Source organism: Comamonas antarctica, assembly GCF_013363755.1.
GTDB lineage: Bacteria > Pseudomonadota > Gammaproteobacteria > Burkholderiales > Burkholderiaceae_C > Comamonas > Comamonas antarctica.
Genome location: NZ_CP054840.1, coordinates 3,746,035 through 3,802,899, shown reverse-complemented (window position 1 = coordinate 3,802,899; position 56,865 = coordinate 3,746,035). Strand labels below are relative to the sequence as shown.

At 69.6% G+C, this 56,865-nt stretch carries 43 protein-coding genes and 1 pseudogene (1 of these 44 only partly in view); 18 read left to right on the top strand and 26 right to left on the bottom strand.

The features are described from left to right. The 4 genes in view from HUK68_RS17640 to HUK68_RS17625 are tightly spaced (at most 3 nt apart) and all read right to left on the bottom strand, a layout consistent with a single transcriptional unit that may run on beyond the window. Window positions 1–881: the 5' portion of an acyl-CoA dehydrogenase family protein gene (locus HUK68_RS17640; protein WP_175505365.1), read on the bottom strand. The gene continues 109 nt to the left of window position 1, outside the view; 881 of the gene's 990 nt are visible here — the first part of the coding sequence; its start codon is at window positions 879–881; the stop codon falls past the left edge of the window. Between the two features lies 1 nt (window position 882). Continuing rightward, a complete protein-coding gene (locus HUK68_RS17635; RefSeq protein WP_175505364.1) occupies window positions 883–2,085 on the bottom strand; it encodes an acyl-CoA dehydrogenase family protein in 1,203 nt (400 codons plus the stop codon). Further along, complete coding sequence (locus HUK68_RS17630) at window positions 2,075–4,243, bottom strand: acetate--CoA ligase family protein (RefSeq protein ID WP_175505363.1); 2,169 nt, start codon at window positions 4,241–4,243, stop codon at window positions 2,075–2,077. Before HUK68_RS17630 ends, HUK68_RS17635 begins: the two co-directional genes overlap by 11 nt. A gap of 3 nt (window positions 4,244–4,246) precedes the next feature. Then, window positions 4,247–5,017: an enoyl-CoA hydratase/isomerase family protein gene (locus HUK68_RS17625; protein ID WP_175505362.1), complete on the bottom strand. Its 771-nt coding sequence runs from the start codon at window positions 5,015–5,017 to the stop codon at window positions 4,247–4,249. 299 nt (window positions 5,018–5,316) lie between these two features. Between HUK68_RS17625 and HUK68_RS17620 the strand changes: the two genes are divergently transcribed. Then, entirely contained in the window at window positions 5,317–6,222 is a 906-nt protein-coding gene (locus HUK68_RS17620) for an SMP-30/gluconolactonase/LRE family protein (RefSeq protein ID WP_175505361.1), read from the top strand. On the opposite strand, the gene HUK68_RS17615 is transcribed toward HUK68_RS17620, so the two are convergent. Beyond that, on the bottom strand, window positions 6,207–7,148 hold the full coding sequence (locus HUK68_RS17615) for a LysR family transcriptional regulator (RefSeq protein WP_244146202.1): 942 nt from the start codon (window positions 7,146–7,148) through the stop codon (window positions 6,207–6,209). The two genes, HUK68_RS17620 and HUK68_RS17615, sit on opposite strands and share 16 nt — an antisense overlap. Window positions 7,149–7,279: 131 nt before the next feature. Between HUK68_RS17615 and HUK68_RS17610 the strand changes: the two genes are divergently transcribed. From HUK68_RS17610 to recD, 7 genes are all read left to right on the top strand, one after another. Then, window positions 7,280–8,350, top strand: coding sequence for an LLM class flavin-dependent oxidoreductase (locus HUK68_RS17610; protein ID WP_175505359.1), 1,071 nt, complete (start codon window positions 7,280–7,282; stop codon window positions 8,348–8,350). Window positions 8,351–8,360: 10 nt separating this feature from the next. After that, a complete protein-coding gene (locus HUK68_RS17605) occupies window positions 8,361–9,146 on the top strand; it encodes a flavin reductase family protein (protein ID WP_175505358.1) in 786 nt (261 codons plus the stop codon). Window positions 9,147–9,159: 13 nt separating this feature from the next. Continuing rightward, complete coding sequence (locus HUK68_RS17600) at window positions 9,160–9,915, top strand: SDR family NAD(P)-dependent oxidoreductase (RefSeq protein WP_175505357.1); 756 nt, start codon at window positions 9,160–9,162, stop codon at window positions 9,913–9,915. 62 nt (window positions 9,916–9,977) lie between these two features. Next, window positions 9,978–10,943, top strand: a complete 966-nt coding sequence (locus HUK68_RS17595; RefSeq protein ID WP_175505356.1) for a tripartite tricarboxylate transporter substrate binding protein — start codon at window positions 9,978–9,980, stop codon at window positions 10,941–10,943. Between the two features lie 241 nt (window positions 10,944–11,184). After that, window positions 11,185–14,748 carry an exodeoxyribonuclease V subunit gamma gene (gene recC, locus HUK68_RS17590; protein WP_175505355.1) on the top strand — a complete coding sequence of 1,188 codons (3,564 nt, stop codon included), beginning with the start codon at window positions 11,185–11,187 and terminating at the stop codon, window positions 14,746–14,748. Continuing rightward, entirely contained in the window at window positions 14,745–18,443 is a 3,699-nt protein-coding gene (recB, locus tag HUK68_RS17585; protein WP_175505354.1) for an exodeoxyribonuclease V subunit beta, read from the top strand. Before recC ends, recB begins: the two co-directional genes overlap by 4 nt. Then, window positions 18,440–20,548 (top strand): exodeoxyribonuclease V subunit alpha, encoded by a 2,109-nt coding sequence (gene recD / locus HUK68_RS17580; RefSeq protein ID WP_175505353.1) that lies wholly within the window; start codon window positions 18,440–18,442, stop codon window positions 20,546–20,548. Before recB ends, recD begins: the two co-directional genes overlap by 4 nt. 82 nt (window positions 20,549–20,630) lie before the next feature. On the opposite strand, the gene HUK68_RS17575 is transcribed toward recD, so the two are convergent. Continuing rightward, window positions 20,631–21,278, bottom strand: coding sequence for a glutathione S-transferase family protein (locus HUK68_RS17575; protein ID WP_175505352.1), 648 nt, complete (start codon window positions 21,276–21,278; stop codon window positions 20,631–20,633). Window positions 21,279–21,403: 125 nt separating this feature from the next. On the opposite strand from HUK68_RS17575, the gene HUK68_RS17570 reads away from it, so the two are divergent. From HUK68_RS17570 to HUK68_RS17550, 5 genes and pseudogenes are all read left to right on the top strand, one after another. Next, window positions 21,404–21,787 (top strand): hypothetical protein, encoded by a 384-nt coding sequence (locus tag HUK68_RS17570; protein WP_175505351.1) that lies wholly within the window; start codon window positions 21,404–21,406, stop codon window positions 21,785–21,787. 89 nt (window positions 21,788–21,876) lie between these two features. Then, a complete protein-coding gene (locus HUK68_RS17565) occupies window positions 21,877–22,377 on the top strand; it encodes a copper chaperone PCu(A)C (RefSeq protein ID WP_175505350.1) in 501 nt (166 codons plus the stop codon). A 101-nt stretch (window positions 22,378–22,478) separates the two neighbouring features. Next, entirely contained in the window at window positions 22,479–23,330 is an 852-nt protein-coding gene (locus HUK68_RS17560; RefSeq protein WP_175505349.1) for a PhaM family polyhydroxyalkanoate granule multifunctional regulatory protein, read from the top strand. Window positions 23,331–23,352: 22 nt separating this feature from the next. Continuing rightward, window positions 23,353–24,702 (top strand): annotated as a pseudogene (locus HUK68_RS17555) (MFS transporter); the annotation flags it as partial. 42 nt (window positions 24,703–24,744) lie between these two features. Next, on the top strand, window positions 24,745–25,827 hold the full coding sequence (locus HUK68_RS17550) for a zinc ribbon domain-containing protein (protein WP_175505348.1): 1,083 nt from the start codon (window positions 24,745–24,747) through the stop codon (window positions 25,825–25,827). Here HUK68_RS17550 and HUK68_RS17545 read toward each other — a convergent pair. Together HUK68_RS17545 and tgt are read right to left on the bottom strand one after the other, a co-directional pair. Then, on the bottom strand, window positions 25,810–27,255 hold the full coding sequence (locus HUK68_RS17545; RefSeq protein WP_175505347.1) for a GGDEF domain-containing protein: 1,446 nt from the start codon (window positions 27,253–27,255) through the stop codon (window positions 25,810–25,812). The two genes, HUK68_RS17550 and HUK68_RS17545, sit on opposite strands and share 18 nt — an antisense overlap. A 115-nt stretch (window positions 27,256–27,370) precedes the next feature. Then, a complete protein-coding gene (gene tgt, locus HUK68_RS17540) occupies window positions 27,371–28,543 on the bottom strand; it encodes a tRNA guanosine(34) transglycosylase Tgt (RefSeq protein WP_175505346.1) in 1,173 nt (390 codons plus the stop codon). 97 nt (window positions 28,544–28,640) lie between these two features. Between tgt and HUK68_RS17535 the strand changes: the two genes are divergently transcribed. Further along, window positions 28,641–29,144: a universal stress protein gene (locus HUK68_RS17535; RefSeq protein ID WP_175505345.1), complete on the top strand. Its 504-nt coding sequence runs from the start codon at window positions 28,641–28,643 to the stop codon at window positions 29,142–29,144. 222 nt (window positions 29,145–29,366) lie between these two features. On the opposite strand, the gene HUK68_RS17530 is transcribed toward HUK68_RS17535, so the two are convergent. The 4 genes from HUK68_RS17530 to HUK68_RS17515 form a co-directional block, all read right to left on the bottom strand. After that, on the bottom strand, window positions 29,367–29,738 hold the full coding sequence (locus HUK68_RS17530) for a hypothetical protein (RefSeq protein ID WP_175505344.1): 372 nt from the start codon (window positions 29,736–29,738) through the stop codon (window positions 29,367–29,369). A 117-nt stretch (window positions 29,739–29,855) separates the two neighbouring features. Then, complete coding sequence (locus tag HUK68_RS17525) at window positions 29,856–31,034, bottom strand: phospholipase A (RefSeq protein WP_175505343.1); 1,179 nt, start codon at window positions 31,032–31,034, stop codon at window positions 29,856–29,858. Then, on the bottom strand, window positions 31,031–31,501 hold the full coding sequence (locus tag HUK68_RS23325; RefSeq protein ID WP_244146201.1) for a hypothetical protein: 471 nt from the start codon (window positions 31,499–31,501) through the stop codon (window positions 31,031–31,033). The genes HUK68_RS17525 and HUK68_RS23325 overlap by 4 nt, the downstream gene beginning before the upstream one ends. Before the next feature lie 11 nt (window positions 31,502–31,512). Then, window positions 31,513–33,579 (bottom strand): ATP-dependent helicase, encoded by a 2,067-nt coding sequence (locus HUK68_RS17515; RefSeq protein ID WP_175505342.1) that lies wholly within the window; start codon window positions 33,577–33,579, stop codon window positions 31,513–31,515. 220 nt (window positions 33,580–33,799) lie between these two features. On the opposite strand from HUK68_RS17515, the gene HUK68_RS17510 reads away from it, so the two are divergent. Beyond that, window positions 33,800–34,750, top strand: coding sequence for an AEC family transporter (locus tag HUK68_RS17510; RefSeq protein WP_175505341.1), 951 nt, complete (start codon window positions 33,800–33,802; stop codon window positions 34,748–34,750). A 194-nt stretch (window positions 34,751–34,944) separates the two neighbouring features. Here the strand turns inward: HUK68_RS17510 and HUK68_RS17505 are convergent, their stop codons facing one another. The 3 genes from HUK68_RS17505 to hemE all read right to left on the bottom strand — a co-directional run bounded on the left by HUK68_RS17505 (window position 34,945) and on the right by hemE (window position 40,195). Beyond that, entirely contained in the window at window positions 34,945–36,114 is a 1,170-nt protein-coding gene (locus tag HUK68_RS17505) for an asparaginase (RefSeq protein WP_175505340.1), read from the bottom strand. Window positions 36,115–36,248: 134 nt separating this feature from the next. Continuing rightward, complete coding sequence (gene priA / locus HUK68_RS17500) at window positions 36,249–38,384, bottom strand: replication restart helicase PriA (protein WP_175505339.1); 2,136 nt, start codon at window positions 38,382–38,384, stop codon at window positions 36,249–36,251. Between the two features lie 698 nt (window positions 38,385–39,082). After that, window positions 39,083–40,195: a uroporphyrinogen decarboxylase gene (gene hemE / locus HUK68_RS17495; protein ID WP_175505338.1), complete on the bottom strand. Its 1,113-nt coding sequence runs from the start codon at window positions 40,193–40,195 to the stop codon at window positions 39,083–39,085. Window positions 40,196–40,444: 249 nt separating this feature from the next. Here hemE and gltS point away from each other — a divergent pair, with 249 nt between their 5' ends. Together gltS and HUK68_RS17485 are read left to right on the top strand one after the other, a co-directional pair. Beyond that, on the top strand, window positions 40,445–41,674 hold the full coding sequence (gene gltS, locus HUK68_RS17490; RefSeq protein ID WP_244146200.1) for a sodium/glutamate symporter: 1,230 nt from the start codon (window positions 40,445–40,447) through the stop codon (window positions 41,672–41,674). Between the two features lie 201 nt (window positions 41,675–41,875). Further along, window positions 41,876–42,700 (top strand): GNAT family N-acetyltransferase, encoded by an 825-nt coding sequence (locus HUK68_RS17485; RefSeq protein WP_175505887.1) that lies wholly within the window; start codon window positions 41,876–41,878, stop codon window positions 42,698–42,700. Between the two features lie 4 nt (window positions 42,701–42,704). Here the strand turns inward: HUK68_RS17485 and HUK68_RS17480 are convergent, their stop codons facing one another. The 3 genes from HUK68_RS17480 to HUK68_RS17470 form a co-directional block, all read right to left on the bottom strand. Continuing rightward, window positions 42,705–43,247 (bottom strand): hypothetical protein, encoded by a 543-nt coding sequence (locus HUK68_RS17480; RefSeq protein WP_175505337.1) that lies wholly within the window; start codon window positions 43,245–43,247, stop codon window positions 42,705–42,707. A 159-nt stretch (window positions 43,248–43,406) separates the two neighbouring features. Continuing rightward, the gene (locus HUK68_RS17475) at window positions 43,407–45,623 is read right to left on the bottom strand and encodes a protein-disulfide reductase DsbD family protein (RefSeq protein WP_175505336.1); all 2,217 of its coding nucleotides are present in this window, start codon (window positions 45,621–45,623) and stop codon (window positions 43,407–43,409) included. Window positions 45,624–45,694: 71 nt separating this feature from the next. After that, on the bottom strand, window positions 45,695–47,188 hold the full coding sequence (locus HUK68_RS17470; RefSeq protein ID WP_244146199.1) for an MATE family efflux transporter: 1,494 nt from the start codon (window positions 47,186–47,188) through the stop codon (window positions 45,695–45,697). 52 nt (window positions 47,189–47,240) lie between these two features. Between HUK68_RS17470 and HUK68_RS17465 the strand changes: the two genes are divergently transcribed. Next, window positions 47,241–48,107 (top strand): creatininase family protein, encoded by an 867-nt coding sequence (locus HUK68_RS17465; protein ID WP_175505335.1) that lies wholly within the window; start codon window positions 47,241–47,243, stop codon window positions 48,105–48,107. Here the strand turns inward: HUK68_RS17465 and HUK68_RS17460 are convergent. The 8 genes from HUK68_RS17460 to flgK all read right to left on the bottom strand — a co-directional run bounded on the left by HUK68_RS17460 (window position 48,101) and on the right by flgK (window position 56,774). Then, window positions 48,101–48,568 carry a hypothetical protein gene (locus HUK68_RS17460; protein ID WP_244146198.1) on the bottom strand — a complete coding sequence of 156 codons (468 nt, stop codon included), beginning with the start codon at window positions 48,566–48,568 and terminating at the stop codon, window positions 48,101–48,103. The genes HUK68_RS17465 and HUK68_RS17460 overlap by 7 nt on opposite strands. Before the next feature lie 23 nt (window positions 48,569–48,591). Continuing rightward, entirely contained in the window at window positions 48,592–49,266 is a 675-nt protein-coding gene (locus HUK68_RS17455) for a histidine phosphatase family protein (protein ID WP_175505334.1), read from the bottom strand. A gap of 88 nt (window positions 49,267–49,354) precedes the next feature. Then, window positions 49,355–50,290: a PhzF family phenazine biosynthesis protein gene (locus tag HUK68_RS17450; protein WP_175505333.1), complete on the bottom strand. Its 936-nt coding sequence runs from the start codon at window positions 50,288–50,290 to the stop codon at window positions 49,355–49,357. Then, complete coding sequence (locus tag HUK68_RS17445; RefSeq protein WP_175505332.1) at window positions 50,290–51,477, bottom strand: aminotransferase-like domain-containing protein; 1,188 nt, start codon at window positions 51,475–51,477, stop codon at window positions 50,290–50,292. Before HUK68_RS17445 ends, HUK68_RS17450 begins: the two co-directional genes overlap by 1 nt. A gap of 250 nt (window positions 51,478–51,727) precedes the next feature. Further along, window positions 51,728–52,327 (bottom strand): LysE family translocator, encoded by a 600-nt coding sequence (locus HUK68_RS17440; RefSeq protein ID WP_175505331.1) that lies wholly within the window; start codon window positions 52,325–52,327, stop codon window positions 51,728–51,730. Between the two features lie 65 nt (window positions 52,328–52,392). Continuing rightward, on the bottom strand, window positions 52,393–53,574 hold the full coding sequence (locus tag HUK68_RS17435; RefSeq protein WP_175505330.1) for an HDOD domain-containing protein: 1,182 nt from the start codon (window positions 53,572–53,574) through the stop codon (window positions 52,393–52,395). A gap of 18 nt (window positions 53,575–53,592) precedes the next feature. Further along, entirely contained in the window at window positions 53,593–54,798 is a 1,206-nt protein-coding gene (flgL, locus tag HUK68_RS17430) for a flagellar hook-associated protein FlgL (RefSeq protein ID WP_175505329.1), read from the bottom strand. Window positions 54,799–54,815: 17 nt separating this feature from the next. Then, on the bottom strand, window positions 54,816–56,774 hold the full coding sequence (flgK, locus tag HUK68_RS17425) for a flagellar hook-associated protein FlgK (RefSeq protein ID WP_175505328.1): 1,959 nt from the start codon (window positions 56,772–56,774) through the stop codon (window positions 54,816–54,818). Window positions 56,775–56,865 lie beyond the last annotated feature (91 nt).

Sequence of the window (56,865 nt, the reverse complement as noted above, 5' to 3'; positions counted from 1 at the left end):
GGCAGCTCCCAGGTGAAGCCCATGCCCCCGTGCAGGTGCATGGCCTTCTCGATGATGAAAGCCGCGTGCTGCAGATTGAGCGCCAGCGCGCTGCGCGCCGCGCGCGCGGGCGCTGCGCGTTCCGGTTCGGCGGGGTCGACGCGCAGCGCATGGTAGATGGCCGCGCCGCTGGCTTCGTGGAACAGCTTCATGCGCGCGAGCCAATGGCGCACGGCCTGGCGCGTCGACAGCGGCGCGCCGAACTGCACGCGCGTGCCGGTGTGCTCGACGGCGGCCTGCAGCGCGCCATCGGCCGCGCCATGGGCGCTGGCCGCGAACAGCAGGTCCAGGTCATGCCACAGCGCGGCGGCTGAGTCGGCGTCGAGTTCGGCCAGCACCGGGGCCTGCGACAGGTCGAGCCAGGCCGCGGGTTCCTCGGGATCAAGCGCGGGATCGAGTTCGCGCGGCGCGCCGGACAGATCGACCAGCTGCGCGCCCTCGCCCTGGGCCGCGCGCAGCAGCAGCCAGTCGGCCTGCTGCGCCTGGCGCGCATGGCCGACCCAGGCGTCGCCCAGCCGGCCCTGCCAGGCAATGGTGGCCTGGCGGCTGCCGTCGACCAGCGCCGCACGCAGCGCCACGTCCGGCAGGTGGCGCGCGAGCACGATCTGCTCGGCCAGCGCAAAGCGCAGGCGCAGCCGGCCCGCGGCCTGCACCACGGGCACGGCAAACGCCAGCGGCAGCGCCATGCCGCCCGCGTCTTCGGGCGCGCAGACGCCGAACAGGCCGGCCGCGGCCAGCACGCCCGCATGGGCGTCGGCGGGGCGCTGCAGCGCGTCGGTGATCGCGGCTTCGGCGGCCTCGCCGAATTCCTCGGGGCGCAGCCCCTGGTCTTGTTGGGTCATGTCAGTGCTCCCGGGGCAGCTGGAGAATGCGTTGCGCGATCAGATCGAGCTGGACTTCGGAGGTGCCGGCGTAGATCGTCTCGGCGCGTGAGAACAGGTAGGCCTGGGTGAACAGCTTGCGCGCACGCTGCGCCAGGGCGCTCGATTGCGGGCCGATCTGGCTCACCTGCGACAGCGCGAAGCCGGCAAACGACTGGTGGCATTCGGACCAGAACAGCTTGGTCAGCGAGCCACGTGCGCCCACCGCCTGGCCCTGCATGATCTGGTCGACCGAGCGCTCGACCAGGCCCTTGAGGCCGTCGATCTCGGCCAGCAGCTCGCCGATGCGGCGCTGCACGCCGCCGTCTTCGAGCTGGCGCGCGAGCTGCGCGTCGGAGCGCAGCGCGCGCACCAGGAAACGCAGCTCGGCCTCGAAGCGCCAGGGCCGGTACATGCGGTTGGTGGCGCGTTCGATGCCCAGCACCTTGAGCGCCGCGGCCCAGCCCTCGTCGGGCGCGCCCAGGCGCGCGCTGTCGGGCACGACCACATCGTCGAAGAACACCTCGGCAAACGAATCCTTGCCGTCGATGGACTTGATCGGCACGATGCGGATGCCCGGCGTGTCCATGGGCACGGCAAACATCAGCAGGCCACGGTGGCGGTCGGCGACGGTGCCGGTGCGCGCCAGCAGCAGGCAGTAATGCGCCTTGGCCGCGCCGCTGGTCCAGATCTTCTGGCCGTTGATGCGCCACTGGCCGCCTTCGAGAACCGCCTTGGTGCGCAGCCGCGCCAGGTCCGAGCCCGCGTCGGGTTCGGAAAAGCCCTGGCACCAGAACTCGCGCATGCCCAGGATGTTGGCGAGGAAGTCCTGCTTCTGGGCCTCCGTGCCCACGGCCATGATGATCGGGCCCGCGAGTTCCTTGCCGATCGAGCCCACGCTGTCGGGCATCAGCAGGCTGCCGACTTCCTGGTTCACGACCAGGTGCTCGCGCAGGCTCAGGCCCTGGCCGCCGTAGACCGTGGGCCAGGTCATGCCGGCCAGGCCGGCCTGGTGCATCGCGGCCTCCCATTCACGGCTTTCCTGCAGCGTGGGCGTACGGTAGTCGAGGCTGTCGGCGCGCATGTGCGCGGGCAGGTGGCTGGCCAGCCAGTCGCGCGCGTGCTGGCGGTAGCGCGCCAGGTCGGCGCTGGGCGGCAGCTGCGCCGGGTCGAGGTCATTGTGCATGGGCGGTCTCGGGTTCGGGAGTGAGGGGCACCATCAGGGCGTCGAGGATGGCAATGCCTTGTCCCTGGGGACGCACGAGGATGGGATTCAGGTCGATTTCCGCCACCTGTTCGCGGTGCGCGCAGGCGAATTCGGACAGGCGCGCGACGGCGCGCGCGGCGGCAGCGACATCGGCCGGCGCCTGGCCGCGCGCGCCGTCGAGCAGCGGGAACAGGCGCAGCGAGCGGATCATGGCCGTGGCCTGGTCCTCGCTCACGGGCGCGGGCTGCACGGCCACGTCGCGCAGCACTTCGGCATAGATGCCGCCCATGCCGACCATGACCACCGGCCCGAACACCGGGTCGCGCGAGATGCCGGCGATCAGCTCGGTGCCGCCGCGCAGCATCGGCGCGACCAGCAGGCCGTCGAGGCGCGCATCGGGCGCATGGCGCGCGACGCTGGCGAAGATGCGCGCGCTGGCCGCGCGCACCGCCTCGGCATCGCCCAGGTTCAGCGCCACGCCGCCGGCTTCGGTCTTGTGCGCGATGTCCTCGGACAGGATCTTCAGCACCACCGGATAGCCCAGCGCTTCGGCGGCCTTGACGGCGGCCTCGGCATCGGCCGCGCGCAGCTCGCGCGGCACCTCGAAACCGGCGTCGATCAGCGCCTGCTTGGCCGCGTATTCATTGCGGAAGGTATCTTCGGGCAGGCGGGCGCCGGTGCCGTTCACGGCGGGCGCGGCGGCCGGCGCCGCATCCAGCAGCGCGGCCATGCGCACCAGCGCATCGATGCCGCGCGCGGCGGCGTCGATGCTGGAGAACACCGGAATGCCCAGCGCCTGGATCTGCACCACGGCCTCGGCCGGGCCGCGGCTGATGATGACCAGCGGGCGCTGCGGATAGGCGGCGCGCAGCTGCGCCAATGCCTGCAGGTAGATGTCGCGCAGCCGGCTGCTGTACAGGCCCAGCGACAGGAACAGCACCGTGGTGGCCTCGCCCGGGTCTTCCTGCAGCGCGGACAGCACCTCGAACAGGATGTCGGGGCGGCTCGAGATCTGCGCCGAGGCATCGACCGGGTTGCTGGTGCTCGCGCCGGGCAGCACCTGGTGAATGCGCGCGCGCGTGGCGGGCGCCAGCGCGGGCAGCGCCAGGCCGGCCTCGCTCATCGCGTCGGCCATCATGATGCCGAAGCCGCCCGAAGCCGCGACCAGCGTCACCGCGGGCTTGCGTGGCAGGCAGTGCGGCTGGCCGATGGGCATCAGCTGGCCCAGCGCCTGGCCGATCTCCACCAGGTCTTCATGCGAGCGCACGCGCAGCGCGCCATGGCGGCGCAGCACGGCGTCGATCACCGCGTCCGAAGCGGCGAGCGCGCCGGTGTGCGAGGCCGCCGCGGCCTGGCCCTGTTCGGTGGCGCCTATCTTCAGCACCACCACCGGGGTCTGGTGTTCGCGCGCAATCGCCAGCGCCTGCGTGAGGCGTTCGCCATCGCGGCAGGTTTCCATGCAGCACAGGATCACGCGCGTGGCCGGGTCCCGCGCCAGCGCGGCAATGCCGTCGGCCAGGTCGACTTCGGCCTCGTTGCCCGTGGTCACCATGCGGCTGATGCCGACGCCGCGCTGCACCAGCAACTGCAGCGTGTAGCTGCCGATATTGCCCGACTGCGAGACGATGCCCACGGCACCGGCTTGAGGGAAGTAGTCTTCGAGCGCCACCGAGAACGAGCCGATCGCGCGCTCGGCCACGCCCACCGTACCCAGGCAGTTCGGGCCCAGCAGGCGCATGCCGTGGCGCAGCGCAATGGCGCGCATCTCGGCCTGCCAGGCCGCGCCTTCGTCACCGGCCTCGGCAAAGCCCGAGGACAGCACCACCACGGCGCGCACGCCGCGCGCCGCGCAGTCCTGCACCGCCTGCACGGCGTGGGAAGCGGGCACGGCAATCAGCGCCAGTTCGGGCGCTTCGGGCGTGTCGGCCAGGCGGGCATAGGCCGGCAGGCCCTGGATCTCGCCGCCCTTGGGGTTGATCGGATAGATGCTGCCGGCATAGCCATGGCGGCGCAGCAGATGCACCGGGCGGCCGCCGATCTTGGTGGGCTCGGCCGACGCGCCGATCACCGCAATGCCGCGCGCCAGGAAAAAGGCGTCCATCCCGGCCCCGGGGGCGGGTGTCTGATAGTCGCTCATGGTTCAGCGCCCCTTGAACTGCGGCTCGCGCTTTTCGAGGAATGCCATGCGCGCTTCGCGCGCGTCTTCGGTGCGCGCCAGCGTCATGGTGAACTCCTGCTCGAAGCGGTAGGCATCGCGCTGCGGCATCACGTCGACCATATTGGCCGCGCGCTTGGCGTAGATCACGGCCAGCGGCGCCTTGGCGGCAATCTCGTGCGCCAGCTTCATGGCCACGGGCAGCAGCTCCTCGGGCGGCAGCACGGCTTCGAGCACGTTGCGCTGCAGCAGCTCGGCGGCCGTGAGGCGCTGGCCGGTGAAGAACATGCGCCGCGCGGTGGAGCGGCCGAACAGCGTGCGCAGCATCGACGCGCCGCCGGCCAGGCCGACGTTGATCTCGGGCATGCCGAAGGTGGCGTTGTCCGAGGCATAGAGGATGTCGCAGGCCGCGGCCAGGCCCAGGCCCGCACCCAGCGCGGCGCCATTGATCGCGGCGATCACCGGCTTGGCGCATTCGCGGATGGCATTGCCGGTTTCGCGGGTAATGCGGTTGTGTTCGAGAAAATCGCCGGGAATATCGGCGTCGGGCCGGTCTTTCAAATCGGCGCCGGCGCAGAAAACCGATCCCTGGCCCGTCAATACCGCGCAGCGAATATCGTCGCGCGCGGAAATGTCGTCAAAGATCGCGACGATTTCACGGCGCATGGCACGGCTCAATGCATTGACCGGAGGACGATTGAGCGTGACCAGCGCCACTTTGTCCTTGATTTCAAACAGCACGCTTTTCTCAGCCATGTTTCACCCCCGTCAGATCGAATAGGGCAGTTGCCGGGCAAGAAAGGGGAATATCCACAGCGCGCTGCGGAAAATCGGTGGCGTTCACATTTGTCTCCTGGTGTTCGGGCGGGGGCCCGAGCCCTCTGCATGGGGGGCGCCAGGAAATTCTAGGGACGAACCCGGCAAATCAGTCCCCGCCAAATCGTTGGATGTGTTCTGCGAAAACGTACGGAGTCGGGCCGTGATCCCCCCGTAAGATCGATGCCATCGCCTGCGCCGCGCAGCGCCCCGCGCTCCCTTTTCAGCCTCCCGCCGCCATGCCTTCCTCCCCCGCTTCCCGTCCAGAAATCCAGCCCTTCGGCACGCTGCACACGCGCCTGGGCGAATGCCCGGTCTGGGATGCGGCGCGCCAGTGGCTGTGGCTGATCGACAGCCGCGACGGCCTGCTGCTCGCGCTCGACGCGCAGGGCCAGGAGCAGCAACGGCTGGAACTGCCCGCGCCGCTGGGTTCGTTCGCGCTCAACCACGACGGGCGCCTGGTCGTGGCGCTGCGCGAAAGCGTGGTGCTGCTCGATCCGGCCAGCGGCCGCATGCAGACGCTGGGCCGGCTGCAGGAGCAGCACCCGCAGCTGCGCCTCAACGATGGCGCGGCACTGGCCGACGGCCGCTTTTGCGTCGGCACCATGCACACGCTGCGCGCGCCGGGCGAGGCGCCGCTGGGCGGCCTGTACCTGATCGATACCGCGGGCCGCATGGAGCGCGTCGACCAGGGCTATGGCGTGGTCAATGGCCCGGTGCAGCACCCCGTCGACGGCCGCGTGTTCGTCAGCGACAGCGCGGCGCGGCGCATCCATGTGTACCCCGCACCCGGGGATGCGCCCTGGCGGCGCGCGCCGTTTGCCGACACCCAGCGCCTGGGCTCGGCCCCTGACGGCGCCTGCTTCGATGACCAGGGCGGCCTGTGGAGCGTGATGGTGCACACCGGCGAGATCGTGCGCTTCGACGCGCAGGGCCAGCCGGGGCAGCGGCTGCGCGTGCCGCTCGCGCATCCCAGTTCGCTGTGCTTTGGCGGCCCGGCGCTCGACGAGCTTTATGTGACTTCGATTTCCGACAGCGGCCGGCTCAGCGCCAGCGGTCCGCTCGACGGCCGCGTGCTGCGCGTGCGCGGCCTGGGCCGGCGCGGCGCGCCCCGGCCGCGCTGCGCGATTCAGCCGCCGACCTGATCCGCCGAGGGCGGGATCTCGTCGCGCAGCGCGATGAAGCGGTTGCTCTCGCCCGAGACATGCTCGACGACGAAGTCGAGGAACAGCCGCAGCTTGGCCGGCACCATGGGCGTGTCCAGGATGGTCGCGTACATGCCTTCCTCATAGGTGGTGTTGGTGACCTGGTAGTCGGGCAGCAGCCGCAGCAGGCTGCCGCGCTCGAGGTCGGCGTGCACGGTGTAGTCGTCGAGCAGCGCAATGCCTTCGCCCAGGCGCGCGAGCTCCAGCAGCGCCATGCCGTTGTTGCTCGCGTGGCGCGGCTGGAACGGCAGGTCCTCGACCTGTCCGCCCTGGCTGAAGTGCCAGACGTTCTCGCCGCCGGGCCGCAGATAGGCCAGGCAGTCGTGCTGCGCGAGATCGGCGGGCGTGGCCGGCAGCACGCGCTCGGCGAGATAGGCGGGCGAGGCCACGAGATAGCGCGCGCTGCGAAACAGGATGCGCCGCTTCACGCCGGCCTCGACCGGCGGCGAGATGCGGAAGTCGATGTCGATCTGGTCGCGCCGCAGGTCGGCCGGTGTTTCCGACAGGATCAGCTCGATGTGGATGTCGCGGTGCAGCCGGCGAAAGCGCGCGATCAGCGGCGGCAGCACCCCCAGCCCGAACATCATGCGCGAGTGCACGCGCAGCAGGCCCTTGGGAGCCTCGCGGATGGCGGTGATGTTGGCATGCGCGGCGTTGATGTTCCACAGGATGCCCTCGAGCTGGCGCGCATATTCCTCGCCCGATTCGGTCAGCACGATCTGGCGCGTGGAGCGCAGCAGCAGCTTGACGTCGAGCGCATTTTCAAAATCGGTGATCAGGCGTGAAACCGCGGTCGCGGAAACCCCGAAATCGCGCGCCGTGGTGGAAAAGTTCCTGGTTTTCGAGACCGAAAGAAAAAACTCCATAGCACGCAGCCGATCCATGACTTCTCCAATATCCGCAGGACAGAACCTCGATTTTCATGCATTCCAGCCGGCGCGATGGCTTCCTAGAATCATTTAACGATTCACACCTATCAAAACAAGGAAGCAACACCATGGAATTCGGCGTATTTATCCTCGCTCAGCAACGTGGTTATCACCAGAGTTCGCAGCAGGTGATCCAGAACTCGATTGAACAGACCGTGGTCGCCGAGCAGGCCGGCTTCCACAGCGCCTGGTACGCCGAACACCACTTCAACAACTACTCGCTGTCGCCCTCGCCGCTGATGATGGTCGCGCATGTCGCCGCCAAGACCAGCCGCATCCGCCTGGGCACGGCCGTGTGCATCCTGCCGCTGTACCACCCCGCGCGCTTCCTGGCCGAAGTCGGCTTCGTCGACACCGTCTCCAACGGCCGGCTGGACCTGGGCGTGGGCTCGGGCTACCAGGAGTTCGAGTTCGAGCGCTTCGGCGTCAAGATCGAGGAATCGGGCGAGATCTTCAACGAGTTCCTCGACATCATCCCCAAGGGCCTGGGCGAGCGCATCTTCGAATACCACGGCAAGCACCTCGACGTGCCGCCCAGCTCGATCGCGGTGCGCTGCGTGCAGGACCCCATGCCGCCGCTGTGGGTCACCTCGGGCAACCCCACGGTGCTGGGCCGCGGCGTGCGCGAGAACCACAACCTGTTCGTCACCGCGCTGCTCAACGGCACCGACGCCATCGCCAACCTGCGCGCGCGCCTCGACAAGGTGGCCGAAGACAACGGCAAGGACCTCGACCGCGACGTCAAGTTCGGTTTCCTGCGCTGCGCCTATGCCTCCGACAACCGCGCCGAAGTCGATGCCTACCTCGACAACGCGCGCTTCCAGCGCCGCATCTCCGAGAGCCTCAAGTTCCGCCGCGCGCAAAGCGAGGACGGCTACATGGTGCAGGAAGTGCCGTCGCCCACCGACCTGAGCTTCGACCAGATGCGCGCCAACCTGCCCGTGGGCTCGGTCAATGAGGTGATCGACAAGATGCTCGAGGAAATCAGCATCCTGCGCCCCAAGCACATCGCGCTGCAGACCCAGCTCGGCGATTTCGACCAGAAAACCATGCTGCGCCAGATCGAACTCTGGGGCGAACGCATCATTCCCGCGATCCGCAAGGAAGTGGGCGAACTCAGCGTGGCCGCGGCCGCGTAAGGAGACCGACATGCGCTTTCATCTGTCCGATTCCGGGACCCTGTCCCTGCGCGAGCCCATGGACTTCAAGCGGCTCGAGGTGCTGATCGACCCGCAGCCGCCCGAGGCGGTGGAGCGGGCCATCCACCGCATCGGCCGGCGTGAGAGCGCCACCCACGTGCGCATCGCGCCCTCGGTGCTGCGCTTCGTCAGCGGCCATGCGGGCGAGCCCGAATGGGAAGAGGGCTTTGCGCGCATGCTGGACTACGCCCAGCGCAGCGGCTGGGTCGACGACGCGGGCCAGGTGCGCGCCCACATCAGCCATGCGGGCCAGGAGGACGTGGTCTCGATCGACGAGTTCAAGACCGCGCTGCGCGCGCTGCCGGCCGGCATCTGCGCGGTGAGCACCGGGCAGGGCGACAAGGTCGCGGGCATGATCGTCTCGAGCCTCACCGCGGTCTGCGCCGAGCCGCCGATGATCGGCTTCTTCGCGCACCGCCAGTCGTCGTTCACCGCGCCGCTGCTGGAAAGCGGCCGCTTCGTCGCCAATGTGCTGGGCGAGGGACATGACGCGGTGATGGCGCAGTTCCTGCAGGCGCCCCAGGGCCTGGCGCGCTTCTCGGACGAGCGCTGGTGCAGCGAAAGCGGCCAGGCGCCGGTGCTGTCCGATGCGCTGGCCAGCATGGAGTGCGACGTGGTCTGGACGCAGACGCTGGGCACGCACGTACTGGTGGTCGGCAAGGTGCGGCGCTCGCGCCACAGCCCGTCGAATCCGGTGGTGCATTTCAATGCCGCCACGCACCGCATCGCGGCTTGAACCGGAGCCCACCATGTACACACCTCTGGCGGGAAAGATCGCGCTGGTCACGGGCGCGGGCTCGGGCATCGGCCGCGCCCACTGCGAACTGCTGGCCGCGCGCGGCGCGGCGGTGATCGTCAACGACCTGCATGAAGACGGCGCGCAGGAGACCGTGGCGCGCGTGCGCGCCGCGGGCGGCCAGGCGCTGGCCTGCATTGCCGATGTCGCGCGCAGCGCGAGCGTGGCGCAGGCCTTCGCGGCCGCGCAGCAGCAGCTTGGCGCCGTCGACATCCTGGTCAACAACGCCGGCATTCCGGGCGGCATGAAGCCGCTGGAGGACATCGACGAAGCCGCCATCGACGCGATGCTGGCCGTGACGGTGAAGGGCGCGATGCTCTGCACCCAGGCCGTGCTGCCCGGCATGAAGCAGCGGCGCGGCGGCCGCATCATCAACACCGCGTCGATCACCGCCTATGGCACGCACCGCAACGTCAGCGCCTATGCCGCGGCCAAGGGCGCGATCATCAGCCTGACGCGGGCCTGGGCGCGCGAGTTCGCCGAGTGGAACATCCTGGTCAATGCCGTCGCGCCCGGCCGCGTGCAGACGCCGATGAGCGCGGAGTTGAGCGCCAACCCCGAATACGCCCGGGAAGTGCAGCTGCGCGTGCCGCTGGCGCGCCGCGCCCAGCCCGCAGAGATTGCCTCGGTGGTGGCGTTTCTTGCCTCGCCGGACGCCGACTACATGACCGGCCAGGTCCTCGGGCCGAACGGCGGAGAGGTCATGTAGTCCAGACATCGGCTTCAAGGGCGTGCCGCAGACAGCGCAAAACAACAAGCACCGGAGACAACATGCACCCTTTCAAGATCCTCGGCATCGCGGCCGCGCTGGCCGTCGCCGCACCGCTGCAGGCGCAGGAAATCTTTCCCAAGCGTCCCGTGACCATCGTCGTGCCGTTCTCGGTTGGCGGCGTGACCGACCTGTTCGCGCGCGTCACCGGCTTGAAGCTCGGCGCGCTGTGGGGCCAGCCGGTGATCGTCGAGAACCGCGTCGGCGCGGGCACCATCATCGGCACGCAATATGTGAGCCGCGCGCCCGCCGACGGCTACACGCTGCTGTTCACCAGCTATGCCTTCACCTCCAACCCCGAGCTGCGCAAGAACCTGCCGTATGCGCCATCGGCGTTCAGGCCGGTGGCGCTGCTGGGCTCGACGCACAACATCCTGCTGGTCAACAACAAGCTCAAGGGCAAGTCGCTGAACGAGCTGATTGCGCTGGCCAGGTCGCGGTCGGCGCAAGGCGGGCTCACGCTGGGCTCGTCGGGCCCGGGCTCCAGTCCGCATATCGGCGCTGAACTCTTCGCGCAAAAGGCCGGCATTCCGTTCACCCATGTGCCCTACAAGGGCCAGGGTCCGGCGATGGTCGATCTCACGGCGGGCGTGTTCGATGGCATGTTCGACGGCATGTCGTCGTACCCGCAGGTGCAGCGCGGCGCGGTCACCGCGGTCGCGATCGCCGCGCCCCAGCGCCACCCCGATGCACCCGAAATGCCCACGTTCAAGGAACTGGGCATGGACTTCGTCGCCGGCAGCTGGTTCGGCCTGCTCGCACCCGCGGGCGTGCCCCACGACATCGTGGCGAAGATCAACGCCGACCTGCGCGAAGTCCTCAAGGACCCCGAACTCAAGGCGCAGATCGCCAAGACCGGCATGCAGGTTTCCACGTCCACGCCCGAAGCCTTCGGCAAGTTTCTCGCGCAGGAGACCGAGAAGCTGCGCAATCTGATCAAGCAGGGGGCGAGGATTGATATCAACTAGTCCGTCTTTGGGCGTGCTTCCTGCCATGAAAGCAGGCCGTCCACCCTTCGATCCTTCGACAAGCTCAGGATCAGGGCGAACGATCAGTTACCCGTTCGTGGTGAGCTTGCCTCGCCGGCCGCGTCGAACCATGAACGGCCTGTCCTAGGAAAAAGCCAACGCCCTGAGCCGATGCCCCCGCCGCGTTAAGCTTGTCGTCTGGCGCAGCCCCCTGCTGACGCCCCTTCCCAAGGAAAAGACGTTGGCATCGACACTGCAGCCCGGGCTGATTGCCCTGCATGGCAACCGCACCGAAACCCTGGCCGAGACGGTGTTCTCGTGGCTGCGCGCGCACCCGCTGGCGCCGCTGGAGCAGGAGGTGGTGCTGGTGCAGAGCAACGGCATGGCCGAGTGGTTCAAGATGGGCATGGCCGAGGCGCTGGGCGTGTGCGCCGCGGCGCGCGTCGAACTGCCGGCGCGCTTCCTGTGGCGCAGCTACCGCCAGGTGCTGGGCGCGGCGGCCGTGCCGCGCCAGTCGCCGCTGGACAAGACCGCGCTGACCTGGCGGCTGATGCGCCAGCTGCCCGAATGCGCGGCGCAGGGCGGGTACGAGGCCATCGCCGGCTTTCTGGCGCCGGGTGACGCCGAACGGCTGCTGCAGTTGTCCGAACGCCTCGCCGATCTTTTCGACCAGTACCAGATCTACCGCCCCGACTGGCTCGAGGACTGGGCCGCCGAGCGCGACGTGCTGGCCACGCCGGGCAAGCCGGCGCTGCCCGTGCCCGAGGAGCAGCGGTGGCAGCCGCGGCTGTGGCGCTGCATCCTTGCGGGCCTGAGCGACGCCGAGCGCGCGACGACCCGCCCCGAACTGCATCGCCAGGTGATTGCCGCGCTCGAAAGCACCGCGCCGCTGGCGCGTCCGATCGCGCGCCGCGTGGTGCTGTTCGGCATGAGCCATCTGCCGCTGTCGATGCTGCAGACGCTGTCGGCGATGGCGCGCCACAGCCAGATCCTGCTGGCCGTGCCCAACCCCTGCCGCTTCCACTGGGCCGATGCCATCGATGGCCGCGAGCTGCTGCGCATGCAGCGCCGGCGCCAACCGCTCAAGGACGGCCGCGACCTGGCCGCGCTGCCGCTGGAAATGATGCACGCGCATGCGCACCCGCTGCTGTCGGCGTGGGGCCGGCAGGCGCGCGACTATGTGCGCCAGCTCGATGCGTTCGAGACGGTGCTGCCCGAAGGCCTTGCCGCCGAACTGCCGCGCATCGATATCTTCGACGAGGAGGTCGACCCCGGGGCGCCGCTGCTGGCCCAGGTGCAGCAGGCGATCCGCGACATGGTGCCGCTGGCCGAGCATGCGCAGGCCGAGGTGCCGCGCAGCGACCGTTCCATCGTGTTCCACTGCGCGCACAGCATGGTGCGCGAGCTCGAGGTGCTGCACGACCAGCTGCTGGCGCTGCTGGCCGAGGCCGCGCCGCCCGGCGGCCGGGCGCTGCAGCCGCGCGATGTGGTGGTGATGGTGCCGGCCATCGAGGGCGTGGCGGCATCGATTCGCGCGGTGTTCGGCCAGTACGGCCGCTTCGACGCGCGGCATATTCCGTTTGACATTGCCGACCTGAGCGCGAGCGACAACAACCCGCTGGTCGCCGCGCTGCAGTGGCTGCTGCGCCTGCCGCGCCAGCGCTGCCGCCTGAGCGAGCTGCGCGACCTGCTTGATGTGCCCGCGGTGGCCGCGCGCTTCGGCCTCAAGGCCGAGGACCTGCCGCAGCTCAGCGCCTGGATGGCCGGCGCGGGCATTCGCTGGGGGCTCAACGCCGAGCAGCGCGGCGCGCTCGGGCTCGAGGCCTGCGGCGAGCAGAACAGCGCCTGGTTCGGCCTGCACCGCATGCTGCTGGGCTTTGCCAGCGGCAGCGGCGCGTGGGAGGGCGGCGCGCAGGGCGAAGCCGCGGGCCTGGCGCAGATCGAGCCCTACGCCGAAGTCGGCGGCCTCAGCGCCGAGCTTGCGGGCCAGCTGGCCACGCTGCTCGAACGCCTGCTCGACTGGTGGGCACTGGCCGGCGACGCCTGCGATCCCGCATGCTGGGCGAAGCGCTTTCGCCAGCTGCTGGCCGATTTCTTCGCCGCCGAGACCGACAGCGACCGCGCGCTGCTGGCCGCGCTCGACAACGCGCTGTCGTGCTGGCTCGAGGTCTGCGAGCTGGGCGGCTTCGACGATGACGTCGAGCTGGTCGTGGCCCAGCAGGCCTGGCTCGACATCGTGCAGCAACCGTCGGTCGACACGCGTTTTCGCGCCGGCGGCGTGACCTTCTGCACGCTGATGCCGATGCGCGCGATTCCGTTCGAGGTCGTCTGCCTGCTGGGCATGAACGATGGCGATTACCCGCGCCGCGCGCTGCGCAGCGATTTCGACCTGATGGCGCTGCCGGGCCTGCTGCGCGCCGGCGACCGCGCGCGCCGCGACGACGACCGCCAGCTGATGCTCGAGGCGCTGCTGTCGGCGCGGCGCATGCTCTACATCAGCTGGGCCGGGCGCAGCGTGCGCGACAACAGCGAGCAGCCGCCCTCGGTGCTGGTCTCGCAGCTGCGCGATTACCTGGCCGCGGGCTGGCGTGGCGAAGGCGGCGAGGAGGGCGGCGAAGAGGGCAGCCTGCTCGCGCAGCGCAGCTTCCAGCACCCGCTGCAGCCCTTCAGCCGGCGCTATTTCACGCCCGGCTCGCCGCTGCACACCTATGCGCGCGAATGGCGCGCCGCGTATCTGGCCGGCGCCGGCGAGGCGGCGGCGCAGGTGCCGGCGCTCGCGCCTTTCGTGCCCGATATCGCGGTGCCGCTGACGCTGGCGCAGCTGCACCGCTTCGTGCGCCATCCGGCGCAGGCCTTCTTCCGCCAGCGGCTGAACGTGCGCTTCGACCAGGAGGCCGAATTGAAACTCGACGAGGAAGCCTTTGGCCTGCAGGGCCTCGCCGGGTATGGCGTGATCGAGCAGTTGCAGGCCCGGGTCGTGGCCGAGATCGAAGCCGCGCCGCGCTCGGCCGCGGGCCTGCCGCTGGCGCAGCGCGTGGCCGCTCAGCTGGCGCGCATCGAGCGCGCAGGCACGCTGCCGCTGGCCGGCCTGGGCGCGCGCAAGCGTGCCGAACTGCAGGAAGCGGTGCTGCCCTCGCTGCAGTCGTGGCTCGCGCACCGCCATCGCTTCGACCGGCCGCTGCAGCGCCAGCGCCTGCATCTCGCGCAGGACGGCCTGGTGTTCGAGGACTGGCTCGAGGACCTGCGCGTGCCCGACCGCGATGGCGACGCCGTGCCGGCCTGGATCGAGCTGCAGGCGCGCGCGCTGCTGGGCCCGCGCGGCGAGGTGCGGCCGGGCGCGGTGCTGCTGCCCTATCTGCGCAGCCTGGTGGCCGCGGCCTGCGGCGTGGCGGTGCAGGGCATCGTCGTGGCGCGCGACACCACGCTCGCGCTCGCGCCCATGCCGCCTGGCGAGGCGCTGGCGCAGCTGCAGACGCTGCTGCAGGTGTGGCAGGCGGGCCAGGACAGTCCGCTGCCGCTGCCGCTCAAGACCGCGCTGGCCGCCGCGGCCGCCGTGGACAACGATCTCGCGCGCGCCGAGGCGGTCTACGAAGGCGACGGCTTCGCCGATGCGGGCGAGGTCGCCGATGCCTGCTGGGCGCGCATCTATCCCGACTTCGACGCCTTGTGCGAAGACGGGCGCTTTGCGCTGCTGGCCGAGGCCGTGCACGCGCCGCTGCTGGCCTGGGTGGCCACGCAGGTGCAGGTGCTGGAGCCGGATGCGCTGGCGCCGGTGATCTACCCCTCGACGCTGGAGCCGGCATGAGCCATGTATTGAATGCGCGCGACTTCCCGCTGTGGGGCAGCCGCCTGATCGAAGCCAGCGCGGGCACGGGCAAGACCTGGACCATTGCCGCGCTCTACCTGCGCCTGGTGCTGGGCCATGGCGGCGCGAACGCGCACCCGCGCGCGCTGCTGCCGGCCGAGATCCTGGTCATGACCTTCACGCGCGCCGCGACGCGCGAGCTCTCCGACCGCATCCGCGCGCGCCTGACCGAAGCCGTGCAGTGCTTTCGCGGCGAGCGCGAACCCGAGGCCCACGACCAGCTGCTGCAGGCGCTGCTGGCCGACCATCCCGAAGGCCAGGCGCGCACCCAGGCCGCGTGGCGCCTGGCGATGGCCGCCGAGGCCATGGACGACGCCGCGGTGTTCACCATCGATGCCTGGTGCCAGCGCATGCTGCGCGAGCATGCATTTGACAGCGGCAACCTGTTCGACGAGGAACTCGCGGCCGACGAGGAGCAGCTGCGCCGCGAGGCCGTGCAGGATTACTGGCGCCAGCAGTGCTATCCCCTCGATGGCGCGGCGCTGGAGACGGTGCTGGGCGTCTGGAGCGGGCTGGACGCGCTGCTGCAGGACATGCGCACGCTGCTGGACCAGCCCGTCGACCCCGAGGCCGGCGCCGGCACCCTGGCTCAAAGCGTGCAGGCCGCGCAAGACGAGCGTGCGGGCGCGCTGACCACACTGGCGCAGGGCTGGGGCGCACAGGCGCAGGCGCTGCGCGACTGGCTCGATGCGCAGCTCGCCGAATCGGGCGCGCACTGGGACGGGCGCAAGCTCGCGCCGCGCCATTACACCGGCTGGCTGCAAAGCGTGATCGACTGGGCCGATGACCCGCTGCAGGTGGAACTGGCGCTCACCGATTCCGCGCGCCACCGGCTCAGCCCCGACGGGCTGCTGGAAGCGCGCAAGAAGGGCGCGCCATCGGTGGCGCTGCCGCCGGGCTTCGCCGCCTTGCAGCAGCTGCTCGCCGATCTGGCGAAGCTTCCGGTCCTGGGCAGCCGGCTGCGCCTGCATGCCGCGGCGCGCGTGCTGGAACGGCTCGCGCAGCTCAAGCGCCAGCAGGGCACGTTCGGCTTTGCCGATCTGCTGCAGCGGCTCGACCGTGCGCTGGCCGGAGAGAACGGCGCGGCGCTGTGCGCGCGCATCAAGGCGCAGTATCCGGTGGCGCTGATCGATGAATTCCAGGACACCTCGCCGCTGCAGTACCGGTTGTTCGAGCGCATCTACGGCACGGCGGACAACGACCCGGCGACGGCGCTGCTGCTGATCGGCGATCCCAAGCAGTCGATCTACGGCTTTCGCGGCGCCGACATCTACAGCTACCTGCAGGCGCGCCATGCCACGACCGGGCGCCACTATGTGCTGGATACCAACTACCGCTCCACGCAGGCGCTGGTCGATGCCGTCAACCACTGGTTCGGCCAGGCCGAGCAGCGCGACGGCGCGGGCGCGTTCATGTTCCGAAAGCCGGGCGAAGCCGACAATCCGCTGCCCTTCGAGCCTGTGCGCGCCCAGGGTCGCAAGGAGGCGTTCCGCGACGTCCACGGCCCCGTGCCGGCGCTGCAATTGCAGGTCGAACTCGACCCCATGCAAACCGCCAAGCGCGCGCAGCGCGGTTTTGCCGCGCGCTGTGCCGAGCAGATCGTGCAGTGGCTCAACGACCCTGAAGCCGGCTTTGCCGCGCCGGGCAAGCCGCTGGCACGGCTGCGCCCGGCCGATATCGCGGTGCTGGTGCGCACCGGCAGCGAGGCGCGCTCGGTGCGCCGCGAGCTGGGCGCGCGCGGCGTGGCCTCGGTCTACCTGTCGGACAACGAATCGGTGTTCGCCGGCAGCGAGGCGCAGGACCTGGTGCTGTGGCTCAACGCCGTGGCCGCGCCGCGCGACGCGCGCGCGGTGCGCGCCGGCCTGGCGACGCGGCTGCTTGGTCTGTCGCTCGATGAGCTGGGCTGGCTCGCGGCCGACGACGAGGCCTTCGACGCGCGCTGCGACCAGTTGCGCGGCCTGCAGGCCGTCTGGCAGAGCCAGGGCGTGCTGGCGATGCTGCGCCAGACGCTGCACCAGTTCGACCTGCCCGCGCGCTGGCTCATGGAGACCGGCGGCGAGCGCCGGCTGACCAACTACCTGCATCTGGCCGAGCTGCTGCAGACCGCGAGCGCGCAGCTCGAAGGCGAGCATGCGCTGATCCGCTGGCTGGGCATGCAGTGCGCGGGCGAGGGCAGCCACAGCGACGAGCAGATCGTGCGCCTCGAAAGCGATGCCGACCTGGTCAAGGTGGTCACGGTGCACAAGAGCAAGGGGCTCGAATACCCGGTCGTGTTCCTGCCGTTTGCCTGCAGCTACCGCGAGATCAACCGGCGCATGGACCGTTTCGTGAGCCTGCCCCGTCCCGAAGGCGGGCGCGTGCTGCGCCTCGACTACGACGACGCCGAACTGGCCCTGGCCGACACGGAGCGGCTGCGCGAAGACCTGCGCCTGCTGTACGTGGCGCTGACGCGCGCGCGCCATGCGCTGTGGCTGGGCGTGCCCATGCTGCAGGCCGCGCGCAGCAAGGCCAGCACCACGCTGAACCACCGCAGCGCCACCGGCTATACGCTGGCCGGCACGCAGGAGTGCACCCCCGAAGACTGCCACGAACGCCTGGACGCGCTGGTGGCGGGCCAGCCCGGCCTGCAATGGCAGGCGGTGCATGGCACGCCCGCGCGCAGCCTGCTGCAGGCGCGCGCGGCGCCGCCGCCGCTGCTCGATGCGCCGGCCTATGGCGCGCAGTTCGACCGGCGCTGGGGCATTGGCAGCTTCTCCTCGCTGGTGCGTGCGCTGGCCGCGCCGAGCCTGCCGGTTTCCCCCGTGCCGCAGGAGCAGCCGGCCGATGACGAGCGGCCGATCGGCGCGGACCTGGCGGTAGCGGCGGCGCCCGCCGCGCCCGCCAAGGCCGCGGTCTGGCACCGCTTCATGAAAGGCCCGGTCATCGGCAACTGGATCCACGACGAACTCGAATGGCTGGCCGGCGAGGACTTCGCGCTCGAGGCCGATGGCAGCGGGGCGCTGGCCCAGCGCCTGCTGCAGCGCAGCGAGCGCGCGGGCCGCGCGGCCCAGGCCGCCGACCTGGTGCAGTGGCTTGCGGCCGTGGTCCACCACCCGCTGGCGCCGCTGGGCGTGCCGCTGTCGGCGCTGGAGCAGCGGCTGCCGGAAATGGAATTCTGGCTGCCCGCGCAGCGCCTGCCGGCGCCGGACATCGACCGTCTTTGCCAGCAGCATCTGCTGGCGGGCGTGCCGCGGCCGTATCTGCCCGAGCGCCAGCTGCACGGCATGCTGATGGGCTTTGCCGACCTGGTGTTCGCGCATGAAGGCCGCTACTGGGTGCTCGATTACAAGACCAACTACCTGGGGCGCGACGCCGCGGCCTATGACGAGCGCGCGCTGTGCGAAGCCATGGCCGCGCACCGCTATGACGTGCAGGCCGCGCTGTACCTGCTGGCGCTGCACCGGCTGCTGCAAAGCCGCCTGGGCGATGCCTACGACCCGCGCCAGCAGCTGGGCGGCGCGCTGTATTTCTTCGTGCGCGGCATCGACGGCCCGGCGCAGGGCATGCATGTCGTGCCGCCTTCGCTGCCCCTGCTCGAGGCGCTGGGCGCGCTGCTCGATGCGCGCGACCCCGAGATGGAAGCCGAACTGCCATGAGACCCGTCGACGACCTGACCCTCGACCTGTTTGCCGACCTGGCGCCGCGCGCGCCCGAAGCCGTGCCGGCCACCGCGGCCGAGGTGCTCGACATCCTGCGCGGCTGGAGCGAGCAAGGCCTGCTGCGCCACCTCGATACCGCGATGGCGCGCTTCGTGGCCGCGCAGGATCCCGAGGCCGCGCCGGCGCTGCTGGTGGCCACGGCGCTGCTGGTGCAGATGGAGGGCCGCGGCCACAGCTGCCTGCCGCTGGCGCTGCTGGTGGCCGATCCCAACGCCGTGCTGGCCTGGCCCGCCGAGGCGCAGGAAGAACTCCATGCGCTCTGGTCCCGGCTGCCGCGGCCGCTCGCGCGCTGGCAGCAGGCGCTCGCGCGCAGCCCGCTGCTGCGCGTCGCCGCCCACGCGCCCGACCAGGGCCAGCCGCTGGTGCTGGGCGGGCCCGCGCATGCGCCGCTGCTCTATCTGCGCCGCTACTGGGACTACGAGCGCCAGGTGGCCGCGCAGATCACGCAGCGCAGCATGGCCGTGGTGCCCGTCGAGGCGGCCGAAGTCAAGCAATGGCTCGACCGGATGTTCGCGCCCACGCCCGAAGCCTTCGACTGGCAGCGCCTGGCCTGCGCCATCGCGCTGCGCGGCCGCTTCTCGGTGATCACCGGCGGCCCGGGCACGGGCAAGACCTATACGGTGGCGCGCCTGCTGGCGCTGCTGTTTGCCACCGCGCCCGAACCCGAGCGGCTGCGCGTGGCGCTGGCCGCGCCCACCGGCAAGGCCGCGGCGCGGCTCAAGCAGTCCATCGACGCCTCGCTCAAGCAGCTCGATTCCAGCCTGGGAGGACTGCTCGATCTCGAGGCGCTGGTGCAGCGCGTGGGCGCGGCGCGCACCCTGCACTCGCTGCTCGGCGCGCGCCCCGATACGCGCGCGTTTGCGTTCCACCATGGCCAGCCGCTCGATGTCGACGTGCTGATCGTCGACGAAGCCTCGATGATCCACCTCGAGATGATGGCCGCGCTGCTCGACGCGCTGCCGCCGGCGGCGCGCGTGGTGTTCCTGGGCGACAAGGACCAGCTGGCTTCGGTCGAGGCCGGCGCGGTGCTGGGCGACCTGTGCCGCAGCGCCGAGGCCGGCCATTACACGTCCGCCACCGCCGCCTATGCGCTGGCCGCGGCCGGCCAGCCGCTGCCCGCGGCCTGTCTCGCCGACGCGGGCAGCGCCTTGCCGCTGGCCCAGCAGACCGTGATGCTGCGCGAGAGCCGGCGCTTTGGCGGCCCGATCGGCCAACTGGCCCAAGCCGTGAACACCGGCGACAGCGCGCGTGCGCTGGCGCTGCTGCGGGCCGCCGAAGGCGGCGTGCTGCACATGCGCGAAGGCGCGCCGCCGCAGGCCGTGTGCCAGCTGGCCGTGGCGCGCGGCCAGGCTGCGGTCAACTACCAGGCCTTCGTGCAGGCGCTGGCCGCGCGCCCGGCGCTGACCATGGCGGCCGAGGCGCACACCGCGTGGGTGCGCAGCGTGCTCACGGCCTTCGAGCGCTTCCGGCTGCTGTGCGCGGTGCGCGAGGGTGACTGGGGCGTGGCCGGGCTCAACCGCGCCATTGAAAAGGCGCTGGCGGAGCAGGGCGCGATCGCGCCGCGCGGCGAATGGTATGCGGGCCGCCCGGTCATGGTCACGCGCAACGACGCGGCGCTGGGCGTCTACAACGGCGACATCGGCGTGGCGCTGCCGGGCGCCATGGCGGGCAGCGGCCTGCGCGTCTACTTCATGGACGGCCCCGCGCTGCGCGCCGTGGGCGTGAGCCGCCTGGCGCATGTCGAGACCGCGTTTGCGATGACGGTGCACAAGAGCCAGGGCTCGGAATTCGAGCACACGGCGCTGGTGCTGTCGGCCCATGCGGGCAGCGTGCTGGGGCGCGAGCTGGTCTACACCGGCATCACGCGCGCGCGCCAGGCTTTCACGCTGATGTCCCAGGCGCCGGGCCTGCTGGCTTCGGCCATCCACAGCCCGACGCAGCGCGTCAGCGGGCTGCTGGGGTTTCTGGAGCAGCAGGCCGGGCAGGCCCGCGAAGCGCCGGGTTCGGCGGCTCCCGACGAACTCGCGCCCTGGGTGGATTGAACTGCGTCATGGAGCAACCGTTCTTCCTGGTCCTGAGCTTGTCGAAGGATCGAAGGATGGACGGCCTGGCCTCCAGATCAGCCTACTGCCCCTTCACCCGCGCCAGCATCACCGCCGTATTCTCCTTGCGGTCCGCCTGCACGCGCTGCACGCTGGGCCGCGTGCCCATGCGCGCCAGATAGTCGCGCACCGGCAGCTCGGCCAGCACATCGCGGCCGCCCACGAGCTTGCTCGCTGCGCTGATCAGCGGCAGGTGCACGATGGCGCAGCAGTCGGCCAGCGTGAACGCTTCGCCCGCAATGAACGGGCTCCAGCGCGCGAGCTGCCCCAGCGCCTGCGCGCTCTTGTCGAGCTGGGCCAGGCTGCGCTCGCGCACGCCGTCGCTGACCTTGCCGCCGAAGAACGCCTGCGGATAGAGATTGCGCGCCACCAGTTCCAGGTGCAGGTCGAGGTAGAGGCACAGCTCGCGCACCTTGGCCGCGGCAAACGGCTCCTTGGGCAGCAGCGGCTGCGCGGGAAAAGCGTCCTCGATGTACTCGAGCATCACTTGCGACTCGCTGAGCGCGCCATGTTCTGTGCGCAGATAGGGCACCTTGCCCAGCGGCGAGGCCGCGGCATCGGTCTCGCCGAGCCAGGCCAGCTCCTCCTCGAAGGCCACGCCTTTCTCCAGCAGCGCGAGCTTGACCTTGTTGTAGTAGTTGCTGGCCGAGAAACCACAGAGCTTGAGCATGGGAAATCCTTGTGCGTGGGGGCGGGTGGGCAACGGCAGTGCCGCCGTCGCAGGGGTTGGCCGCCATGCTATGCGCGCGCGCGCCGGCCCGGCGTCCCGCAGATGACGCCGCCTACAATGCGCGCATGTCCTGGCTGCGCTCCTCCTCTCCAGCGTTGCTGCCCGCGCGGCAGGCGTGGCTCGCGCGCGCCACGCTGGCCGGCTGGCTGCTGGTGCTGGTTGCCGGGCTGTTCACGCCCTGGGCGCAGGCGCGCGGCCTCGAAGCCGTGTGCTCCGGTTCGGGCCAGGGCAGCTTGCGCCTGGGGCCCGATGCCGACGGCCTGGCGCAGGCGCTGCATGGCCTCGATTGCCCGCTGTGCCTGCCGCAGCTGGCTGCGCCGCCAGCGGGCGCGCGCGCGGAGCTGGCGGATGCCGCGCACGCCGCCCAGCCGCGCCGGCTGCGGGCCAGGGCCTGGACACCGCTGCCCTCGGCCTGCCCGCCGCCCGCGCGCGGGCCGCCTCGCGTGTGATGACTTCCGGCCTTTTCGCGGATGGCGCCGGCTCCGCTTGCAACCCACCCATCACACCGAGCGTCCCCGCAGGGGACAGAAGCATTCCCATGACCAAGAACCAATGGATTTCCCCCTTCCTCGTTGCCGCCGCGCTGTTTGCCGGTAACGCCTTTGCCCATACCGATGCCGCGCCGGTGGAAGTCGAGGGCGCCTGGATCCGCGCCACCGTGCCCGGCCAGCAGGGCACGGGCGGTTTCATGCGCCTCAAGGCGAAGGAGCCGCTGACGCTGGTCGGCGTGCGCTCGCCCGCGGCCGGCGTTGCCGAACTGCATGAAATGAAGATGGAAGGCGACGTGATGCGCATGCGCGCCATCAAGGCGCTGCCGTTGCCCGCGGGCAAGACCGTCGAGCTCAAGTCGGGCGGCCACCATCTGATGCTGCAGCAGCTCAAGGCGCCGCTGCCCAAGGGCAGCGAGGTGCTGATGACGCTGGAGTTCCGCAACGCCAAGGACGAGCCTTCGCTGCTGCATCTGAAGGTGCCGGTCGCGACCTCGGCGCCGGCTGGCGCGACGCCCGCGCCCGCCCACGCCCGCGGCCACGCGCACTGAGGCCTGCGCAGGCCGCGCCGCCGCTGGTACAGTAGAAACGGTGGCGCGGCCCTGGTCGGGGTTGCCGCATGAGGTCCTCCATTTCTCCAGAGAGGTAGGCAATGAGCAATTCCGGCGGTACCGATCCTTTCGGCTTTGGCAGATTCATTCCCGGCTTCGAGTTCCTGCAAGGCATGAGCCAAGCGGCAGCCGGGGCTGCGGCAGTTGGTGCTGCGGCACCCGGGGCTTTGCCCGGCGGTGCCGGCCTGGGCGCCCAGTCCCCCTTCCCCGGCATGTCCCAATGGATCGCGCCCACGGTCAGCATCGAGGACATCGACAAGCGCATCCAGGAACTGCGGGCCGTGCAGTTCTGGATCGAGCAGAACGGCCGCGCGCTCACGGCCACCATCCAGGCGCTCGAAGTGCAGAAGATGACGCTGGCGGCGCTGCAGAGCATGCAGGGCGGGCTGGGCGAATGGGCCAAGGCCTCGCCTTTCAAGATGCCCGAAGCCGGTGCTGCTGCGCCTGCCGCGGCTTCTCCCGCGCCCGCATCGCCGCCCCCGGCGGCGGCGCCTGAGGCGGCTGCGGCCGGCGCCGACACGGACGCATCCGCACCGCCGGCGGGCCCGGGCATGGGCGCCGTCGATCCGCTGCAATGGTGGGGCGCGCTGACCCAGCAGTTCCAGCAGATCGCCTCCCAGGCCATGCAGGACCCTGCGCACCAGAAGGCCATGGCCGCCGGCACGCAGATGGCCAGCGATTTCGCGCGCAACGCCATGCAGTCCGCGGCCGATCTGGCCAAGGCGCAGGCGCCTGCCGAGCCGCCTCAGCCGGCCACACCTGAGCCGGCCGCGCCTCAGCCGGCCGCGCCTCAGCCGGCAGCGCCTGAGCCGGCCGCGCCTCAGCCGGTAGCGCCTGAGCCGGCCGCGCCCAAGCCCGCAGCCGCGCGCAAGGCGCCGCGCCGGCCGTCCTGAGCGCAACATGGGCAAGGGCACAATGCCGGCTGCTCACACCTCAAGGATTGCCGGCATGCATGACGATGGCGCGGACCGCCCCAACCAATACGCGCTGCTGCGCCAGCGCCGTTTCGGCCCGTTCTTCTGGACCCAGTTCCTGGGCGCGGCCAACGACAACCTGTTCAAGTTCGCGTTCACCGTGCTGGTCACCTACCAGCTTGGCGTGTCGTGGCTGCCGCCCTCGCATGCCGGGCTGGTGATCGGCGCGCTGTTCATCCTGCCCTACCTGCTGTTCTCCGCGACCTCGGGCCAGCTGGCCGACAAATGGGACAAGCGGCGCATCTTCGTGCTGACCAAGAACCTCGAGATCGCCATCATGGCGCTCGTCGCCTGGGGCATGCTGGCGCAGAACGTGCCGCTGCTGCTGGCCTGCATCTTCCTGATGGGCACGCACTCGACGCTGTTCGGCCCGGCCAAGTTCGCCTATCTGCCCCAGGTGCTGTCGCCGCGCGAGCTCACGGGCGGCAACGGCATGGTCGAGATGGGCACGTTTGTCGCGATCCTGCTGGGCAATGTCGCCGGCGGACTGCTCGTGGCCAGGCCGGAAGTGGGCCACGCCCAGGTCGCGGTGGCCGGCCTCGCGCTGGCGCTGCTCGGGCGGCTGTCGGCGCAGTTCATTCCCGCGGCGCCGGCCACCGACCCGGGCCTGCGCATCAACTGGAACCTGTTCAGCGAGACCTGGCGCAACCTGCGGCTGGCGCAGGGCCAGCCGGTGGTGTTCCGCTCGCTGCTGGGCATCAGCTGGATGTGGTTCTTCGGCGCGGTGTTCCTGGCGCAGTTCCCGGCGTTCGCCAGGGAAGTGCTGCATGGCGACGAGCAGGTCGCGGCGCTGCTGCTGGTGGTGTTCTCGGTGGGCGTGGGCGCGGGCGCGCTGCTGTGCGAGCGCCTGAGCCGCGGGCAGGTGGAAATCGGCCTGGTGCCGCTGGGCGCGCTGGGCATGAGCCTGTTTGCCGCCGACCTTTGGCTGGCCTCGCGCGGCCTGCCGCCGGGCGGCCTGATGGACGTGCCGGCCTTCCTGTCGCGGCCCGCGCACTGGCGCGTGGTCGCCGACCTGCTGCTGCTGTCGCTGTCGGCAGGCATCTACAGCGTGCCCATGTACGCGCTGGTCCAGCTGCGCAGCCAGCCCACGCACCGCGCACGCATCATTGCCGCCAACAACATCCTGAATGCGCTGTTCATGGTGGCCAGCAGCGTGATCGCGGGCGCGCTGCTGTCCGCGGGCAGCAGCATCCCCCAGTTGTTCCTGATGACCGCGGGCGCGAATCTGCTGGTGTCGATGGCGGTATTCTTGCTGGTGCCGGAATATCTCTCACGCTGTGCTGCGCTGGTGCGCGGCCTGCGCACCGTGGAAACCTGAGCTGGAGAAGCTTCGATGAGCAAAGCCTTGCGTCTGCCCGAGAAGTGGTTCCGCCGCGGCCTGTGGCTGGTGGCGTTCGTGTTTGCCTGGTTCCTGGTGGGCCTGGGCAGCCTCGTGGTCGGCGATCTGCCCCAGGTCGAATCGGTGCAGAGCCTCGAGGACTTCATGCCGCCCGACCGCGCCGCGCAGGTACGGCTGGAGCAGCAGACCGCCGAGCGGCTGCGCGACCAGGCCAGCAGCGCGCTCGAGCAGGCGCAGCTGCGCCTGCGTTCGGCGCGCACCTCCTATGCCGCGGCGCGCGAGGCCTTCGACAATTGGGTCGCCACGCGCAGCGCGACGCAGCGCGCCGACCAGGACACCGAACTGCTGACGCGCACACGTGCGCTCGACCAGCTCAAGGACGCCGAGCGCCGCGCCGCCACGGCGGTCGAAGCCCAGCAACAGCAGCAGCTCGATGCCCAGCAGGCGCTGGCGCGCGCCGAAAGCGCCTGGCGCCAGCTCGAGGACAGTGCGCGCGGGCAATGGCAGGATGCGCAGCGTGCCCAGGAATTGCGCGTCTTCCTCTACCGCCTGGCATTGACCCTGCCGCTGCTGCTGGTCGCGGGCTGGCTGTTTGCGAAAAAGCGCCGCAGTGCCTGGTGGCCCTTCGTCTGGGGCTTCATTTTCTTTGCGCTGTTTGCGTTCTTTGTCGAACTCGTGCCCTACCTGCCTGATTACGGCGGCTATGTGCGCTATATCGTCGGCATCGTCCTCACCGTGGTGCTGGGTCGCGCGGCCATCCAGGCCTTCAACCGCTACCTGGAGCGGCAAAAGCGCCAGGAGGCCATGCCCGACGCCCAGCGCCGCGTCGAGCTGAGCTATGACACCGCGCTGTCGCGGCTGGCCAAGGGCGTATGCCCGGGCTGCGAGCGCGTGGTGGACCTGAAGGACCCGGGCATCGACTTCTGTCCGCACTGCGGTATCGGGTTGTTCGACCACTGCGGGGCTTGCAACACCCGCAAGAGCACCTTTGCGCGTTTTTGCCATGCCTGCGGCACACCGGCCGCGGCTTCCGAAGCGCCCGCGCCCGTGCCCGCGCCCTCAGACCTGGGCCGCTAGCGCCGCCCGCGCCGGGCTCGCGTGGTGGCGCTGCCATCCGTCGCGGCCCGCGGCCTTGGCATCGTAGAGCGCGATATCGGCGCGCCGCAGCAGTTCCTCGAGCGTCTGCGCGGTGCCGCCGCCGTTCCAGGCAATGCCGACGCTGACCGTGGCGCGCAGCACCGGTCCGTCGCGCAATGCCACGCGCTGGCTGCGCACCGCGGCGCAGATGCGCGTGGCGATCTGCTCGGCGGCCGCGGCCGGCACGCCTGGCAGCAGCATCGCGAACTCCTCGCCGCCAATGCGCCCCAGCAGGTCCTGCGGGCGCGACACCCGCAGCATGGTCTTGGCGCAGGCCCGCAGCAGCGCGTCGCCGGCGGCATGGCCGTGGCTGTCGTTGACGCGCTTGAAATGGTCGAGGTCCAGCATCAGCACGGCCACCGGACTGCCTTCATGCTGCAGGCGTTCGAGCAGGCGCTGGCCCTGGTCCATGAAGGCTCCGCGCGCCAGCACATCGGTCAACGAATCATGGCTGGCCGCCCGGTTCAGCCGCTGCAGTTGCTCGGCGCGTTGCAGCTGGGCTCCGGCCACGGCCAGCGGCCCCATGGACAGCAGCGTCAGGCCGAAGCACAGCGAGACCATCAGCTCGACATCGGCGGGCGTGAAGTCGATGATGCCCATCGACAGCGTGGCGACCTTCCAGGTGCAGACCACCAGGCCCAGCAGCGCGGTCGTGAACAGGCTGTAGCTCAGCGCGCACCACAGCAGCGCCGGCACGCTGAAGGCCATCGCGCCCGGTCCGCCAAGCGCCAGCGCCGCGTACTCGGTGGCGAGCACGAACAGCAGTGGCAGCAGCAGCTTCCACGAAACCCGCGACTCGACCCGGGAGAGCCAGCGGCGCGGGCTGCATTCCGGGAGGCTCAGAATGACCGGCACGATCAGCATGAAGTTCATCAGCTCGGTGCTGAACCACATCAGCGCGCTTTGCAGCCAGTGCGAGGCAAACAGATGGACGCCGGCACCGGCACCGACCAACGACGCGCCGGCGGCGGCAATGACGCAGCCGGCAAGCAGATACAGCACTGAAGTCTGCTGGCGCAGCTGCAGCTGCGCCGTGTCCAGCCGCTGCAGGAACCACCAGCCGCAAGCCACGCCCGTCAGGTTGGCGGCCGTCAGCCAGACCGCGGCCAGCAGGCTGCTGCCCGTGACCAGGTCGGCGAGCACGAAAACCGCGCTGGCGATCAGCCAGGAAGTTCTTTGCGCCAGCTCGGGCCAGCGCAGCAGCATGCCCAGCAGCACCCCGTTGGCGGGCCAGAAAGAAGACAGGAACCCGGTGGGCCGGGCCAGGATGCCGGTCAGGCAGGCCAGCAGCAGGCACAGCGCGAAACCGATGAAATATACCGTGAGCGAGACCGGGCGCGGTGAGTAGGCAAAGGTGGAACGTGGCATGTAGCGGGCAGGAAACCAGGGTCATCCCCAATATAACGGCCCGCGCCGACAGGGCATTTCAGCCCTTGTCAGCCGGCAGGCCGCCCCTGCGCGGGGCAGGGCGCCTTTCCCTCGTTTACACGCCGCGGGCGCGATCTGCCTTGAACTGCGCCCGAAATGCCGCGAAAGTGCCCGTATCCAACGCATTGCGCACTTCCTGCATCAGGTTCAGGTAGTAGTGCAGATTGTGGATGGTGGTCAGCATCGGACCCAGCATCTCGCCGCAGCGGTCGAGATGGTGCAGGTAGGCACGCGAGAAGCCATCGCGTCCGCCCTGGTCCCAGCTCACGCCCGAGCTACCGGCGCAGGCATGGCAGGTGCAGGTCGTGTCGATGGGCTGATGATCGGTCTTATGGCGTGCATTGCGCAGCTTCAGGTCGCCATAACGCGTGAAGATGGTGCCATTGCGCGCATTGCGCGTGGGCATCACACAGTCGAACATGTCCACGCCGTCGGCCACGCCCTGCACCAGATCCTCGGGCGTGCCCACGCCCATCAGGTAGCGCGGCTTGTGCGCCGGCAGCCGGTGCGGCGTATGCGCCATGATCTGCAGCATCAGGTCCTTGGGTTCGCCCACGCTCACGCCGCCCACGGCATAGCCGGGGAAGTCCATTTCGACCAGCGCTTCGAGCGATTCCTGGCGCAGGTTCTCGAACATGCCGCCCTGCACGATGCCGAACAGCGCGTTGGGATTTTCCAGGCGCGCGAATTCGTCCTTGGAGCGCTGGGCCCAGCGGCGGCTCATTTCCATCGACTTGCGCGCTTCGGCTTCGGTGGTCAGGTGGCCCTTGGTTTCATAGGGCGTGCACTCGTCGAGCTGCATCACGATGTCGGAGTTCAGCGTGGTCTGGATCTGCATGCTGACCTCGGGCGACATGAACAGCTTGTCGCCATTGACCGGCGAGGCGAAATGCACGCCTTCCTCGGTGATCTTGCGCATCGCGCCCAGGCTCCAGACCTGGAAGCCGCCCGAGTCGGTCAGGATCGGCTTGTTCCACTTCTCGAAGCCATGCAGTCCGCCGAAGCTTTGCATGATGTCGAGGCCCGGGCGCATCCAGAGGTGGAAGGTGTTGCCCAGGATGATCTGCGCGCCCATTTCCTCGAGGCTGCGCGGCATGACGCCCTTGACGGTGCCATAGGTGCCCACGGGCATGAAGATCGGGGTCTGGACCACGCCGTGGTTGAGCGTGAGCTTGCCACGGCGCGCGTGGCTGGAAGGGTCGTTTTTGAGGGTTTCGAACTGCAGCATGGGCGCCATTGTCCCAGACTGCTTGCGAGGTCGTCCTTCATGGGGGCTAGCCTGCGGTCTGGCACACTGGTCCATCATCAATAGCATGGAGGCCAAGATGCTCAGAATCATGATTGCAGTCGACGGATCGGAACCCTCGCTGGATGCCGTGCACCATGGCGTGCGGCTGGTGCGCCAGGGGCTGCAGGCCACGCTGGTGCTGGCCCATGTGCAGCAGGAGGCCACGCTCTACGAACTCGCGACCCAGGACCCGGACCTGATCGCGGGCGCCAGCGTGGCCGCGGGCCGGCACCTGATGGCGCCGGCGGTGGCTTTGGTCGAGGCGGCCGGCGTGCGCTTCGAGACCGAGGTCGGCCTGGGCGAGCCCGCTCCCACGCTGGTCGACATCGCCGAGCGCAACGGCTGCGACATGATCATCATCGGCGCGCTGGGCCAGGGCGGCGTGCGGCGCGCGCTGATCGGCTCGGTGTCGCGCGAGATCGCGCGCCTGAGCCCGGTGCCGGTGACCATCGTCAAGCATCCCGATCCCAAGGATCTGCAGGATGTGGCGGAAGTCGAGGCCGAGGTGGCGGCGGATGAGGGTGTTGATGAACGCCAGTAGATAAGGTTGCTGGTTTGCAGGACAGTCAAAGCAGGGCGGTGCTCGCTACGCCATCTGGAGAGATTCGTTGGGCATAGCGGGAGCGACGCGCTGGAAAGACCTTCGCAATGGGCGCGCTATGGTAAGGAGGCAACGAGGAAGGGCCGCCCCGCACCGAGGTTGCCGTCCCTAGCCGGGCGCCCCCCTCCACCGAAGGATGAGAGGGGGAAGCGGCGGAGCCGCTCAGGGGGTGTTTCTTGTCATCCACTTTCCATGCGGCAGGCTGGACAGGCGCTGGAACATGCGCCGGCAGTAGCCGCGGATGCGCAGGCAGTTGTTGATCTCATCGACGGGCAGCGGGCCCGACACCACCACGATGTCGTCGGCCGAGTCCCAGGCCCCCGCCGCGCGCAGGCGCCGGCGTGCGGTCAGCGCCCACGACAGGATGCGCGTCGGCGTGCCGTGCTGGTGCACCTCGCCGGTGTGCAGATCGAAGGCAATGGCCACCGTCTCGGTGCGCAGCCGAAAGCGCCGCTCGCCCGTGACGGCACTGGGCTTGTCGCGCATGTCGTACAGGTAGTAGTGGCCGGCCTTGAGCTGGTATTGCTGATCCATCGATCCTCCTTCAGTCCGCCATTCTGCGCGGCCTTGCGGTACGGGAAAGGCCCGTAAAGCAAGGTCAAAGCCGCGCTGTTTGCCGGGCGCGACCGAAGGATTCTTGCGCGCTCGCGCTTAGAAGTCCAGTAGGCTGAAGCCGACGCTCAAGACCGTGCGCTTGCGGTTGTAGTCGATCAGGCTGTCGCCATAGCCCGAGAACAGCTGGGTGTGCAGGCGCAGGTTGCTGCGGCCGCCGCCAATGCCTTCGCCCAGCGTGCGCAGCCATTCGAGCCGCAGCGAGCCGCGCGGCGTCGCGCCCAGCGAGCTGCGCACCGTGGCGGTCAGCGTGTGCATGCGGTTGACGTTCCAGGTGCCGGTGAGTTCGGCGCGGCCCAGGTAGTCGGAGATGTCGGGGTTGTCGTCGCTGGCCGCGCTTTCGTTGATGCGCTTCCAGATGCGGCCCGTGAGCGTGTAGTCATTGCCCTTTTCAATGCCGGTCATCAGGTACCAGCGGTTCCAGCTGCGCGACAGCGGCAGGCTCTGCCCGTTGGACTGGTGCACCAGCCCCGCGCCCGCATAGGCCCAGTTCCAGCCGGCCGGCAGCGACAGCGACAGCGGGTAGACATAGAACACTTCGGGCTCATGGTCGGTGGTGCGGAACGGCCGCGACAGGTCGGGGGTGAACACCTGCCAGTACGACTGCTGGGTGTAGCCGAACCACAGCGAATCCTTGCGCTCGGGCGTGTGGGCGAGCAGGCCCTTGGCCAGCTTGGTGCGCACCGAGATATTGAGCCGCGCCTCGGTGGTGCGGTAGTCGATGGCGGTCGGGCTCTGGTGATCGGGCGCGGGCGACGAGGGCTGGCGGTTGACGCTGTTGCTGGCCACCACCGAGATCGAGGTCGGCCGGTAACCGCGCAAGGTGAAGTTGCCGCAGTCAGTGCCTTCGGTCAGTTCCCAGAAGCGCGTCAGGGCGCTGTACTTGGCATCGTTGCAGCCGCGCACCACGGGCTCCGCCGGCATGGGATCGGCCGTCAGCGGCGCGGCCGAGGTCGCGACGATGGGCGCGGGTTCGGGCAGCGGCGGCGTAACGGCTTGGGCATGAGCGCTTGCCGCAGGGGCCTGCCAGGGCTGCTTGTTGGCCCAGGCGTCGAAGCAGGCCAGGCGTTCGGCGCCATCGGTGGCCGCGGTGCACAGGCGCCAGGCGTCGGTCGGCGTGCTGCTCACGGCGACGGGAGCGTTCTGCGCCAGCGCCGGCAGCGAAAGAAGGCTCCAGGCCGCGGCGGCGGCCAGCGTCGGCAGGTGGCGCGCGCTCATTGGCCGGTTTGCTTGCGCAGCACGAAAGAGAGCGAGAGAGGGGGATTTTCCTGAGTCCATGTTCCGCGAATTTCCTTGCCGCAGCTGTCGGGGACGACCTGGCCAATCCAGGTCGCGCTGATGTTCGTGCCGTTGATCGATTCCTCGAGGGTGAAGTCGCCCTGGTCGACATCGCCGGCCAGCAGCGCCTGGCTGCCGGCGCGCTGCAGCCGGCCGCGCACGCTGGCGGCCAGCTCGGGGTGGGGCGTGAGTTCGAGTTCGGCCGCCATCGGCAGCGCCGCTGCGGCCTCGCCTTCGCCGGCGGCGCCCTCGCTGGCCGCGCTGAACTGCGCCTGCCAATGGCCCAGCAGGGTCTCGTGCGTGGCCTCGTCGGCCGCGGCGCACTGTGCGAGGGCCGGTCCGGCCGCCAGAAAGAACAGGGCCAGCGCCGAAGCGCGGCGCAGGCCGGGGAGAGAAAACAAATGCATGGTCTCGAACCTCAGGACGCCGCCGGCTGCACCGCGGCCTTGCGCGCGAATTCGGCGCGCAGCTGGCGCAGCTTCTCGCGCGGGTCTTCGCGCATGGTGGATTGGTCCAGCCCCATTTCCTTGATGAAGCGGCTGGGCATGGCGGCCACCATCTCGCGGCCCTTCTTGCGGCGCTTGGTCCAGCTCACGGCCAGGCTGCGCTGGGCGCGCGTGATACCCACGTACATCAGCCGACGCTCTTCCTGCAGCCGCTGCGCGGTCTCGTCGCTGACCTTTTGCTGGCGGCCGTTGTCGTCGTCGAGCTTGAACGGCAGCATGCCTTCGGTCACGCCGACCAGCATCACATGCGGCCACTCCAGGCCCTTGGAGGCGTGCAGCGTCGACAGGATCACCATGTCCTGCTCCTTCTCGCGCTCGCTGATGGTCGACAGCAGCGCGATGGTCTGCGAGACCTCGAGCAGGCTTTTCTTCTCGCTGGTGATGGTGCTGCCGCTGGTGTCGTCGACCTGGCCGCCGGCGCGCTGCGCCATCCAGTCGCAGAACTCGAGCACATTGCTCCAGCGCGCTGCGGCCACGGTCTCGCTGTCCTCGCTGTCGTAGATATGCTGCTCGTAGTTGATTTCCTTGAGCCAGTCGGCCAGGAAGGCGCGCGAATCCTCGGCGCCCAGCGTGTGGCGCGCGCGGTATTCGAGGTCGTTCACATAGCGGCCGAACTCCATGACGCTGTCATGCGCCTTGGTCGGCAGCACGGCGGGCAGCATGTGGCTGAACAGCGAGCCGAACATGCTGAGCTTGTGCTGGGTCGAGAACTCGCCGAGCTTGCCCAGCGTCGTGTGGCCGATGCCGCGCTTGGGCGAGGTGACGGCGCGCAGGAAGGCCGGGTCGTCGTCGTTGTTGATCCACAGCCGGAACCAGGCGCACAGGTCCTTGACTTCGGCGCGGTCGAAAAAGCTCGTGCCGCCCGAGACCTTGTAGGGAATATTGGCCTTGCGCAAGGCCTTCTCGAAGGGCTTGGCCTGGTGGTTGGCGCGGTACAGGATGGCGAAATCCTTCCAGTCCGGCGGCGGGTTGCTGGCCGCGCGCAGGCCCTGGATGCGTGCCACGGCGCGCTCGGCCTCGTGCTCCTCGGAGTCGGCATCGACCACGCGCACCGGCTCGCCCTCGCCGAGTTCGGAGAACAGCGTCTTGGGAAACAGCTTCGGGTTGGGCTGGATCACATTGTTGGCCGCGCGCAGGATGGCGCTGGTCGAGCGGTAGTTCTGCTCGAGCTTGATCACCTTGAGCTGCGGGTAATCGAGCGGCAGCTTCTTCAGGTTGTCGAGCGTCGCGCCGCGCCAGCCGTAGATCGACTGGTCGTCGTCGCCCACGGCGGTGATGTGGCCGCGCGCGCCGATCAGCAGCTTGAGCAGCTCGTACTGCGTGGCATTGGTGTCCTGGTATTCGTCGACCAGCACATGGCCCAGCTGGTTCTGCCACTTCTCGCGCACCTGGGGGTGGTCGCGCAGCAGGCGCAGCGGCATGCCGATCAGGTCGTCGAAGTCCACGCTCTGGTAGGCCGTGAGGCGCTCCTCGTAGCGCGCCATCAGCAGCGCGATGCTGCGCTCGTTGTCGTCCTGGGCCATGGCCAGCGCTTCGCGGCTGTCATAGCCCATGTTCTTCCACTTGCTGATGGTCCACTGCCACTGGCGCGCGGTGGCGACATCGGTCGTGCCGCCGGCCGCATCCTTGAGGATGCCGACCACATCGTCGGCGTCCAGGATGCTGAACTGCGGCTTGAGGCCCAGCGCCTGGCCGTCCTCGCGCACCATCTTCACGCCCAGCGCGTGGAAGGTGCAGATCAGCACGTCCTTGGCCGCCTTGCCGATCAGGCCCTTGGCGCGCTCGCGCATTTCCGCCGCGGCCTTGTTGGTGAAGGTGATGGCGGCAATGCGCCTGGGATGCAGCCCGGTCTCGATCAGCCGGCCGATCTTGTGCGTGATCACGCGCGTCTTGCCCGAACCCGCGCCCGCAAGCACCAGGCACGGGCCTTCGGTGTAATGGACCGCTTGAAGCTGGGCGAGATTGAGACCGGCAGACATAGACAGGGGAGGAAACAGGCAGTTGGAGGAAAACACACAGGCGCGCGCACGTGCTGCGGGCAGCACGCATGATACTGGCCTGGCATGCCCATTGGTGTTGCACTGCAACATGCCGGGAATGTAGGCTGGCATGTCACAGACGTAACTCTCCGTGCCAAACTCGTCGCCTTTGGTGGAAGGGTCTGCCCGTCCGCCGTTTCTTCCTCTCGTTGCCCTTGCCATGCTGTCCGTACTGCTGGTCACATCCCCGTTCTTCGCGCTGGTGCTGTGTGGCTTTCTCGCCACCCGGCGCGGCATCCTGCCGCTGTCGGCGATTGGCGGGCTCAACAGCTTCGTGCTTTATTTCGCGCTGCCCTGCATGCTCTACCGCTTTGGCGCGCGCACGCCGATCGGCCAGCTGCTCGACCCGGCCGTGGGCGGCGTCTATCTGTGCAGCGCGCTGGTGCTGGTGGCAGCGGTGGTGGTGCTCACGCGCCGGCGCCTGGGCTGGAACGATGCGGCCTTCGGCGCGCTGGTGGCGGCCTTTCCCAACACCGGCTTCATGGGCGTGCCGCTGCTGGTGGCGCTGCTGGGCGCGCATGCCGCGGGCCCGGTGATCCTGACCATGGCGGTGGACATGCTGATCACCACTTCGCTGTGCATCGCGCTGTCGCGGCTGGGCCTGCCCGGCGGCGCGGGGGTGGCGCTGCGCAACGCGCTCAAGGGCATGGCCGCCAATCCCATGCCCTGGGCCATGGCGCTGGGTGCGCTGGCTTCCTGGGCGCAATGGACGCTGCCCGCGCCGGTCGACAAGACGCTGGCCATGCTCGCCGATGCGGCCTCGCCGGTGGCGCTGTTCACCATTGGCGCGGTGCTCGCGCGCTCACAGATGAGCGCGGGCGAGCAGGTGCCGCTGCGCGACTATGTGCCGGTGGCACTGGCCAAGCTGCTGGTCCATCCGCTGCTGGTCTGGCTCACCGGCCGCGCGGCCATCGCGCTGGGCGTGCCGCTATCGGAGCAGGCGCTGGTGGTGCTGGTGCTGCTGTCGGCGCTGCCCAGCGCCAGCAACGTCGCGCTGCTGACCGAACGCTTCGGCGCCCATGGCGGGCGCGTGGCGCGCATCATCCTGGTCAGCACGGCGCTGGCGTTCGTGACGTTTTCCGGGGCCGTGGCGCTGATGGCGGCTGAGTAAAGGGGCTCCCGGTTCGTGGCGAGCCTGCCTGCGCGGCCCGGTCGAACCATGAACGGTGCTTCCCCGTTCGTGGTGAGCCTGCCTGCGCGGCCCGGTCGAACCATGAACGGCCTGCACTCACGTTGTGAGCAAAGCCGTTCGCCCTTGGCTCAGGTCGGCTGCGCATGCCTGGGACCAACGGGGTACCTGAGAGGTCAATACTCCCAGAAGATCCGCTGCAACTCGCGCGTGTCGCGCGTCTGTGTCAGCGCCACCGCCGCCAGCAGCCGCGCCTTCTGCGGATTCAGGTCGTGCGCCACGACCCAATCGTATTTGTCATCGGGCTGCTCGGCGTTGCGCAGCACGAAGCCGCCGGGAATGCGCGAGCTGCGGATGATGACCACGCCCTTGCCGCGCAGGTCGTTGAGCCGGGGGACGATGCGGTCGGGCACCGAGCCGTTGCCCGTGCCCGCATGGATGATGGCCTGCACGCCGGCCGTGCCGAGCGCATCGACGGCGGTGCTGGGCACGTTGGCATAGCTGTAGACGATGTCCACGGGCGGCAGCGCCTGGATGCGGTCGATGCTGAACTCGCTGGCGCTGGTATGGCGCTTGACCGGTGCGCGGAACCACCAGGTCTTGCCTTCGACCACCATGCCCAGCGGACCCCAGGGGCTGGCGAAGGCACTGGTGCGGATATTGGTCAGCTTGGCGACGTCGCGGGCGGTATGGATCTCGTCGGCCATGCTGACCAGCACGCCCTTGCGCGCGGACTCGGGGCTGGCCGCCACGGCCACCGCGCCCAGCAGGTTGAGCGCGCCATCGGCCGACAGCGCCGTGCCCGGGCGCATGGAGCCGACCAGCACCACCGGCTTGTCGGTCTGCACCACGAGGTTCAGGAAGAAGCCGGTTTCCTCCATCGTGTCCGTGCCGTGGGTGATGACGATGCCCTGCACGTCGGGCTGGCGCACCAGCGCCTGCACGCGCCGTGCCAGCGTCAGCAGCTGCTGGTTGGTGAAGCTCTCCGATGCGATCTGGAACACCTGCTCGCCCGATACGCGCGCGACCTTGCCGAGTTCGGGCAGGCCGGTGAGCAGTTGCTCGACCGGCACCTTGGCCGCCTGGTAGGTGGCGCTGCTGGCGGCCGAAGCGCCGGCGCCGGCAATGGTGCCGCCCGTGGCCAGCACCACCACATGCGGCAGCGTGCCCGATGCCGCGGGTGCCGCGGATGCCGCGGATGCCGCGGGCGCGGCGGCCAGCACGGGCGCCGGCGGCGGCGCCGCCTGGGCCGCCAGGTCCCTGGAGGGTTGGGTGCTGCAGGCGGCAAGGGCCAATGCGCCGGCGCAAACGGCCAGGCGCCAGAGAGGGCGGATCGATGGTTTCATTCTTGTGGCTCCAGTCAGGCCGGCTCGCCAGGCGGGGGCCCCGCGCTGCGCCGGCCAGGAGCCGACGATGCACTGCCACCCGGGCGCTGGCAATCACCCGACCCTGGTGACAACAGGCCCTTGACTGCGAAGATTCAGATCGCTAAAGGATCGACATCAACCAGCCAGCGCACCAGCGGGCGGTGCTGGGGCTGGGCGCGCAGCTGGTGCAGCAGCGGCTGCCAGGCATGCAGGAAGCGCTGCAGCGCCATGCGGTCCAGGCTTTCCAGCAGCATCTGCGCGCGTTCCACGTTGGCCACGCGCTGGATGGTCATGGGAATCGGCGGGAACAGGAAGACCTCGTCGAGTCCGGGCAACCCGGCCTCGCGCGCGGCCTGGCACGCGGCATGCAGGAAGGCCTGGGCATCTTCCTGGGTGCGCGCATCGGCGCGCACCAGCGCCTGGTAGGCAAACGGCGGCATGCCCGCGTCCGCGCGCTCCTGCAGCTGCTGCGCGGCAAAGGCCGGGTAGTCGTGGCTGCGCAGCGCGCTGAACACCGCGTGCTGCGGGTCGCGGGTCTGGATCCACATCTCGGCGCGGCTGCCCTGGGCCTGCAGGTAGGCGGCATCGCGCCCGGCCCGGCCCGCGGCCTGCATCAGCAGGCAGAACAGGCGTTCGGCGGCGCGGTAGTCGCTGGAAAACAGCGCGTTGTCGGGCTGCACCGCCGCGACCAGCGTGATGCGCCGGAAGTCGTGTCCCTTGGCGACCATCTGCGTGCCCACCAGCACGTCGATGTCGCCCGCGTGCATCTGCGCGAGCTGCTCCTCGAGCGCGCCCTTGGCCCGGGTGGTGTCGGCATCGATGCGCGCCACGCGCGCCGGTGCATGGTCGGGCCGCTGCACGTTGCGCAGCAGGCGCACCAACTCCTCTTCGAGCTGCTCGGTGCCCTTGCCCAGCGGCAGGATGTCGGGGTTGCCGCAGGACGGGCAGGCGGGCGGCACGCGCTGGGTGAAGCCGCAGTGGTGGCAGCGCAGCGTGCGGTCGCCCTTGTGGAACACCTGGTGCGCACTGCAATGCGGGCAGTCGCTTTTCCACTCGCAGTCGGCGCAGTAGAGCACGGGTGCGAAGCCGCGCCGGTTGAGCAGCACCAGGCTTTGCTCGCCGCGCTGCACGCGCTCGGTGATCGCCGCCAGCAGCGGCGGGGAGAACACCGCGCGCCGCGGCTGCTGGGTCATGTCGACCAGCCGCACCCGGGGCAGTTCGGCGGCGCCGATGCGGCTGGGCATGTGCAGGCGCAGGTAGCGCCCGCCCGGGTCCTGCGCCGTGGCCGGCCGGCTTGCATGCCAGCTTTCAAACGACGGCGTGGCGCTGCCCAGGATCACCTGCGCAGCCTGGGCGCGCCCGCGCCAGATCGCCAGGTCGCGGGCCGAATAGCGTGCGCCCTCCTGCTGCTTGTAGCTCGCATCGTGTTCCTCGTCGACCACGATCACCTGCAGGCCCGGCAGGCTGGCGAACACCGCCATGCGCGTGCCCAGCACGATGCGCGCCTGGCCGGTGTGCGCGGCGAGCCAGCTCTTGAGCCGCTGCGGGCCGGTCATGCCGCTGTGCATGCTGACCACGGCGCCCGCGCCGTACTGCGGCGCAAAGCGCTCGACAAAACGGGCTTCGAGCTGCGGCGTCAGGTTGATCTCGGGCACCATCACCAGCGCCTGGGCGGCGGGGTCGGCGTCCAGCGCGGCCTGCACGCAGCGCAGATAGACCTCGGTCTTGCCGCTGCCGGTGCTGCCGTAGAGCAGAAAAGGACGCTCTGCCGCCCCGGCCGCGATCTGCGCCACCACCTGCTCCTGCTCGGCGCTCAAGGCCACCAGGGCCGGCGCCGCGTCCGCGGCGGCGGCCTTTGCCGCGGCCTTGGCGGCCTTGAGGCGCCGCGCCAGCTGCTCGGGCGTGAGCTCGCGAAGTTGCGGCGGCAGCGCGGCCATGGCGATCTCCCCGATGCTGCGCTGGTAATAGCGCGCGGCAAACGCCACCAGCCGGCGCCACGCATCGGGCAGCGGGGCGATGCCATCGAGCACGCCGGCAATGGGGCGCAATTGCAGCGCTGCCTGCGCGTGCGGCGCTTCGTCCGCGGCGGGCTCATCCCAGACCACGCCCAGCACCTCCCGCTTGCCCAGCGGCACGCGCACCAGCGTGCCCGGCGCCAGGCGCGTTTCGGCGGCGTAGGTCAGCAGATGGCCGACGGCGCTATGGGCCGGCATCTGCAAGGCAATCTGGACGGGAAACAGGGCGGTCATGGCAAGGTCGACGCGACGCAGGAAAGGGCGGGGAAGCGCAGAGTGCGTGGCTTCGCGTTTTCTACTGGTTTCTGTGGATAACTTTGTGGGAATTGTCGGGGCTTGCAGCTGCGGGAAAGCTTTTGCCCTCCTGCGGCACAGATTCTCCCGTCCCGTGCATATTTTGCGAGGCTATATAAAACAAGGGTTTGCAATTGAAATGCCGGGCTGCCAGGACGGAGGTCCCGACATTTGCAGAGGCCTGGGAAAGCCTGCAGCCATGTGCATAAGTCGGAACGCGCTTTGCTGTCAAGCAGCCGAATACCTCGGTTTTTCGGCTGTCCACAGGCCTGCCGCGCAGAAAAATCTCAACAAACCGCCGCAAGTCATTGATTTCAGGGTTGATTTGAAAGTTGTTGGCGATTCTGTGGATAACTTTGTGCAAAAGCAATGGAGGCAAAGCCGCCACATGGGATGACAAGCGCCCGGTTCTGTGCTCGGTGTCCTCCTGGCTTCTGAAAAATCTCTTTGAGAATCAACGAGTTGGCGCTGTCTTACAAGAAGGGCGAGTGGCACTGCGGCGCCGCTTTGCACCGCCGCAGTGCACGCCGGCATGCACTTTTGCTGTGCATAACTGGCATGGGGCCAAGGTGGGTACTTGCTCACTGGCCCTGCTGCAGCAAGGCGCGCCGGCAGACGGCGGCCGCACGCTTGCCCGATCAGCGCTGGCGCAGCGCGCGCGAGTGGCTGTGCACCGTTTCCACCAGCGCCGCCACATTTTCGGGCGGCGTGAACTGGCTGATGCCATGGCCCAGGTTGAAGATGTGCGTGGGGCCCGTGGTGCTGCGGTCGGTATGCGGCGTGCCAAAGCTGTCGAGCACGGCACGCGCCTGGGCCGCGACCTGTTCGGGCGGCGCAAACAGCACATTCGGGTCGATATTGCCCTGCAGCGCCTTGCCGGGGCCGCCAGCTTGGCCGCCGACGATGGCGCGTGCCCTGCCCAGGTTGGCAGTCCAGTCGAGGCCCAGCACTTCGCAGTCCAGCTCCTTCATCTCGGTGAGCCAGATGCCGCCGCCCTTGGTGAAGACGATGCGCGGCACGTCGGTGCCATCCACGCCGGTGCGCTTGAGTTGGGACAGCACGCGGCGTGTGTAGGCGAGGCTGAATTCCTGGAAGCAGCCATCGGCCAGCACGCCGCCCCAGCTGTCGAAGATCATCACCGCCTGGGCGCCCGCATCGATCTGCGCGTTGAGGTAGGCGGCCACGCTGTCGGCATTGACTGCCAGGATGCGGTGCATCAGGTCGGGGCGCGCATACATCAGGCTCTTGACCAGGCGGTAATCGTCGCTGCCCTTGCCTTCGACCATATAGCAGGCCAGCGTCCAGGGGCTGCCCGAGAAGCCGATCAAGGGCACGCGGCCATCGAGCGCGCGGCGGATCGAGGTCACGGCGTTGAACACGTAGCCGAGCTTGTCCATGTCGGGCACCGCGAGTTCGGCCACGGCGGCCTCGTCGCGCACCACCTTGGCGAAACGCGGGCCTTCTCCGGCCTCGAAGCTCAGGCCCAGGCCCATCGCGTCGGGAATGGTCAGGATGTCGCTGAACAGGATGGCGGCATCGAGCGGAAAGCGCTCGAGCGGCTGCAGCGTGACTTCGGTGGCGTAGTCCACATTGGTGGCCAGGCCCATGAAGCTGCCGGCCTGGGCGCGCGTGGCCTTGTATTCCGGCAGGTAGCGGCCGGCCTGGCGCATGAGCCACAGCGGCGTGTAATCGGTGGCCTGGCGGCGGCAAGCGCGCAGGAAAGTGTCGTTTTGGAGGGGGGCAAAAGACATGGGCTCACTCACATAGGACTTGGCCGCAGCGCGTCGCCCGCCGCAACGGCTCATGCGGCGGCAGCGCCGGCGTCTGGCCAGGATCATGCCTGGTCAGGCAGTCAACAGGGGATTCGGGCAATCGAGCAGTTTAACGGATCGCGGATTTCGCAGCGCTTGCCTGGGACGCGCCAGCCTGCAGGCCGCGGCGCGGCCTTGCGGCAAAATGGTCCGGTCCTTGCGTCTTCAACCACTGCCTGGGGGCTTGAAATGGAAATGTTCGCAGCGCTGCCGCAAACGCTCAACGTGCCGGCCTTCCAGAGCTTCACGCTGGCGATCCTGCTGTTCTTCATCGGGCAGAAGGTCAGCCAGCACTCGACGCTGCTGCGGCGCTACAGCATTCCCGAGCCGGTGGTCGGCGGTTTCCTGTGCGCCTGCGTGGTGGGCGCGGCCTACCTCGCGTTGGGAGTGCGCATCGCATTCGATCTCGACGTGCGCGAGATGCTGCTGCTGTATTTCTTTGCCGCCATCGGGCTCAAATCGGATCTGCGTACCTTGCGCGACGGCGGCCGGCCGGTGCTGTGGCTGCTGGGCCTGGCCTCGGTCTTCATCCTGCTGCAGAACCTGCTGGGCATGGGCGTGGCGGGCCTGTTCGGCCTCGATCCACGCGCCGGCCTGATGACCGGCTCGATCTCGCTGACCGGCGGCATCGGCACCACGCTGGCCTGGGGGCCGGAGTTCGTCACGCGCCTGGGCATCTCCAACGCGGTCGAGCTGGGCATGGCCAGCAACATGGTGGGCTTGTTCGTGGCCTGCACCATCGGCGGGCCCGTGGCCAGCTACCTGATGCGCCGGCATGGGCTGAACGGCGGTGTGGGCACGCTCGACGTGGGCGTCAAAGCCGAGCAGGCCAGCGTCCCGCTGGATTACATGGGCGTGCTGCGCGCGCTGCTCTGGCTCAATCTGGCATTGATGCTGGGCGAAGTGATCACGCCGCTGTTCCACCAGGCCGGGCTGCAGTTGCCGATGTTCGTCGGCTGCCTGCTGTCGGGCATGCTGCTGCGCAACCTGCTGGGCCGCTGGATGGTCGGCGGCCCCGGCAACAGCCAGTACTGGCAAGGCATCCGCCAGGGCCTGGCGCTGATTTCCGATATCTGCCTGGGACTGTTCCTGACCATGGCGCTGATGGGCGTGCAGCTGTGGATGCTGAACGGCGTGCTGGGTTTCGTGCTCTCGGTGCTGGTGCTGCAGGTGGCGCTCACGGTGGCCTTCACGCTGTGGGTGGTGTTCCGCTGCATGGGCAGCGACTACGAGGCGGCCGTGATCTGTGCGGGTTTCGGCGGCATCGCGCTGGGCTCGACGGCCACGGCCATGGCCAACATGACCGCGGTCACGCAACGCCATGGCGCGGCCCACCGGGCCTTCATCGTGATGCCGCTGGTCTGCGGGTTCTTCATCGATATCGTCAATGCGCTGGTCATCCAGTGGATGCTCCGCTGAGCCACGCCGCGGCCTGCGACACGCAACTGTCATCGCACCATCACGTTCCTGTCATCTCGCGGGCCAAGAATGCGTAGCGTGAGCCGGGACTGAAAAAAAGGGGAGTGACGCGGTTACCCGTCACCCACCCGATCCCTCCCGGTATCACGCCAATTCACTGCAGCGCGACAGGGAGGATGTATGGACGACAACCTGCAAGCCATGCCGGCCGGAGACTGGGCATCGACCCTTTCGGCCTATGTTCCCCCGCCGCTTCCCGCGCTGCTGCGCCCCCGTACCGAGCCACGCTCGCCCACACGGCTGGTCGTGCAGTGGGCGCGCCACCAGGACGAAGTGCGCGCCGCCCAGCGCCTGCGCCACCAGGTGTTCGTGCAGGAGATGGGCGCGCGCCTGCCGGCGCCGCTGGCAGGCCACGACATCGACCATTTCGACGACTACTGCGAGCATCTGCTGGTGCGCGATCCGGCCAGCGATGCCGTGATCGGCACCTACCGGCTGCTGACGCCTGCCGAAGCGCGGCGCGCGGGCGGCCTGTATTCGGACAACGAGTTCGACCTCGCGCCCATCGCGGCCTGGCGCCCGCGGCTCGTGGAACTGGGCCGCAGCTGCGTGCATGCCGACTGGCGCAACGGCGCGACGATCCTGGCGCTGTGGGGCGCGCTCGCCGAATTCATGCAGCGCAACCGGCTCGAAGCCATGCTGGGCTGCGCCAGCATGCCGATGTACCACCCGGGCCTGGCCTATGGCGAGGGCGCGGCGAACATCTGGCAGCAGTTGCGCACGCGCTACCTGGCCGCGCCGGAAATGCAGGTCCAGCCCTATACCGCGCTGCCGCTGCCGGCAGAAGGCCGCGGCACGCCGGGCGCCGCCGATGTGCAGGCGCCGGCATTGATCCAGGGCTATCTGCGCATGGGCGCCAAGCTGCTGGGCGCGCCGGCCTGGGACCCGGATTTCCAGACCGCCGACCTGCCGCTGATGGCGCGCATCGAGGACCTGCCGGCGCGCTACCGCCGTGCGCGCGACTGAGACCTCATTCCTCGTCGGCTTCTTCCGGACGCGTGAACAGCAGCCCCAGTGCCGACAGGCTCAGCAGGAAGACGACGAACATGTAGAGCGCGGTGGCCAGTGCCAGGCTGATGCTGAAGATCCATTGCCAGGTATTGCAGATGTTGCCCGCGCCGTACATCGCATGGCATTGCTCGACATGCGGCATGTGCAGGTACCAGGCCACGGCCCACAGCGAGAGCGCGCCGACCAGCAGCACGCCGCGCCAGCCCGAGCGCGTGGACACCAGCGCCACCAGGGCAATCGAGACCGCCGTGCCCCACACCAGCATCAGCGACCAGCTCACGCCCGGCCAGCGCGCCAGCAGCTCCTGGAATCCGGCCAGCTTGGGCAGGCGGTCGAACGCGTCCAGCAGGTCCCAGACCATGGGCAGCAGCGCGCCGGTGACCGCCAGGCAGGCCACGAGCAGCGCCAGCAGGCCATAGCGCCAGCGCCGCGAGAGACGCGGTTTGGCGCCAAGCGCGGCATCGTGGTTCGGGGGGGAAGGGTGGCGCACTGCAGCGGTCATGAAAACCTCCTTGTGGACAACGCCGGAACCCCTCCGGCGCACTGCAGCAGGCTGCAGCGTGCCTTCAGTCTAGGCCGCCTGTCCGTTGTGCGCCAGTAGGCCGGCGCTGACGCCGCGGCCCGGTGCAGCGGTCGCGGCCATGCCGGCGGGGGTAAGTCCCTACAGTGTCTGCAGCGCCGCGTGCACTTCGGCCGGCGACAGCAGCTCGGTCATGACCTGCGGCGGCTTGCCCGGCGCATAGAGCACGTAGACCGGCACGCCGCTGCGGCCCAGCGCGGCCAGCGCGGCCGTGATCGCCGGGTCGCGCCGCGTCCAGTCGGCGCGCAGCAGCGCCACGCCGCGCGCGGCAAAGTCGGCGCGGACTTCATCGCGGTTGAGCGTGGTGTGCTTGTTGACCTGGCAGGTCACGCACCAGGCAGCGGTGAAATCGACGAAGACCGGCGTGCCCGCTGCCGTGAGGCTGGCCACGCGTTCGGCCGACCAGGGCTGCCAGTCGCCGGCGACGGCCGCCTGCGGGCTTTCGGCGGCCGCGGCGCGCGTGATGTGCGGGCCGATGGCGCTGCCGAGCCACAGCGTGCCCAGCAGCATCAGGCCGCCCAGCAGCCAGCGGGTCTTGCCGGCCAGCGTGAGCGCCCAGACCAGCGCGCTGAGCGCCACCAGCAGCACCAGCAGCGCGCCCGCGCCATCGATGCCGCTTTGCTGGCCCAGCACCCAGACCAGCCACGCCACCGTGGCAAACATCGGAAACGCCATCGCGTGGCGGAAGGTTTTCATCCAGGCACCGGGCCGCGGCAGCCAGCGCACCAGCGCCGGCACCCAGCTGGCCAGCACATAGGGCAGCGCCATGCCCACCCCGAGCGCCGCGAACACCGTCAGCGCCTGCGCGGCCGGCATGTCGATGGCCAGGCCCAGGGAGGCGCCCATGAACGGCGCGGTGCAGGGCGAGGCAATCGCCACGGCCAGCACGCCCGAGAGAAAGGACTCGGCCACGGGATGGCGCAGCTGGGCGCCGGCCCAGCGCTGCGGCAGCATGCGGCCGAACTCGAACATGCCGGCCAGGTTCAGCCCGAGCAGCGTGAACAGCGCCGCCATGGCCGCGACCAGGCCGGGCGACTGCAGCTGGAAACCCCAGCCCAGCTGTTGGCCGGCCGCGCGCAGCGCGAGCAGCAGGCCGCCCAGCGCCAGGAACGACAGCAACACGCCGGCGCCATAGGCCAGGCCGTTCAGGCGCTGCAGGCGCTGGTTCTGGCCATGGCGCGCAAAGCCGACGATCTTGATGGCCAGCACCGGGAACACACAGGGCATGAGGTTGAGGATCAAGCCGCCCAGCAGCCCGCCCAGCAGCGCGAACCAGAGGCTGGCGCTGCCCGGTGCGGGCGCCGCGGCCGGCGCCTGCTGCGCATTGGCGGCCAGGGCCGCGGCCAGCGCCGGCGAGACGCCGGCCACGGGCACGCTGTCCCAGCGGCCCTCGACCTTGGCCACGCTGCGCCAGCCCACCGGGCCATCGCCCTGCGCCGCCGCCGGTGCGACCACCAGCGGCAGTTCGGCGGGCGTTTCGCCACGCATGGCCGACAGCGGCCAGTCGGCGGTCCAGGCGGTGCCGTCCCAGGCCTGGGTCCAGCCGCTGCCGGGCAGGGCCGCGTGCTCCAGCACTTCGGGGGTCTCGGGAAACAGCGCCAGGTCCTGGCCCCGCAGCGCCGCGGGCAGGCCTTCGATGCGCAGCTGCAGCCGCTCGCCCGCCACCTTGGCCGTGCTTTGGCCTTCGAAGGCCACGGGTTGGCGCGCCTGTGCCCGTGCAAATGCTTCGGCATGCAGCGCCGTGGCGCTGCGCACCGGCAGCTGCAGCGTGAAGTTGCCTTCCTCGGGAATGCATTCGACCCGGCAGACCAGCCAGCTTGCATGCAGGCGGATGGTCAGCGTGTCGCCGTCCGGCGCCTGGAAGTCCGAAGCGACCTGGACCGGCACCGGCAGCAGCAGCCGGTCTTCGTAGCCATAGTTGGCCAGCGGTCCGACGCGGATGATCTTGGGCAGCGGCCAGGCAATCGCGCCGGCTTCAAGCCCGGCGGGCAGCTGCCACTCGAGCTGTGTCGGCAGGCCCGAGTCGCCCGGGTTCTTCCAGTAGGTATGCCATTCGGGCTGGTGGGTGATGGACAGTCCGAGCCACAGCGGCTGGCCGGGCGCGACGCCCTCGGGCGCATGCGCCACGAGTTCGGCGCGCACGCGCTCGGTGGTGACGACGGCGCCCGGGCCGCCCAGGCCGCGCAGCTGCAGCGCGCCGGCCTGGGCATGGGTGTCCCGGGCCGCGCCCAGCAGAAGCAGGGCCAGGGCCAGCAGCCAGGCGAAGGCCGGGAAACGGAAGTGGAATCGGTGGTTCATGGTCGCAAGGTGGGAGCCCGGCGCATGCGGTTTGGTTCCGCGCCCGGCCTTGCGATGGTAACGCGCAGGTATCAGCGCGCCGGAGCCAGCCCTGGCGCGAGTTCGGGCGCCGGCTCGGGCGCCTGGGACTGGCAGCAGACCGGCGACGGCGGCAGCGCGCCGACTTCGGCCGGCGTGGCCAGCTGGTCTTCGGCGGGCTCGAGCATGTGCGCCTGGCGCCATTTCCCCCAGCGGTAGTAGCCCATCGACATCAGCATCGCGCAGGCCGCGCTGATGGGAAAACTCCACCAGATCGCGTCCACGCCCCACAGCGGCTGCAGCCACTGCGCCACGGGCAGGCGCACGCCCCACAGCGCGATGCCCAGGATCACCAGCGGCGCCACCACCGCGCCGGTGGAGCGCACCACGCCCGAGAGCACGAAGGTCACGCCGAAGAACAGGAAGGAGCCGATGGCGATGTGGTTCAGGTGGCGCGCGGTCTCGAGCGCCGGGCTGCCATCGGGCAGGAACAGCGACAGCACGTAGCGGTCGGCGGCCACCGCGATCAGGATCAGCGTGCCGGTCATCAGCACATTGCACAGCACGCCCGCGCGTGCCGTGGCATCGACACGCGCCCACAGCCTGGCGCCGACGTTCTGCGCGGCCATCGACGAACAGGCCGCGCCGATGGCCATGGCCGGCATCTGCACATAGGTCCAGAGCTGCAGCGAGGCGCCATAGGCCGAGGACAGCTGCACGCCGTGGCTGTTGACCATGCCCATCAGCATCAGCATGGCCATCGAGATCATCACCATCTGCGCGCCCATGGGCAGGCCCTTGACGATCAGCGCGCGCAGGATGCGGGTGTCGGGCGCGAACAGCCGCAGTTCGGCCGAGCCTATCCACAGCGGGTGGCTGCGCCAGCGCAGCCAGCCCAGCAGCGCCGCAAAGCCGATGCAATGCGCGACCAGCGTGGCCATGGCCGAGCCGCTGATGCCCATGCGCGGCACCGGCCCCCAGCCGAAGATGAACAGCGGGTTGAGCGCGGTGTCGAGCAGCACCACCAGCAGCAGGAAATAGAACGGCGTGCGCGTGTCGCCCGCGCCGCGCATCACGGCCGAGACGAAGGCAAACAAATACAGCAGCGGAATCGCCAGGAAGATCACGCGCAGATAGGCCTCGGCCAGCGGCTGGGCCTCGGCCGGCGTGCCCAGCCAGATCAGGATCTGCGCCGAGAACCACCAGCCCAGCGCCGCGATGCCGACCGATGCCGCGCCGAACAGCGTGGCGCTGGTGCCGATCACGCGCTTGGCCTGGGGCAGGTCGCGCGCGCCCATCGACTGGGCCACGAGGATGGTGGCGGCCATGCCGATGCCGAACACCAGCCCGATCAGCGCGAACAGCACGTTGTTGGCGTTGGCCGTGGCGGTGATCGCCGCCTCGCCCAGGAAGCGCCCGACCCAGATCGCATTGATCGAGCCGTTGAGCGATTGCAGCACGTTGCCGGCAAGAATGGGCAGGGAGAAAACCAGCAGGGTCTTGCCGATCGGGCCCTGGGTCAGGTCACGGGTGGTTGAGGATGCCATGCCGCATTGTGCGAGCTTCAACCCGGCTGCGCTGTCAGCCATCTGCACTACCATGGCGGGCATGTCTCCGACTTCCCCCGCATCCCCGCCCCGCTGGCCGTCGCGCTGGTGGGCCCAGGCCTCCGCGCGCGACTTTGCCGCGGCGCAGTCCAACGGGCTGGCCGCCGACACCGTGGCGCTGCTGCCGGTGGCGGCCATCGAGCAGCATGGCCCGCACCTGCCGCTGTCCGTCGACGCGACGCTCGCGCGCGGCGTGCTCGATGCGGCGCTGGCGCTGCTGCCACCCGAGCTGCCGCTGCTGTGCCTGCCGCCGCAGGACATCGGCCTGAGCATGGAGCACACCGCCTACGCGGGCACGCTCACGCTGGAACCTGCGACGCTGATCGCGCTGTGGACCGAGATCGGCGCCTGCGTGGCGCGCGCCGGCGTGCGCAAGCTGCTGCTGTTCAACGGCCATGGCGGCCAGGTCAGCGCGATGGACATCGTGGCGCGCGAGCTGCGCGTCAAGCACCGGCTGCTGGTCTACAGCTGCAGCTGGTTCGGACTGGTGGATGAAGCCGCGAACCAGCAGTTCTGCGCGCACGAGCACCGTTTCGGCATCCATGGCGGCGAGGTCGAGACTTCGATGATGCTGCATCTTGCGCCCGAAACCGTGCAGATGGCGCAGGCGCGCAACTTCCCATCGACCTCCGAAGAGCGCGCGCGCCAATACGCGCTGCTGGGCAACGGACGCAGCGCCAAGATGGGCTGGGCGATCCAGGACTACAACCCGGCGGGGGCCGTGGGCAATGCGGTCGCGGCCACCGCGGAACGCGGGGCGGCGATGGTCGCAGCTTCGGCCAGAGGGCTGGCGCAGCTGCTGCAGGAGATCCATGCGCTGCCGGGGTCAACGGTGGTTGACGAAGCCCGGCCTTATTGAGAGTCGATTTCCTCCAGGTGGATCTGCTCCACCTGCCAGTGGTGCAGGCATTCGCGCAGCACCAGCAGCGCCGCGGCCCACAGCGGCTCCTGGGGCAGCAGCGCATCGGGCGCGCCGGCGCGTTCGGCCTGGCGTGCCAGATGGTCGAACAGCTGCTCCACCGCTTCGCGCGTGAGCACTTCCCGGGCTCCGGCCACGCGCGCGATGTCGTGCAGCAGCGCGTCGTGGGTCTGCAGCCGCACCGGCCGCGGCAGCCAGGCGCTGGCGGGCATGACCGCGTCTTCGACTTCCTCTATGCCCACTTCCAGCGCGAGCGCATCGGGCATGCGGTTCTTGAATCGGCCATGCACCAGCGTCTGCAGGCCCAGCGGCAGGTCGTAGCGTTCGTCCTCGCAGAGCGCGAGCCAGCCTTCGAGCTCGCCCAGGTGCAGGGTCACGCAGGGAATGGATGTGGCAGCCATGCCACTTTGTACCCCAGCCTGGCTCAGGCGTGCGTCACCCAGCTGCGATGGGCTTCGCTGTCGAGGTGATTCAAGGTATTGAAGGTCTGCAGCATCAGCCGCTTGGGACTGATGCTGAATTCGGTCACGGCGCTGTTGCGCAGGCGCATGTTGAGCGCGATGGTGGCTTCGGGCGAGGTGCCCAGCACCTGGCCGATGGCGGTGGCGATCGGGCCGCCGCTGCTGACCAGCAGCACGTTGTGGCCCGCGTGCTGCTGGCGTACCTGCTCGAGCGCGGCCTGGATGCCGGCCGAGAAATCGTTCCAGCTGGGCATGCCCTGCGGGCTGATCACGCCGGCCATCCACTGCGCGAGCGCGTCGCAGAGCATGCGGAAATGCTGGCGGTAGAGCTCGGGCGTGTCGGCGCGCGGCAGCGGCTGCGGGTGGATTGCGGCCAGCAGCGCATGGCTGTCGTATTCATTGAGGCCGGGCAGCGTCGTGACCGGCGCCGTGAGGCCTTCGAGGCCTTCGCCGATGCCGTCGAGCGTCTGGTTGTGCCGGCGCAGGCTGCCGACCAGCACCGCGTCGAACACCATGCCGCGCTCGCGCCAATACTCGCCCAGGCGCCGCGCCTGCTCGTGGCCGCGCGCGCTGAGCTGGTCGTAATCGTCGGCGCCAAACGAGGCCTGGCCGTGGCGCACAAGGTAGAGGGTTCCCATGGGCGCGATTGTGGGCAGGCGCCCACTGCGTGCAAGTCACGCAAGCGACCGGGCCGGCGGCCCGTGTCACCTGAGGGACCGGTAAGCGCTACAGCAGCACGCTGCCGCGGATGCAACCCACCGTGTGCCCGCCGATCCACAGCTGCCCCTGCGCATCGGCCGATACATGCACCCAGCCGTCGCGGCCCAGGCAGCTGCCCTGGTTGGCGGCATAGGGTGCTTGCAGCCGGCCCTCGGCAATGAGCCATTGCGCCAGGCTGGCGTTGAGGCTGCCCGTGACCGGGTCTTCATTGACGCCCGTGGCCGCGGCAAACGCGCGCACCTCGAGCTGCACCGCGGGCCGTGCGGCAGAGGTCCCCTGGGCGAACGCGCGCGCCTCGCGGCTGGATCGCCGCACCAGCGCCGGCATGTGCTCGGCCGGATAGAGCGCGGCGACACCGACCTTCTGCTTCAGCGCCTTGAGGCGCGCGTGGTCGGGGTCGAGCAGCAGCACGGTTTCGGGGCTGTCGAGCAGCAGGCCCAGCCACTGCGGGCCGTTGTCCAAATGCTCGGCGGCCAGCACCTGTTCGGGGCGCAGCGACAGCGCTTCGAGCACACCGGCCAGCAGCGCCGGTTCGGGCGCAGTTCGGGCCAGCGCCGGCGCGGCAAACGCCAGCCTGCCGTCCTGGCGCGCAATCGTCACCAGCCCCTTTTTGCATTCCTGCACGATGTGCTGCGCCGACTGCGGCTGGCCGCCATGCTCCAGCCAGGCGTGGCAGCTGCCCAGCGTCGGGTGGCCCGCAAACGGCAGCTCGCCGCCGGGCGTGAAGATGCGCAGCTGGTAGTCGGCGCCCCGGGCGCGTGCGGCCGCGCTGGGCGGCAGCACGAAGGTGGTCTCGGACAGCTGGGTCCATGACGCGAATGCCTGCATGGCCGCGTCGTCGAGTCCCGCGCCATCGAGCACCACCGCCACCGGATTGCCGCGCAGCGCCACCTGCGTGAACACATCGACCTGCGCGAACGCGCGGCTGCGCGGCGCGGGCATCACGCGCCGGCGAGCGTGCTGCGGATGGCGTCGGCCAGCGCCGCGATCGCGGTGTTGATCTCGTCGCTCGAGGCCGTCACATAGGACAGGCGCAGCGTGCGCGGATCGGCGTTGTCGGCATAGAACGGCGCGCCCGGCACGAAGGCCACCTTGCGCTCGACGGCCGCGGCCAGCAGGTTCTGGGCGTTCATGCCCTCGGGCAGCGTGACCCACAGGAACATGCCGCCGACGGGGCGCGTCCACTGGACGTCCAGGCCGGCCATTTCGCGCTCGAGCGCGGCCAGCATGGTGTCGCGCTGGGCCTTGTAGAGCGTGCGGATGGTGGGCACATGGCGGTCGAGGAAACCGTCCTTGATGACTTCCGACACCACGCGCTGGTTGAAGCCCGGCGTGTGCAGGTCGGCGGCCTGCTTGGCCTGCAGGAACTTGGAGTAGACCGCGGCGGGCGCGACCAGGTAGCCCAGGCGCAGGCCCGGCGCCAGCACCTTGGAGAACGAGCCCATGTAGACCACGCCCTCGGGGTTGCGCGCGGCCAGCGGCAGCGGAGGTTCCTCGTCGAACCATAGGTCGCCGTAGGGGTTGTCCTCGATCAGCGGGATGTTCAGCTCGGCGGCCTTCGCGACCAGCGCCGCGCGGCGCGCCTCGCTCATGGTGCGGCCCGTGGGGTTCTGGAAGTTGGGCAGCACGTAGGCCAGGCGCGCCTTGTCGGCGCCGGTGCCGGCCTTGGCCGCGAAGTCGTCGATGACGATGCCTTCATCGTCGCTGGCCACGCTCACCGCCACCGGCTCCTGCGGCGCGAAGGCCTGCAGCGCGCCCAGGTAGGTGGGGGTCTCGACCAGCATGCGGCTGTCCTTGTCCAGGAACACCTTGCCGATCAGGTCCAGGGCCTGCTGCGAGCCGGTGGTGATCAGCACCTGGTCGGGGTTGACATCCCAGGGCAGCAGGTCGGCCACCGCCTGGCGCAGCGGCGCGAAGCCTTCGCTGGTGGAGTACTGCAGGGCGCTGGCGCCGTCGCGCGCCATCACGGTGGCGCAGGCTTCGGTGAACGCGTTCAGCGGAAAGGCCTTGGGCGAAGGCAGGCCGCCGGCCAGGCTGATGATGCCGGGGCGGTCGGTGAGCTTCAGGATCTCGCGGATTGCAGAAGGATTCATCTTGGCCGCACGCGCCGCCAGGGTCCAATTCGTCATAACTATCTCTCTGTCTTTGCTAAAACCGGCATTGGGGAATGCGATTGGGATCGGGGCACGCCGTCGTGGGGCATGTGCTGGCGAGGGGGGCAAGGCTTCGGGCTCGGCGTAAATGTCCGCGCTGCCGCACCAGCAATACAGCCATTTTGGCGCTTGCGCGGGCCATCGCGTGCGAAGCCGCAAAAATGGCAACAGGCGCGGCTATGGCAATTTTGGTGCACCGTAGCGGTTTTCGCAGGCAACATGGGCGTCAGGCCAGCAGCATCCAGCTGGCGGTCAGCACCAGCAGCAGCGCCATCACGCGGTTGAACCACAGCAGCCGCTGCCCCTGCGCCAGCCAGCCGCGCAGCAGCGCGCCGATACAGGCATAGAGCAGGTTGCTGGCCAGCGCGAAGAAGGCCATGACCGGCAGCACCACGGCCAGCCGCTGCCAGGCGTCGGCATGTCCCGCGACCCAGCCGCCAACCACGGTGAACATCAGCAGCCAGGCCTTGATGTTGACGAATTGCAGGCCCACGCCCTGCCAGAACGGCACGGCAAGCCCGTGGCCCTGGGCCTGCGCCAGCTGGCCGGCGCGGCTCAGGCGCAGCGCCAGCCACAGCAGGTAGCCGATGCCCAGCGCCTTGATCGCCCAACGCAGCGCCGGCAGCGCCAGCACCAGCGCACCCACGCCCGCGGCGGTGAGCAGCAGCAGCAGGCACCAGCCAAAAGGCACGGCGCAGACGAAGCGCAGGCTGGGGCGCAGTCCATGGTTGGCGGCCAGCGTGGCCGCCAGCGTGGTGTTCGGGCCGGGGCTGAAGCTCATGGCGGCAGCCAGGATCAGCAGGGCAGTGAGTTCGACGGCAGGCATAAGCGGCCGACTTTAGGGGCAATGCAACGCCGGGCCTAGAGTGTTTTCACGCAAGCCCGGTGTTTTCAGCGCGGCGTGATGCGGTGCTCGAGCGCCGCGTCGCGCAGCATGCGCAGCAGGTTGCGGTTCACGCCTTCGAGCTCCATGCCGTGCGCCTGGCACAGCGCACGCACCGCCGCGCCATCGGGCGTCTCGAGCGCCTGGGCCATGGCCAGGCTTGGCGCGTAGGGGCCGTTCTTGCCGATGATGGCCTGGTAGATGCGCTCGGACAGCGGCAGCCGGCGCAGGCTGGCGGCCAGCGGCTCGCCCAGCAGCAGGTCGAGCTGCGAGAACAGGCCGCACAGATAGACCTCGCGCTGCAACTCGTGGCCCATGCCGGCCTCGACCAGCCGCTCGGTGAGCTGGCCGCGCATGACCATGGCGGCGCGTACCGGCTGCAGGTCGGCTTCGGTGTCGGCATGCGGCAGCTGGTCGCTGAGCCAGCGCTGCAGCGTGCCGTAGCCGAGCATCACCAGGCCGCGGCGCAGCGAGTCGACGCCGCTGCGCAGGCCCAGCGCGGCCGAGTTGGTATAGAGCATGAAGCGGTAGGCCAGCACCGGATCGCCGCCCAGGATGGCTTCGAAGGTCTCGAGCGACTGTTCGGCGTCGATGGCCTGCATCAGTTCCAGCACATGCCGGCGCGAAGGCTGGGCCGCACGGCCGCGCAACTGCAGCAGCAGGTCTTCCGTGGGCCAGCCGGCAATGGCCGCGGCGCGGTGGTCGTCCAGGCAGCTCGTGAGCTGGTCGCGGGTCTGCAGGCCTTCGTACATCTGGCCGTCGAGCAAGGCGCCGGCCTGCGGCGCGGACGCCAGGTCGAGCAGGCTGTTGGCGAACCACTGCGCGGTGCCGGCGTCGGGCAGCTCGCCGAGCGCGCCGCGCCAGACCAGCTTCAGCCCGCGCGCCTGCGCGGCCTGGGCCTGGGCGTAAAGCGTGGAGTTCTCGAGCCAGTCGCCGCGCACTTCGACCCAGGGGCTGCCCGCGGGCGCGGTCTCCAGCAGCGCGCTGAGCAGCTGATGCGTCTGCGGCGACAGCAGCAGCGGCGGCGCGGCCTGGCTCCACATTTCCTGCAGGATGCGCAGGAAATGCGGCACATCCGGGTCGAGGGACGGATCGCAGTTGAGATAGAGCTGCACGCCGGCCAGCGCGCGGTCCTTGTTCCACAGGGGCCGGTAACCAAGTGTCAGGGAGCTGAGTGCGGGCAGGGCCATGGAATGGGACGGAAAGGGTTAGCCGATATAGTCGAACAGGGACAGTTTCTGGATCTGCGCGTAGGACTGCAGGGCCGCTGAGTGGTTGGTCTGCAAGGTCTTCAGGTCCGCCAGTGCCTTGATCATATCGATATCTTCGGCCGCCGAGCGATCGGCCTCGAGCTGCACCGAGCGCGCGCTGAGCTGCGTCGAGAGCGTGTCGGCGCGGTTGAGCAGGTCGCCGGCAAAGCTGCGCACGGTCTGCATGCGGTTCATGCCGGTGTCGATCTCGGCCAGCGCCTTGGCAATGCCATGCGCCAGCGTGCCCGACGCCGTGCTGCCGTCGCTGTTGGCGCCGTTGCGCACCACGTCGATGGCCTGGTCCAGCACGCTGAACAGGTCGCTGCGCGCGCTGGCGCCAATGCTGAAGCTGTCGCCGTCGGCGGGTTGGCCGGTGATGGTCAGGCCCATGCCGGCGACGTTGATGGTGTCGCCCGACTTGTAGGGCACGGCGGCGGCGCCGGCAATGCTGTAGGTGGTCGTGCCATCCGCGGCAACGCTGAAGGTGATGCTGATCGGCGGATTGGCCGTCGCCGCGTCGGCCGCGGCCGAGGGGTCGGTGATGGTGCCGATATCGGTCCAGGCCTTGCCGCTGTTCGCGCCCGGCGTCACCGCCAGCACGCCATTGCCCGTGGGCACGTTCATGAAGGCGGCGAAACCGTCCAGTGTGCTGGCAATGCCATTGGCGTTGCTGGTGGTCTGGCCCGACTGGCTCAGAAAGCTGTTGCCCTGCAGCGGCTGCTCGGCGCTGCCCAGGCCGCGAAACAGCGGCAGGCCGTTGCTGTCGGTGCGGTTGGCATAGTTCGCGATCTGGTCGCGCAGCGAGCTCATCTGCGCCACCAGCGCGTCGCGCTCGGTCTGCGTGTAGGTGCCGTTGCCGGCATTGAGCAGCAGCGAGCGGAACGACTGCAGCGCGGTGTTGGCCTCGCCCAGCGCCGCTTCGCCGGCGGTGATGATCGAGACCTGGGCGTCCAGCGCGCGCTTGTCGGCGTCGGTGCGGTCCATGCGCGTGCGTGCGCGCTCGGCCTGGGCCGCGGCCACCGGGTCGTCGCTGGCGCGCAGCACGCGCTTGCCGGCGGTGGTGCTTTCCATGAGGTTGGCAAGCTGGGCCTGGCGCTCGGCGAGGTTGCTCACCGTGCGGTCGTACATGTTGGCGGAGCCAAGGCGGGTGATGGTGCTGGTCATGGGAGTCTCCTGGGATCTCAGCGGCCGACCGTGGAGATCATGCTGTCGAAAATGCTTTGCGCGATCTGCAGCATCTTGGCCGAGGCCTGGTAGGCCTGCTGGTACTGCAGCAGCTTGGCGGCTTCCTCGTCGAGGTTCACGCCCGAAACCGCGGTGCGGTCGGCGTCGAGGTTCTTGGCGATCGTGCCGGACAGGTCGGCGGCCAGCTTGGCGCTTTGCGTGCGCGTGCCGACCTGGGCGATCAGCGTCGAGAAACCGTCGCTGAGCGTGGTGCCGCCGTCGAACAGCTTGGCATCGCGCAGCGCCAGGAAGGCGTTGGCGTTGCCCGCGTCGCGCTTCCAGTTGTCGCCGAGATCGGGGCTCCTGGCGTTTTGCACCGTGACGCTGTCGCCGGCCTGCGGCGTGCCCGACAAGGTGATCTCCCAGCCGTCGATCTTGATCGGCTGGCCCGGCACATAGCTGCCCGTGGCGCCGTTGCTGGCGGTGTAGGTGATGGCCGAGGTCGTGGCATCGACGGCAAAGCTGATCTGGATGCCCGCCGACGCCGCATCGGGAATGCCCGCGCCCGTGACCTTGAGGCCCGACAGCTGCAGCGAGCCGCTGTTGCCGGGGTTGATGGTCGCGGCAACCGCGTTGGACACTGCCAGGTCCTGGGGCGACAGCACCAGCGCCTGCATGCTGTGGGCGGCGGTGCTGAAGGGCTTGAACAGGATGGTTTCGTTGAGCGCGCCCGCGCCGGAGATGTTGAACTGCAGGCCGTCGACGGTCTGCGCGCCCAGCGCGGCGACATCGTCATAGGTGCGCGTGTACCCGTCGGACTGGCGCACCAGGTTGACCTTGCCGCCTTCGCCGAACACCACCTGGTAGTCGGAGGCGACATAGGCCGTGGCATCGAGCACCGGCTGGGGGTTGGCCGTGGAATGCGTGTCGACGAAGCTCACCGACGCCGAGACACCGGGAATGGCGGTGTAGCCCGGCATCTGCGTGACCTGCGAGAACAGCGCGCTGCCCTGCGTGCCGGCGAGCGTCAAGCCCTGGGTCTGCTGCGCATTGAGCGCGGTGCTGATCACCTGGGCCAGCCGGCCCAGCAGGTTGCGGCCTTCGGTCAGGTCTTCGTTGTTGAATTTCAGCAGGCCCGCGACCTCGCCGCCGCCGACCATCTTGGCCGTGAGTTCCACCGGGTCGATGCCGGGCTGCGTGAAGTACAGCGACAGCTGGCCGCTGCCGGGGTATTGCGTGGACTCGCTGACCGCCAGCTTGGAGGCGGTGGCGCCCAGCACCAGCGCCTGGCTGCCGCCGACGAACAGGTTGAGCGTGCCGTCCGCGCCATCGACCTGGCTGGTCTGCACGTACTGGTTCATCTCGCGCACCAGCTGGTCGCGCTTGTCGAGCAGGTCGTTGGGCGTGACGCCCGTGGCCACCGAGCGGCTGATCTGGGTATTGAGCTGGGCCACCTGCGAGGCCAGGCTGTTGACCAGCGTGATGTCGTTCTGGATCTGCTGCTTGTTGGTGTAGTCGAGTTCGTCCAGGCTGGTGGACGTCGACTTGAAGCGCCCGGCCAGCTCGGTCATGCGCGTCAGCACCACGTTGCGCGCCGTCAGGTCGGTGGGCGCGTTGACCACGTCGGAAAACGCGTTGAGCATGTCGTTGATGGACGCGCCCAGGCCGCTTTCGCCGCCCGAGAAATACTCCTGCATCTGCGCCAGCGAGTTCATGCGCGCCAGGTCGGCGGCCTGGACCGCGCCCGCGGTGTTGGCCTGGCGGTTCAGCAGCGCGCTGTAGTTGCGCACGATGGACGCCACGCTCACGCCGTTGCCGACATAGCCGTTGCCCATGTCCTGGCCGAAGTTCGTGCCCATGGACACCGTCTGGCGCGAGTAGCCCGCGGTGTTGACGTTGGCAATGTTGTTGCCGATGGTCTGCAGGGCGATCTGGTTGGCCATCAAGGCCCCGGACCCGACGTTCAAAAGACTCATGTTCTTATCTCTTTAGTTATTCGTGGTGTGCCCACCACGGTCCATGAAACTGGCGTGCATCAGCAGGGAGACAGCGAGGAAGGGCCGCCCC

What these genes read in the sequence shown, in the direction of transcription:
- tgt (WP_175505346.1), bottom strand. Translation starts at nt 28,543, where the DNA reads ATGCTGCAGTTCGAAACCCTCAAAAACGACCCTTCCAGCCACGCGCGC.
- HUK68_RS17505 (WP_175505340.1), bottom strand. Translation starts at nt 36,114, where the DNA reads ATGAAACCATCGATCCGCCCTCTCTGGCGCCTGGCCGTTTGCGCCGGC.
- HUK68_RS17610 (WP_175505359.1), top strand. Translation starts at nt 7,280, where the DNA reads ATGGAATTCGGCGTATTTATCCTCGCTCAGCAACGTGGTTATCACCAG.
- HUK68_RS17535 (WP_175505345.1), top strand. Translation starts at nt 28,641, where the DNA reads ATGCTCAGAATCATGATTGCAGTCGACGGATCGGAACCCTCGCTGGAT.
- HUK68_RS17630 (WP_175505363.1), bottom strand. Translation starts at nt 4,243, where the DNA reads ATGAGCGACTATCAGACACCCGCCCCCGGGGCCGGGATGGACGCCTTT.
- recD (WP_175505353.1), top strand. Translation starts at nt 18,440, where the DNA reads ATGAGACCCGTCGACGACCTGACCCTCGACCTGTTTGCCGACCTGGCG.
- HUK68_RS17570 (WP_175505351.1), top strand. Translation starts at nt 21,404, where the DNA reads ATGTCCTGGCTGCGCTCCTCCTCTCCAGCGTTGCTGCCCGCGCGGCAG.
- HUK68_RS17445 (WP_175505332.1), bottom strand. Translation starts at nt 51,477, where the DNA reads ATGACGAATTGGACCCTGGCGGCGCGTGCGGCCAAGATGAATCCTTCT.
- HUK68_RS17455 (WP_175505334.1), bottom strand. Translation starts at nt 49,266, where the DNA reads ATGGGAACCCTCTACCTTGTGCGCCACGGCCAGGCCTCGTTTGGCGCC.
- HUK68_RS17450 (WP_175505333.1), bottom strand. Translation starts at nt 50,290, where the DNA reads ATGCCCGCGCCGCGCAGCCGCGCGTTCGCGCAGGTCGATGTGTTCACG.
- HUK68_RS17510 (WP_175505341.1), top strand. Translation starts at nt 33,800, where the DNA reads ATGCTGTCCGTACTGCTGGTCACATCCCCGTTCTTCGCGCTGGTGCTG.
- HUK68_RS23325 (WP_244146201.1), bottom strand. Translation starts at nt 31,501, where the DNA reads ATGCATTTGTTTTCTCTCCCCGGCCTGCGCCGCGCTTCGGCGCTGGCC.
- HUK68_RS17485 (WP_175505887.1), top strand. Translation starts at nt 41,876, where the DNA reads ATGCCGGCCGGAGACTGGGCATCGACCCTTTCGGCCTATGTTCCCCCG.
- HUK68_RS17595 (WP_175505356.1), top strand. Translation starts at nt 9,978, where the DNA reads ATGCACCCTTTCAAGATCCTCGGCATCGCGGCCGCGCTGGCCGTCGCC.
- HUK68_RS17515 (WP_175505342.1), bottom strand. Translation starts at nt 33,579, where the DNA reads ATGTCTGCCGGTCTCAATCTCGCCCAGCTTCAAGCGGTCCATTACACC.
- HUK68_RS17605 (WP_175505358.1), top strand. Translation starts at nt 8,361, where the DNA reads ATGCGCTTTCATCTGTCCGATTCCGGGACCCTGTCCCTGCGCGAGCCC.
- HUK68_RS17470 (WP_244146199.1), bottom strand. Translation starts at nt 47,188, where the DNA reads ATGGCATCCTCAACCACCCGTGACCTGACCCAGGGCCCGATCGGCAAG.
- HUK68_RS17565 (WP_175505350.1), top strand. Translation starts at nt 21,877, where the DNA reads ATGACCAAGAACCAATGGATTTCCCCCTTCCTCGTTGCCGCCGCGCTG.
- HUK68_RS17615 (WP_244146202.1), bottom strand. Translation starts at nt 7,148, where the DNA reads ATGGAGTTTTTTCTTTCGGTCTCGAAAACCAGGAACTTTTCCACCACG.
- HUK68_RS17460 (WP_244146198.1), bottom strand. Translation starts at nt 48,568, where the DNA reads ATGGCTGCCACATCCATTCCCTGCGTGACCCTGCACCTGGGCGAGCTC.
- HUK68_RS17480 (WP_175505337.1), bottom strand. Translation starts at nt 43,247, where the DNA reads ATGACCGCTGCAGTGCGCCACCCTTCCCCCCCGAACCACGATGCCGCG.
- HUK68_RS17435 (WP_175505330.1), bottom strand. Translation starts at nt 53,574, where the DNA reads ATGGCCCTGCCCGCACTCAGCTCCCTGACACTTGGTTACCGGCCCCTG.
- priA (WP_175505339.1), bottom strand. Translation starts at nt 38,384, where the DNA reads ATGACCGCCCTGTTTCCCGTCCAGATTGCCTTGCAGATGCCGGCCCAT.
- flgK (WP_175505328.1), bottom strand. Translation starts at nt 56,774, where the DNA reads ATGAGTCTTTTGAACGTCGGGTCCGGGGCCTTGATGGCCAACCAGATC.
- HUK68_RS17475 (WP_175505336.1), bottom strand. Translation starts at nt 45,623, where the DNA reads ATGAACCACCGATTCCACTTCCGTTTCCCGGCCTTCGCCTGGCTGCTG.
- HUK68_RS17560 (WP_175505349.1), top strand. Translation starts at nt 22,479, where the DNA reads ATGAGCAATTCCGGCGGTACCGATCCTTTCGGCTTTGGCAGATTCATT.
- gltS (WP_244146200.1), top strand. Translation starts at nt 40,445, where the DNA reads ATGGAAATGTTCGCAGCGCTGCCGCAAACGCTCAACGTGCCGGCCTTC.
- hemE (WP_175505338.1), bottom strand. Translation starts at nt 40,195, where the DNA reads ATGTCTTTTGCCCCCCTCCAAAACGACACTTTCCTGCGCGCTTGCCGC.
- HUK68_RS17465 (WP_175505335.1), top strand. Translation starts at nt 47,241, where the DNA reads ATGGCGGGCATGTCTCCGACTTCCCCCGCATCCCCGCCCCGCTGGCCG.
- HUK68_RS17635 (WP_175505364.1), bottom strand. Translation starts at nt 2,085, where the DNA reads ATGCACAATGACCTCGACCCGGCGCAGCTGCCGCCCAGCGCCGACCTG.
- HUK68_RS17620 (WP_175505361.1), top strand. Translation starts at nt 5,317, where the DNA reads ATGCCTTCCTCCCCCGCTTCCCGTCCAGAAATCCAGCCCTTCGGCACG.
- HUK68_RS17625 (WP_175505362.1), bottom strand. Translation starts at nt 5,017, where the DNA reads ATGGCTGAGAAAAGCGTGCTGTTTGAAATCAAGGACAAAGTGGCGCTG.
- flgL (WP_175505329.1), bottom strand. Translation starts at nt 54,798, where the DNA reads ATGACCAGCACCATCACCCGCCTTGGCTCCGCCAACATGTACGACCGC.
- HUK68_RS17440 (WP_175505331.1), bottom strand. Translation starts at nt 52,327, where the DNA reads ATGCCTGCCGTCGAACTCACTGCCCTGCTGATCCTGGCTGCCGCCATG.
- HUK68_RS17600 (WP_175505357.1), top strand. Translation starts at nt 9,160, where the DNA reads ATGTACACACCTCTGGCGGGAAAGATCGCGCTGGTCACGGGCGCGGGC.
- HUK68_RS17550 (WP_175505348.1), top strand. Translation starts at nt 24,745, where the DNA reads ATGAGCAAAGCCTTGCGTCTGCCCGAGAAGTGGTTCCGCCGCGGCCTG.
- HUK68_RS17525 (WP_175505343.1), bottom strand. Translation starts at nt 31,034, where the DNA reads ATGAGCGCGCGCCACCTGCCGACGCTGGCCGCCGCCGCGGCCTGGAGC.
- HUK68_RS17545 (WP_175505347.1), bottom strand. Translation starts at nt 27,255, where the DNA reads ATGCCACGTTCCACCTTTGCCTACTCACCGCGCCCGGTCTCGCTCACG.
- HUK68_RS17575 (WP_175505352.1), bottom strand. Translation starts at nt 21,278, where the DNA reads ATGCTCAAGCTCTGTGGTTTCTCGGCCAGCAACTACTACAACAAGGTC.
- recB (WP_175505354.1), top strand. Translation starts at nt 14,745, where the DNA reads ATGAGCCATGTATTGAATGCGCGCGACTTCCCGCTGTGGGGCAGCCGC.
- HUK68_RS17530 (WP_175505344.1), bottom strand. Translation starts at nt 29,738, where the DNA reads ATGGATCAGCAATACCAGCTCAAGGCCGGCCACTACTACCTGTACGAC.